Genomic DNA, 57,671 nt, shown 5'->3' on the forward strand with positions numbered 1-57,671 from the left:
TGAGGATATGGTGAGCAACTTCGCGGCGGAGATCGATGCCTGGGGCCACATTCCCAATGGGAATCGTAGCTACTATCTGAGCCGCTCACAGCCGCCGTTTTTCTCGTTTATGGTGGAGCTCCTCGCGACCCATGATGGCGATAGGGTGCTGAAAACCTGGCTGCCGCAGATGGAAAAAGAGTACCAGTACTGGATGAAAGGCGCCGATGCGCTGGAGCCGGGAAAAGCCAACCAGCGGGTGGTGCGAATGGAGGATGGCGCGCTGCTGAACCGCTACTGGGATGATAACGATACCCCGCGTCCGGAATCGTGGCTCGATGATGTCACCACCGCGAAAAACAACCCGAATCGCCCGGCGACCGAGATCTATCGCGACCTGCGTTCTGCCGCCGCCTCGGGCTGGGATTTCAGCTCGCGCTGGATGGATGACCCGAAAAAACTGGGGACCATCCGCACCACCAGCATCGTGCCGGTCGATCTCAACGCGCTGATGTTCCACATGGAGAAGACCCTCTCGCGTGCCAGCAAGGCCGCCGGCGACAGCGCCAAAGCGGCGCAGTACGATGCCCTGGCCAACGACCGCCAGAAGGCGCTGGAGAAATATCTGTGGAACGATAAAGCGGGCTGGTACGCCGATTATGACCTCAAGACCCATAAGGTCCGTAATCAGCTCACCGCCGCGGCCCTGTTCCCGCTGTACGTAAACGCCGCTTCCCGCGAGCGAGCGGCGAAGGTCGCTGCGGCGGCAGAATCGCAGCTGCTGAAACCCGGTGGCTTAACCACGACCACCGTGAACAGCGGTCAGCAGTGGGATGCACCGAACGGCTGGGCGCCGCTGCAGTGGGTTGCCGCCCAGGGGCTACAAAACTACGACCAGCAGAAAATTGCGATGGAGGTGAGCTGGCGCTTCCTCAGCAATGTCCAGCATACCTACGACAGTCAACAAAAGCTGGTCGAAAAGTATGATGTCAGCTCGACGGGCACCGGCGGTGGCGGCGGTGAATATCCGCTGCAGGATGGTTTCGGCTGGACCAACGGCGTGACGCTGAAAATGCTGGATCTGGTCTGCCCGAAAGAGAAACCGTGCGATTCACTGCCGGCCTCGCGCCCGATCGGGAATGTGGAAAAATCCGCTGCGGCCGTCAGCACCCAGCCGGCCGCCAACGATGCGCTCGCCGAACCGGATAAAAAACCGGCGCCGTAAACCTCGTACGCGGCGGGCTCACCGCCGCGTTTTTTTCTCCCGCGCGGCTCGCAATCGCGTTAGTCTGCTGTTTTCAGGTCACCCGCCTTGATGGAAGACTCTTATGTTGATTGACGATATCGATTTTGCCCGCCTCTACCAACAACAGCTCGCACTGGCAGGACGGAAAGAGAAACCGCCCGCCCACTGGGATGCCCGGGCGGAAAACATCGCCATCGTCGACGCCCCGGTTATCGACAGCTATCTGCAGCAGCTGCTGGCAAAAATCGATTTGCACGGCGCCAGCAGCCTGTTTGATATGGGCTGTGGGCCGGGTACCGTCTCGCTGGCGCTGGCCAGCCAGCTCGAAGAGATCTGCGGCGTCGATTACAGTCAGGGGATGCTGGAGGTCGCCGCCCGTCGGGCTACGGCGCAAGGCGTTCGCCACGCGGTCTGGCGCCAGCGGGCGTGGGAAGAGAGCTGGGAGGGGCTACCGCGCTGCGATATCGCCATCGCCTCCCGTTCCACCCTGGTGGCCGATTTGCGCGATGCGATGACGAAGCTCGATCGTCAGGCGCGGCTGCGGGTCTACACCACCCATTTGGTTAACCCGGGGTTTGCCTCGCCGACGATCCTGCGCGTGCTGGGACGAGACGGCGCGGCGCTGCCGAACTATATGTATGCCGTGAACGTGTTGTATCAAATGGGGATTAATGCCAGCGTCGACTTTATTTATGGCGACACTCAGGATAACAGCAGCTATCCGCTGTTTGAGCGCAACGTCGTGGCGGCGTTCGGCGCACTCAGCCCGGCCGAGCGGGAACGTCTCGCCCGCTGGTATCCGCAGCAAAACCCGGAGACAATTCAGGTTGACGCCCGGGACTGGGCGCTGATCGGCTGGAATTGCCGTCGCTGAACGCGTTATCCCCCACCTGAATTAGTAGGTAGCGGGTTTCCCTCTCTCCCCCTTCGGGCGCATGACGCGCCCCTTACGCAGCAACATCCTGATATTTATCGCGGTCTTTGCCAGCGAGCGCGACAAAAACGCGCTTGATCGCGAGAAAGCAAACGATAATAATTCGCATTACTTTTTTACGAAAGATGACACTTTCGTTTTTTATGCGTGGTGGCGTACAGGAGTACCAGGCTACGTCAACTCAGGATTATGTCATGACCGCTCGCGTCATCTTCAAACGCCCGGCGCTGCTGTACGCGCTGGCCACCGTCTTCCCGTTTGCCAGCCTGGCGGAAGAGACGGTTATCGTCACCGCGCAACCCATCGACTCTGCCATCTCGCCAACGCAGGGCTATAGCGCCAAAACCTCGGCCGGCGCGACCAAAACCGATCAGCCGTTGATTACCACCGCGCAATCGGTCTCCGTCATCACCCGTCAACAGATGGATGATCAGGGAGCCAATACCATCAGCCAGGCGCTGGAATACACTCCGGGGGTTTACTCCAGCTTCGGCGGCGGCGCAACCCGCTTTGATACGGTATCGCTACGCGGCTACCACGGCGGTGATGTTGATAACCTGTTTCTCGACGGCATGCGCCTGATGAGCGACGGCGGTAGCCACAACGTCCTGCAAATCGATCCGTGGTTTGTTGAACGGGTTGACGTCATCCGCGGCCCCTCTTCGGCGCTGTACGGTCAGAGCGTGCCGGGCGGGGTGGTGAATCTGACCTCCAAACGTCCGCAGTTTACCTCGGAAGGCCATTTCCGCCTCAGCGGCGGGACGCAGAACACCAAAGGGGCCGCCTTCGATTATACCGATGCCCTCAACGATCAATGGGCTTACCGGATTATCGGCATGACGCGCACCAGCGATACTCAGTACGATAACACCCGCGAAGAGCGCTACGCTATTTCGCCTTCCCTGCTCTGGCAACCGGATACTGACACCTCGCTGCTGCTGCGCGCCTACCTGCAAAAAGATCCGTCAGGCGGCTATCACGGTTCGCTGCCGCTGGAAGGCACCCGCTATGCCCACAACGGGCGTAAGCTCTCCACCAGCACCAACGAAGGCGATCCGTCAGACGGGTATCAGCGCCGCGAGCAGATCTACAGCTACGAGTTCACTCACCAGTTCAATGACGTCTGGTCGGCCTACTCCGCCGGAAGCTATACCCACACCAACGTATCGCTGGATCAGGTGTATCAGGTCGGCTGGATTGATGACAGCGATAGTCTGGCGCGCGGCTACAGCGGCTCGCGCGGTTCGCTGGATGCCTGGTCAACCGATAACCGCCTGCGCGCCGATTTCACCACCGGCGAACTGGCCCATACGCTGATTCTCGGTGGAGAATATCACCGTTTCCGCAACGATCTGTGGACCGGCGCCGGCAGCGCGTCGCCTCTCGATCCGTTCAGCGGCTATAGCGCGCAGACCGGACATACCGTGACCTACAGCGATAACAACAACCGCCGCTATTACCAGACCGGGATCTATCTGCAGGACGAAATGGTCTGGGCGCGCTGGCATCTGGATGTGTCCGGGCGTTACGACCGTATTGTTTCGCAGCAGGTCAGCGATACCTTCGGCACCTCCAGCCGCCGCTCCGATGACCATATCAGCGGCCGGGCATCGCTGCTGTATGCCCTGGAAAACGGCCTCTCGCCGTATCTGAGCTATAGCCAGGCGATTACCCCTGCGATGCTGCCGGGCGCCGACGGTACCCTGCTGAAACCCACCACTGCAGAACAGCTGGAAGCGGGGCTGAAGTTCCAGCCGCCGGGCTCCGCCGATATGTACAGCATCGCGGTCTACGATTTAACGCAAAAAGATGTGGCGACGCGCGATCCAAACATCGCCACCGCGACCTTTATTCCAGCAGGAAAAGTTCACTCTCAGGGCGTGGAGCTGGAGATGCGCAACCAGATTACGCCTGAGCTGAGCACCCTCGCCTCCTACACCTGGAACCGCCTGCGCTTCCAGGACACCAAAGATGGGACGAGCGACAATACGCCGCAGCTGACGCCGGATCAGATGGCCTCTTTCTGGGCGCGCTATCAGTTCCCGGCGGGGATCAGCGCCGGGGCTGGCGTACGCTATATCGGGAAACAGTGGGCGGATGACGCTAATACCGAGCGCCTGCCGTCGGTGACCTTACTGGATGCGATGGTGCGCGCCGATCTCGGCGTCTGGTCGCCGTCGTTGAAAGGGGCTTTTGTGCAGGTTAACGCCAATAACCTCAGCGACCGGGAGTATCTCTCCGGCTGCTACGGGACCGGCAACTGCTACTGGGGAGCCGAACGCAGCGTGACCGCTACCGTCGGCTACGACTTCTAAGGATTGTCTGAAAAACATTCCGCTCGCGCTGTGCTCTACGGATGACACCCGACGTGTCGCCCCGTGAAGCGCAGCGCGAGCAGAGGCGGCTACATGGCGTCCAGCGCCTGCTGCAGCTTCCAGATATAGCGCGGAGCCTGCGGAGCCGGATGTTTTTTCACCACGTGCTCAAAGAACTCATCGGCATCCAAATCGTTAATCTCGTCAATCGCATCCTGACGATTCGAGGAGAAGGTACGCAGGAGCGCCCCGGCGCCATTGGCGTAGGAGACCACCACCGCATAGCGCATCACCTGCGGATCTTTAATCCCGGCAAGCGGGCCATTCTCAAGGATACTCAGATAGGCCGCGCCCATCGAGATATTACGTTCGGGGTTTTTCAGCTCGCTGACCGACGGCTCGCCGCGCCAGCCCATGCGCCGGTAGACATCGCGCCCGGAAGTGGAAGGCTTCAGCTGCATCAGGCCCACTGCTCCGGATTTGCTGATAACCGTCGGGTTGCCACCGGATTCAATGGCGATAATCGCCGTCACCAGCTGCGGGTCAACGCCCCACGCCGCGCCGGCTTTTTCACTGATCGGCATCCACTGCATCGCCCGCTTAACCGGAACTTCAGCGTTCCACGGCGGGTTACGGTAATCCTGTTTTGAGCTACAACCGGCCAACAATACAACGATAAAAACACACCATCTCAATTTCACACATCTATCCTTATTGGCTGAAGTTTGCCGCCTGGAGATGACAATAATCGCTCCAGGCGGCATGATAACCCTTTCATTCTTAGCAAGGAATTGTCATGTCTCAGTTTTATCTGGTCGCCCCCTCAGGTTACTGCCTCAACCAGGAGGCAGCATACCGCGGCGTTCAACGTCTGCAGGAAGCCGGGCATCAGGTCCTGCACCAGGAGGTCATCCCTCGCCGCCAGCAGCGGTTTGCCGGAACTGAGCATGAGCGCCTGAATGATATTAACCAACTGGCGACCCTCGAAGGCGCTAACCGCATCGTGATGGCGGTACGCGGCGGCTACGGCGCCAGCCGCCTGCTGCCGCACATCGACTGGCAGGCCCTCGCTGCGCGCCAGCGGCAGAACCCGCTAATCATTTGCGGACACAGCGATTTTACAGCGATTCAGATGGGCCTGCTGGCAAAGGGTAGCATAATCACCTTCAGTGGTCCGATGCTGGCCGGTAACTTTGGCGCCGAAACCATGGACCCGTTTACCGAACACCACTTCTGGCAGGCGCTGCACAACCCGGAATTTACCCTCGAGTGGCAGGGCGAAGGCCCGGATTGCCGGGCCCAGGGAACTCTGTGGGGCGGCAATCTGGCGATGATAACCTCGCTGATTGGCACGCCGTGGCTGCCGCAAATCGCCAACGGCATTCTGGTGCTGGAAGATATTAACGAGCATCCGTTCCGCGTCGAACGGATGCTGCTGCAGCTGCTCAATAGTGGTATCCTCGCGAATCAGCGCGCCATCGTCCTCGGCAGCTTTACCGGCGCCCGACCTAACGATTACGACGCGGGCTATGATTTACCGCAGGTCCGTGATTATCTTCGCGCACAGCTCGCTGTTCCGCTCATCAGCGGGTTGGACTTCGGCCACGAGCAGCGGACCGTGACTCTGCCCCTCGGCGCGAATGCGCTGCTGGTGAACAACGCGGCCACCACCACCTTAACGCTCAGCGGGCATCCGGTACTGACAGAATAAAAACTTCCGTTACACATTTTCGGATACTCTGCAGATTGTTAAAATGATGTCACTTTCATAAAACCTTCACGCCAGTAAGGAGTACGTCAACTTTGGACGCCGGTGCGGTCATTAGTCTGTTTATTCTGGGTTCTGTATTAGTAACCTGTAGCATTTTATTGAGTTCCTTTTCCTCACGCCTTGGCATCCCGATTCTGGTTATTTTCCTTGCCATCGGTATGCTGGCCGGCGTCGATGGTATCGGCGGCATCCCTTTTGACAACTACCCTTTCGCCTACATGGTGAGTAACCTGGCGCTGGCGGTGATCCTGCTGGACGGCGGCATGCGCACCCAGGCGAGCTCGTTTCGCGTCGCGCTCTGGCCCGCCCTCTCACTGGCGACCGTTGGCGTGCTGATCACCTCCTGTCTGACCGGGATGATGGCCGCGTGGCTGTTCCATCTCGATCTTATCGAGGGGATGCTGATCGGCGCGATTGTCGGCTCCACCGACGCCGCGGCGGTCTTCTCGTTGCTCGGCGGCAAAGGGCTGAACGAACGCGTGGGCTCCACGCTGGAGATTGAATCCGGTAGCAATGATCCGATGGCGGTATTCCTGACCATTACCCTTATCGAGATGATTCAGCAGCATGAAACCGGCCTGAGCTGGATGTTTGCCGTGCATATCGTGCAGCAGTTCGGCCTCGGTATTGCGATTGGTCTCGGCGGCGGTTATCTGCTGTTGCAGATGATTAACCGTATCGTGCTCCCTGCGGGACTCTATCCGCTGCTGGCGCTGAGCGGCGGGATTATGATTTTTGCCGTCACCACGTCGCTGGACGGCAGCGGTATTCTGGCGGTGTATCTGTGCGGCTTCCTGCTCGGCAACCGGCCGATTCGCAACCGCCACGGGATCCTGCAGAACTTTGACGGGCTGGCGTGGCTGGCGCAAATCGCCATGTTCCTTGTGCTCGGTCTGCTGCTCACGCCGTCGGATCTGTGGCCTATCGCCATCCCGGCGCTGCTGCTGTCAATGTGGATGATTTTCGTCGCCCGCCCGCTGTCGGTCTTCGCCGGCCTGCTGCCATTTCGCGGCTTTAACCTGCGCGAACGGGTGTTTATCAGCTGGGTTGGCCTGCGCGGCGCGGTGCCGATTATTCTCGCCGTCTTCCCGATGATGGCGGGCCTTGACAACGCCCGCTTGTTCTTTAACGTCGCCTTCTTCGTGGTGCTGGTCTCGCTGCTGCTGCAGGGAACGTCCCTCTCCTGGGCGGCGAAAAAAGCCAAAGTGGTGGTTCCGCCGGTGGGCTGGCCCATCTCCCGCGTCGGGCTGGATATTCACCCGGAAAACCCCTGGGAGCAGTTTGTTTACCAGCTGAGCGCCGATAAATGGTGCGTCGGCGCGGCGCTGCGCGATCTGCACATGCCGCCGGAAACCCGCATTGCCGCCCTGTTCCGCGACAATGTTCTGCTGCACCCGACCGGCAGCACCCGCCTGCTCGAAGGCGATATTCTCTGCGTGATCGGCCGCGAGCACGACCTGCCGGCGCTGGGTAAAATGTTCAGCCAGTCGCCGCCGGTGGCGCTCGACCAGCGCTTCTTCGGCGACTTTATTCTCGACGCCAGCGCAAAATTCGCCGATGTGGCGCAAATTTACGGCCTTGACGGCGGAGAGGAGTTTCGCGAACGCCAGCAGTCGCTGGGGGACGTGATTCAGGACCTGCTCGGTGCCGCGCCGGTTGTCGGTGACCAGGTGGAGTTCGCCGGAATGCTGTGGACAGTGGCGGAGAAAGAGGAAGACCACGTGCTGAAGGTCGGGGTACGCGTGGCGGAAGACGAGGCGGAGTGATCCGCCTCTTGCTACTCTCGCTTCGGTGAATGGCACCGACGCATACAGACCCCAGAATCATCTCAACAAACGCGCATCGGCGGCCCTGAGGGCCGCGATGACGCAGGGAAACGCCCCCTGTTTCCTCACCTCTTTTACCCGAGAGCTTTCTCAGGAGATATACCGATGACGACTTACATGACTGTGTCTTCCATTGTCGCCGCAGCCGAAAGGGTTAGAGATACAGTCGTACGAACCCCCACGGTTTGGTCTCCGGGATTATCGGATATGCTGGGAAGAGCGGTTTTTCTTAAACTGGAGAATTTGCAGACCGGGGGTTCATTTAAAGCCAGGGGAGTGCTGAACCTGCTTTCCGCTTTTAGCGGCGAGCGGAAAGATTACCGCTTCGCTGCCGTCAGTGGCGGTAACTTTGGTATCGCAGTGGCAGAGGCTGCCAAAGCGCTCAATATCAACGTCACCGTCATCATGCCGGAAAATGCTCCGGCCTCATCCGTTGAAAAAATACGTCATTCCGGCGCCACGGTCATGATTGAAGAAAATGTCGACGCCGCCTTTGAACGGGCCAGAAACCTTTCACAACAGGGATATCATCTCATTGATGACTGTCGCGACACCCGTGTCGCGGAAGGATATGGCACTCTGGCGCTCGAACTGATTGCGGATTGCCCTTCTTTAACCGACGTGTTTGTTGCGGTCGGTGGCGGTGCCATGCTGGCTGGCGTGGGGACGGTGCTTAAATCCCACAACCCGCACATCCGCATCTGGGGAGTGGAAACGGTGGGCGCCAGTTCAATGTATCAGGCATTAAAAGCGGGCAAGCCTGTAAATGTCGATATCACCTCCGCCGTGTCAACGCTGGGTGTCCCGGTGATTGATCCGTTGATGCTGAAACACGCTCAGCGCTACCTTGAAGAGATAGTCATCGTGTCAGATAACGACGCCGTCTCAGGGATGATCACTTTTGCTGAGCAAGCCAGACAATGGGTGGAACCCGCCAGCGGGACGCTCATTCCTGCGGCCCATGCGGTTATCCCCAAACTTCCCAAAGATGCGGTCATTGGGCTCATCGTATGCGGGGGGAATATTAGCCAGCGGGAGATGAATATCTGGGCAAAAAATGCCGGGATTAATTAAATGCCAGCGTCCTGTGCCCCCTGCTTTTGGCTGGCAAAAATGGGCGATCGGCAGAGAGTACTGAAAGCGGCAAAGGGGCGGGTTCAAATTCCAGCGGAATTTTTACCCGCCGCCACCGGCAACTGAGGCCCGACAGACCTGCTCAAAAAGAATGGCTAATCCCACGCCGGCTCATGCGGCCTGAAGCGCCATTTCCCCCACGGTTAACGCAATCCGCCTGCTGAACATAAGCGGGCCTGCCCTTGTCCGATGCGACAGCCTCATGTATCAGGCGGTGCGCCATTTCCGGGTTAACGGTTTTTCGACCTCGACAATCAGGAACATCACAAATCCGATGACAAAAGTGATCACCCAATAGCGGAACGGCAGCGCGGTGGTACCAAACAGCATTTGCATAAACGGCGCGTAGATGATCAGCAGCTGCAGCGCCAGCAGGACGGCACTGACGATCCAGATTCCTCTGTTTGCCAGTAATCCTTTACTCAGAGAAAAGCCGTCGGCGACGCGGCAGTTGAGCATATAAAACCACTGGGCGGTCACCAACGTTTGCAGCAGGACGGTACGAATAAACTCCGGCGAATAGCCGCGTGGCTGGAGCCAGGCTTCCAGAACAAAGGCGCTCACGGCTATCATCGAACCCACAAAAATCACCCGCCAGATAGCGAAACCATCCATAACATGCAGTTTAGGATCGCGCGGCGGTCGCGCCATAATGTTCTTCTCGCCAGCCTCAAACGCCAGGCCGAACGACAGCGTGGCGGAGGTCGCCATGTTCATCCATAAGATCAGCACCGGGGTCAAAGGAATTAAGTTCCCCGCCAGCAGCGCAATAATGATTAATAACCCCTGCGCCAGGTTGGTCGGCATAATGAAAAGGATGGTTTTCTTCAGGTTATCGTACACCCGCCGCCCTTCTCTGACCGCGCTGGCGATGGTGGCGAAGTTATCATCCGTCAGCACCATATCGGCCGCCTCTTTGGTCACCTCGGTTCCCTTGATGCCCATGGCGATCCCGACATCAGCCTGCTTCAGCGCCGGAGCATCGTTCACCCCGTCGCCGGTCATCCCCACCACCTCTTTTTTACTCTGCAACGCCTGCACCAGACGGAATTTATCTTCCGGGCTGGTACGGGCGAAAATGTCAAATTTCTGCGCCGCTTCGCTGAGCTGCTGGTCGTCCATCACCTCCAGCTCACGCCCGGTGATGGCATTGCCGGCATTGCCAATGCCAAGCATTTTGCCGATACTCATCGCGGTTTGCGGGTGATCGCCAGTGATCATTTTCACCCGAATGCCCGCCTGCAGGCAGTCGCCAATCGCCGTAATCGCTTCCGGACGCGGCGGGTCCATCATCCCGGCAATGCCGAGGAGGATAACCCCCTGCTGCAGATCCTGATGGGTCAGCTCGCTTTGCCCGCTGGCCGCCGGTTTCCACGCCGCCGCGACCATTCGCAACCCTTCCCGCGCGTACTCTTCGATTTTCGCTTCCCAGTAGGGCTGATTCAGCGGCTGCAGGCCATCCTCCGTCTGCTGCTGCTGACAAAGCCGGAACAGCACATCCGGGGCGCCGGTGATTAAGATCATCTCTTCATTACCGATCCGATAGAGCGTCGACATATATTTATATTGCGAATCGAAAGGGATTTTGCTGCGCAATTCGGTGGCCACAGTCGGCAGCGCGACTTTCGCCGCCAGCACTTTCAGCGCCCCTTCCGTTGGACCGCCGGTAATTTTCCATAACCCGCTTTCATCCTTGATAAGCTGGCTGTCATTACATAAATCAATGGTCCTCAAATAGCGCTCAAGCAGCGTACCGGGGGCCACCACAACCGGCCCAGCGCCATCTACCGGGTGAATATTCCCGATCGGTTCATAGCTATCGCCTTCTACCCGATAGACGGTATCCGCCGTAATGACGGCTTTTACCGTCATCTCGTTCATGGTCAGCGTTCCGGTTTTATCCGAGCAGATCACCGTCATCGCCCCGAGGGTCTCAACGGTCGGCAGCTTGCGGATAATCGCCTTCTGCCGCGCCATGGTCTGCACGCCCAAAGAGAGAATGATCGAGATGATCGCCGGCAAACCTTCCGGCACCGACGCCACCGCAAGGCTAATCAGCGAGAGCATCAGCTCTGAAACCGGCATATCGCGAAACAGCAGGCTGAAGACGAACAGCGCGGCCATCATCACCAGGATGATAATAAAGATGGCTTTGCCGAGCTTATCCATCTGTACCAGCAGCGGCGTACGGTGCTTTTCAATATCCGCCATCATCTGGTTGATATGGCCCAGTTCGGTATCCCCGCCGGTCGCCACCACCAGACCTTTCCCGCCGCCGGAACTGACCGTGGTCCCCGAAAACAGCAGGTTCGTGCGATCGCCGAGGGGAAGCTCGCCGCTCAGCGCCTCGGTGTTTTTTTCCACGACCGTCGACTCACCGGTGAGAATCGCCTCTTCCACACGCAGATTGTGGGCTTCAATAACCCGCAGGTCGGCAGGGATTCGGTCACCTGCCCGGATCACCACAATGTCACCCGGCACCAGCGCGGTGGTCGCCACCGTTTCATGGTTCCCCTGACGAATCACCACCGCTTCGCTGGAAAGCATATTGCGAATGCTCTGCAGCGATTTTTCCGCATTACTTTCCTGGATATGGCCAATCAGGGCATTGATCACCGCGACGCCGAGGATCACCAGGGTATCGACCCAGTGCCCCATGACCGCAGTCAGCAGCGCGGCTGCCAGCAGGACGTAGATCAGGACATCGTTGAAATGGGCGAGGAAGCGGAGCCAGGCGGGTTTGCCCGGCTTTTGGGGTAGCGCATTCTCACCGTACTGCTGGAGTCGCGAGGCCGCTTCTGCGCTGCTAATACCTTCGGAGGAACTGTTGGTGCTGGTCAGGGTTTCATCGACGGAGAGCTTGTAGAACGGGCCAGCCGGTTTGTCTGTACTCATAGTTATCTCCTCACTCCTGTAACGGAAATCAGAACAGCATCAGGCCGCCCCTAACGCACAACGAAAACCGGAACGTGGGCATAACGCACGATGCTTGCCGCCTCGGAACCCAGCAAGTGGGTCTGAATATTGGGGTTACGCGAGCCAATAATCACCACATCCGCCTGCAGTTCGTCGGCCAGTTTGATCACCTCATCACGAATATTGCCGCTGCGGACATGAATATGGATGTCACTTTCCGGCAAGGTGGACTTTTTGGCCAGCTCAGCCAGTTTTTCCTCTGAGTTTTTAACCAGATAGTCTTCCATTTTTCGTGCATCAGAAATAAATCCGCGCGTTAGCGCTGGGGAAAACAGAGGGTTTACGTGCACTAAATGAATTTTCCCGGAAGCGCTTTGCGCGAGAAACTGAGCATGGGATAACGCTTTGTCGGCGAGACCAATTTCAAAGACATCAACCGGGACCAGGATATTTTTATACATAGAGACAATCCTTTTATTACCAATAGAATAGTTGGCGATTAACGCCTGACGTGTCGTATTGAGGAAATAATCTCAGAAACAAAAGCTGGCACAAAAGTCGGTATAATTAAACGTAGCACAGGACGGTTAACATGATTAAGCCACCGGTTATTATATTGAAAAATATCACAGAGCCCGCCCACCTCAGACAAATCGGCTGGAAACAGCGCTAAAACTTCGACATAAGGACAATTTTTACTCTTTTTAACATTTCCGCTTTTCTACGACTATGCTCATAATCAGGAGCTATAGTACTTCCAAAAATCACCCCATAATTAGTCATGTGAGAATTTACTTACTATATATCCAGTACTAAAGGAGGCGCGATGTTTGGCTATAGTCTGGTTCGTCTGAGCCTGTTTATCGCCCTGGCAATCATTGCCTGTACGGCGACAGGTTTATTCACTTATGTCGTTGTCTCCGCGTTGGCTGAATAATCATGGCGCTTGTAACAAACATGTAAAATAAATCTATTCACACTGAGGGGAATACAGTGAAGCGTTATTTTTCTCTCATTCCTGTTGTTATTTTAATAACAACAGCTTGCGATCAGAAAGCACCCCAGGTCACGCCACTACCGCGGATGGTTAAAGCGGTGGAGGTAACCGCCGTCGGTGATTCACAGCAACGTATTTTTCCTGCGCGCATCGAATCCGGGGACTCTACGGATCTGTCTTTTAAACGCGGTGGCCAGGTTGAATCGCTCGACGTTCGCCAGGGGGCGAACATTACGCAAGGACAGGTCCTCGCCCGCCTGAACGCGCGGGAAGCCCAACAGCGCTTCAATGAACGACAAACTGCCGCCACGCTCGCGCAGCGGCAGTTCGATCGCTTCCAGACCCTGGCCGGCCGCCAGGCTATTTCGAAAGCTGAAATGGACATCCAGCGCGCCAGCCGCGACTCGGCAAATGCCGCGCTGAAAATTGCCCGCGAAGAGCTCGACCAGATGACGCTAAACGCGCCGTTTAGCGGGGTAGCGGCCAGCGTGCCGGTCCGCAATCACCAGGTGGTCGCCGCCGGCCAGACCATTGTGACCCTGACGCGTAGCGATATCCTTGATGTGGTCTTCAGTATTCCGGAAAACCTGTTTAGCGCCTTTGATATTCGCAACGCCCAGTACCGCCCGATAGTGAAAATCAACGCCCTGCCGGAGCGCCAGTTCACCGCCCAGTACAAAGAGCATTCCGGCAGCAGCGACAATCATACCCTGACGTGGCAGGTGATTTTGACCATGCCGCGTCCGGCTGATTTCCCTGCGGTGGGCGGCGTCAGCGGAACCGTGACGGTGAATCTGGCAAATCTGCCCGCCAACGCGGGTCGTGAGGCGCTGGTGGTGCCGGTTGAGGCGGTGTTCAATCCCGATAATCATCCGCGCAATGAGCCGCACGTGTGGGTAATTAAAGGCGATGGAGAACAGCTGCATCTTGAAGATCGCAAAGTGAGTGTCGGGCAGGTAACCACCCAGGGTGTGGTCATTACCGACGGGCTCAGCGCCGGCGAGCGCGTTGTGGCGGCTGGCGTAAGCGAACTGCATGCCCAACAGCCGGTTCGAATCTGGACGCGTGAACGAGGCCTGTAATGGATATCTCTCGCCAGTTTATTAATAATCCCGTTCGCGTCTGGTTAACTATTCTGCTGCTGGGCATTGGCGGTATTTTTGCCCTGCTCAATATCGGCCGTCTGGAAGATCCGGCCTTTACCATTAAAACGGCGGTGGTCATTACCCACTATCCTGGCGCATCGGCGCAACAGGTCGAAGAAGAGGTCACCCTTCCGCTGGAAAATGCCCTGCAACAGTTGCCCTATCTGGATAACGTCAGCTCTATTTCGTCCAACGGACTCTCGCAGATTACGGTGAACATCGCCTCGAATTACCACTCCAATGAGCTGCCGCAAATCTGGGATGAGCTGCGGCGCAGGGTGGGCGATGCGGCCCGCCTCTTCCCGCCAGGCGTGGTTTCCCCCTTCGTCAACGATGATTTCGGCGACGTGTTTGGCTTCTTCTTTGCCATTTCCGGCGACAGTTTTAGCAATCCGGAGCTGGTCCGCTATGCCGAGCAGCTGCGTCGGGAGCTGGTGCTGGTGCCCGGCGTCGGCAAGGTCGCCATCGGCGGCGCGATCCCTCAGCAAATTAACATTGATATCTCGCTGCCTAAAATGGCGGCCCGCGGCATTACCCTTAATCAGCTTTCCGCTCTTCTCAGTCGCCTGAACGTCGTTTCCAGCGCCGGGGAGATAAAATCCGGCAGCGAGTCCATTCGCCTGCATCCCACCGGGGAATTTGACAATATCGACGAACTGGGCGACCTGCCGATCAACCCGCATGGCACGGGAGCGGCGACCCGGCTGCGGGATATTGCGACGATCTCGCGCGGGTTGAGCGAATCCCCGTCCAGCATCTACCACGCCAACGGCCGCCAGGCGGTGACGATGGGCGTCTCGTTTATTCCCGGCGTCAACGTCATCGATGTTGGCCACGCGCTGGAGGCTAAACTGGCGCAAATGTCGGCGGAAAAACCCGCCGGGATTCACCTCGATCTGTTCTACGATCAGGCGGCTGAAGTTGGCCACTCGGTTAACGGCTTTATCACTAATTTCTTAATGGCGCTGGCCATTGTTGTCGGCGTGCTGCTGATCTTTATGGGCGTGCGCAGCGGTATTATTATTGCGTTCTCGCTGGCCCTCAACGTGCTGGGCACGCTGCTGATTATGTACCTGTGGGGTATTGAGCTACAGCGGATTTCGCTGGGGGCGCTCATTATCGCCCTCAGTATGCTGGTCGATAATGCTATCGTGATTGTCGAAGGGGTGCTGATTGCCCGCCAGCAGGGGTCAACGCTGCTGACCGCCATCAACTACGTTATCCGCCGTTCCGCCCTGCCCCTGCTGGGAGCAACGGTGATTGCGATCCTCGCCTTCGCACCTATCGGCCTGTCGCAGGACTCGACGGGGGAATATTGTAAATCGCTGTTCCAGGTACTGTTAATCTCCCTGATGCTCAGCTGGTTCTCGGCGCTCACCATTACCCCGGTGCTGATCAAATGGTGGCTGTTTAAAGGCGCGGCATCCCCGGCGCCGGCCGCTGAGACCGATCCTTACCGCGGGCGCTTCTACCGCAGCTACCAGCGGATCCTCAACGCCCTGTTGCGGCAAAAAACCGTCACCCTCGTGGTGATGGCTGCGCTGCTGGCTGGCGCAGTCTGGGGATTTGGCTCGGTGCGGCAGAACTTTTTCCCGTCATCCAATACGCCGATCTTCTTTGTGGATCTGTGGCTGCCCTACGGCACCGACATTGCCGCCACGGAAAAAATGGCCAGCGATATCGAAACCGCGATTAACGGCCAGCCCGGCGTCGTCACCACCGTGGCCACCGTCGGTCAGGGCAGCATGCGCTTTATCCTCACCTATAGCGGCCAGCGGCAGTACAGCAACTATGCGCAGATCATGGTTCGCATGGACGACCGGCGCAGCATTGACGCCCTCACTCGTCACGTGGATGCCTATATTGCGCGTTACTATCCGCAGGTGAACGCCAGCAGCAAGCGGGTGATGTTTGGTCCGTCCGGCGACAGCGCAATCGAGGTACGGATTAAAGGCCCCGATCCCGACAGATTGCGGCTGATAGCCAGCCAGGTAAGCACGATCCTCACGGCAGATCCGGCCGTCGGCAGCGTGCGTAACGACTGGCAAAACCGCAGTAAAACGATCCGCCCGCAGTATTCCCCTACCCTGGGGCGCGAGCTGGGGGTGGATAAGCAAGATATCGACAGTGCGCTGCAGATGAATTTCAGCGGTAGCCGCGCCGGGCTGTATCGCGAAGGCGCCGATCTGCTGCCGGTGGTGGTGCGCCCGCCGGCCGCCGAACGTCAGGATGCTAATCATCTGCAAAACGTGCTGGTGTGGAGCCAAAGCCGTCAGCAGTACATTCCGCTAAGCAACGTCGTCAGCGGCTTTAACCTCGAATGGGAAGACCCGTTAATTCTGCGCCGCGACCGCAGCCGCGTGCTCACGGTGATGACCGACCCCGACCCGCTGAGCAATCAAACCTCAGGCGATATTCTGGCGCGGGTCCAGCCGCAGATTGACGCGCTCAGCCTGCCGCACGGTTACAGCATTGAGTGGGGAGGCGATGCCGAGAACTCCAGCGAAGCGCAGCAGGGGCTGTTCACCACCCTGCCATTGGGTTATCTGGTGATGTTCGTCATCACCGTGTTGATGTTCAGCTCGCTGAAGAATGCCATTGCCATCTGGCTGACCGTACCGCTGGCGCTGATCGGCGTGACGCCGGGATTTTTAATTACCGGCATCCCTTTTGGTTTTATGGCGCTTATCGGTCTACTGAGCCTGAGCGGAATGCTTATCCGTAACGGTATCGTGCTGGTTGAAGAGATTGAACAACAAAAACAGGAAAAACCGCAGCACGAGGCGATTATCTATGCGGCAACCTCGCGCTTACGCCCGATACTGCTCACGGCCTTCACCACCGTGCTCGGGCTGGCGCCGCTGCTGCTGGACGTCTTCTTCCAGAGTATGGCGGTGGTTATCATGTTCGGGCTGGGTTTTGCGACCCTTCTGACGCTCCTGGTTCTTCCGGTTATTTACGCCTGTTTCCACCCTAAGGATATGCGGCAACCACAATGAACACCACCGGGTTAAATATTATTAAAACGCTGGGATGCATGACGGCGGTCACCTTCTTTACCATCTATAACACCTGGGATCGGTATGATTACGATTATCACTGGATCCTCGGCTTTCTGACGTTTATCTCAACCATCGCCACGCCGCTGTTTTTTGTGGTGGCCGGCTATCTCGATGCTCAGTCCCGGCATAGCGCGAGCTGGCAGATGGGGAAAATTAAAAGCGTGGTGATCGTCTTTCTTTTCTGGATGACGATTTACTACCTCTGGGAGCCCTATCAGCGCGGCTATCTTATCCAGCCGTGGTTTGTCTTCGCCTTTATTGTGATTTATACCTTCCACCCGCTGATCGAGTGGCTAAGCCAGCGAAGAAGGCTCTTCTTCGGCGTGGTGTTTGTATTACTGCTTTTCTCCTATGGTTACGACCTGCTGGCGGCCCTCTATCCCAACGTGCATGCGCTGACCCTGGCGCCGCAGTATCGCCTGTGGACCTGGCTGTTGTTTTATTTAACCGGTCAGCTGTTTAGCGACCCGCTGGTCGTGCGCTGGCTTAATCGCGATAACGTCGTCAAAGCCGCGATGTTTGCTATCCCCTTTATTTATCTTTTCACCTGGTTTTACGAGCGCCATTTCTTTTTCGCCCTGTTCAAGGCCGACAGAAATGCGTTCATTCTCACCGGTTCGCAAATTTATATTCTGGTGGTCGCGCTGGTCATTGCGGCCAACGGCGTGCGTTTTCGCAAAAACAGCGAGTTTAAAGAGAGTATTCTGGCGGCAATCAGCAAAACGATGACCGGGGTTTATATTCTCCATTACTCAATTTTTCATCTCCTGAGCACCCTTATCCCAATCGGTTCGCTGACCACAAAATTAATGCTGATTGCCCTGACGTTTATCGTCTCGGTATTGATTTCCATGCTGGCGTTATCCCACTCCATCACTAAAAAAGTGATCACCCTTTAAATCACCGGCGCCCAGCTGACCCGGGTTTAAAAACCATAGCGGAGCCAGGCAAACAGGACATTGCCGTTATTGTAGGTGCCGGGAATATAGGTGAACTGTACGCTAAGCCGCTGATAGCTCGCGGAAAATAAGGGGAGAATAATCGGTAAGGGGACATAATTAGCAAAATCATCACGGGCGGTGATCCCGGCGGTCACGCCAAGACCAAGGCGGAAATCCTGGCGGCTATCCAGATACCAGCCCTTCTCCCAGCCGTAGCCGACGATCGGCTGCCATTTGTTATGCGAATCCTTAAACATCATGGCATACAGCGAACTCCAGTCGCCATCATCGTGATAGCGAGAGACGCCGAAGCCGCCGCCCCAGGGCATCTCATTGTAGTTATCCGTTTTCTCTTTATCGTAGGTTAAGCGGTTGTGCCAGCTAAGAAACGGCAGATAGAGGTCATAATTTTGCGGCTGATTCCAGGTTTGCGAAACATCGTTTTTGAGCCAGTTCCACCAGCCGCTGATGCGCTGTTCGCCGTAAACATGGTCTTCAGCCTGTACCGCCGTGGCGAAAATAATCAGGGTTGCCCACACTATCAGCCGACAATGTTGCATAGGTTTTTCCTTAAAAAATCACCGGTAACGATTCAGTCCGGGAATAATAAACGCGCTTTGCCAATATCACCGCCGCTAATTTGCTGGTCACAGGCGTCCCTGATGACAGGGCTATAGTAGCCGGCAAGGCGCTCCCCCAGAGCGATAAATCCTACCATTTCTGAATCAGGACATTCTCACGACGCTCATTGAATCTGGCGTATGCGCCGGTCGGGAAATCAAAGGATGTCCTCGCATTATAATCCCGATTCAGGGAGAAGGCGGGACAGCGCCGCGAATATGTTGCTGAATACGCTCCATCATAAATGGGAAAAACGGGTTGGAGGTGACGCGCATCAGCGTATCCAGCCCTACGCTGAGGGTTGAGGTCTCTCCGCGTAGCGAAATGGTGCCGATACTAATGCCGTAAAGGTTCTTCTCCGTCGGCTCGCGACCGTACAGGGAGTCGGTCATCGGGAATGGCACCGCGACGTGCGAGAGCGAATACATATCCTGCGGCCACGCCATGTTCAGCCGCGTCACCTGCTCCTCTTGCGCGCCTGCTGGCGTGGTACGAGCGACGGTATCATACGTGGTGGGCGAGGCATTGGTAATCACCGTCGTGCGATAGCGCCGCGGCGCTGGCGGCAATAGCGTGCTGAGCGCAGAGTAGACCGCGGGTCGAAACAGCGCGCGCAAATTCGCCGCCTGGTTGATATCAAAAATCACCAGTTCACTGCCGTTTTCCGGCAAATAGCGATACAGCGAATCCACCACGGCCCTGGTGCTGACGGTGGAGTCCATCACCGACTGAAAAGTCAGCACCGGAGCAAGCGCCGCGAGCCGCTGGCTGCGGGAATCCTGGACAATTTTCTCCTGCAGCGCCTGGGTTAACAGCCACGACTGTCGGGCCGCCTTCACCGGAAAGGAATTGTATTTATAAGGATTAAACTCAGGGACCACGTTCAGCCATGCCGCCCGCGCAAAAGCAGGAAACACCGCCGGTAACCCCGTCAGCCCGGCAAAGCGGGCAAAAGCGGTCACCCCAATCATCGGCGACAGCAGGACTATCTGCTGCGGCTGAGACAAGGTCTTATCATCCAGCGCGTCGAGCGCATATTTCAGCGCCAGCGCGCCGCCGTTGGAATAGCCGATAACATGCAGCGGGACGTTCGCCCCGGCCAGTCGGGTCGCTTCGCGTACCGCCAGTCGCGTTGTCGCCATCCACTGTTGCCAGTCAACGGCGGTCAGCGAACCCGGCGCAGTACCATGCCCCGGCAGCCTCGGCACAACGGCAACGAACCCCTGCTGCTGGTAGGCCTTTGCCAGATAGCGCACGCTGTACGGCGAGTCCGTCAAGCCATGAAGTAACACCGCGGCGCCGCGCGGTGTCCCCTCCGGCAGCAGCACAAAGGAGCGATTCCAGTCAGGCTGAAACTGTTGCGGGTAGACCTGGCTTTGGGCATAAAACCGATTAAGCGGCGTTTTTTGATCGTCAGGAAGCGTATTGGTCAGCTGAATTTTCATCTCGTGAAAAATCGCTTTTTCTCGCGCCAGATAGCCCGCGAAGGTCGAGCGGTCAATCTCCGCTGTCGACATTTCATCAGCAGACCAGGTATGCCACGGATGTAGTGCTGGTCCACGCTGCGTTTCGTAAATACGCCCGGCAATAAAAACGGTAATAACGATAAGCAGGCCAATGGCTATTTTTTTCCCCAGCGAGGCCACTTTTAAACCAGCTTTAATCAGGGGGCGGGTAAATCTCATCATTGGCATCTCGCTGTCCGTGTTGGGTTCTGTACATGACGACCGTTGGCTCGCTGGGGCATTGTAGTCAGGTGCTGGACGTTGTTTCCAGAAGTAGTCGGTTGCTGATTTTTACCGTCTGCGCTGAAGACGGCAGTCAATTACCGCGCCACAAGCGGGAGTGTCGGGATGGATATCGCCAATTCGGTCTGCCATGCGTCCGGACGTTTGAGGGCTCAATCCCGTGGAACAGGCATCTCTCGGTTTGATGTCCGTCATGTTATCCGCCCGTTCGGGCCATCCACGCCTCTGGCGATGGCAGCCTGCGTTAAGCAGATCGTAGCAGGCAACGGAATCGAATCAAGAAGCCAGGCAGGCACGCTGTATTGCTGGCAGACCTTCGGCGGTCGGAGCGAGGCGTACAGGGCGAGGATGCGCAGCGGGCGGGCGCCGCCGACATACGGCTGACGCGGGGGGTTCCCCGGTTTACCACCGGGCCGGTTTTTCCGACTACCGCAAGCGGAAAACCAGAATTCCAGTCACTGACTGCAATTCTGGCTCATCAGACCGGCGAATAGCGCCGTTCAGGCAAGTTACCCGGTCACCACCGGAACGCGGGGCGCCAGCGCGCACATCAGCTCATAGCCGACGGTGCCGCAGACGCTGGCGACATCGTCAATTTTGATCTCTTTGCCCCACAGCTCTACCGGCGCACCGATCCCGGCCTGTGGGCAAGGCGTTAAATCGACCGCCAGCATATCCATCGACACCCGGCCTACCGTGCGGGTCCGAACGCCGTCAACCAGCACCGGCGTACCGTCCGGCGCCACGCGCGGATAGCCGTCGGCGTAACCGCAGGCCACAATCCCAATGCGCTGTTCGCCGGATGCCCGATACAGGCCGCCGTAGCCCACCGCCTCTCCCGCCTTCAGGTTCTGCACGGCGATGATTTCGCTGCTCAGCGTCATCACCGGCTTGAGGCCGCTATTGGCGATATCCTGCCATTGGCCGGAAGGCGAGGCGCCATACAGCACAATCCCCGGCCTCACCCAGTCGAAATGGGCTTCTGGATGCCACAGCGTCGCCGCGGAGTTAGCCAGCGAACGCCGGCAATCCAGCCCTTCCGCCGCCTGCTCGATACGGCGCATCGGCTCAATAATGCCCTGCGGATTTTCCGCATCGGCAAAATGCGACATCAGCGTCATTTCGCTGACGTTGTTCAGCGCCCGCAGCTGCTGCCAGACGGTATGAATGCGATCCGGCATAAAACCGAGGCGATTCATCCCGCTGTTAACCTTAACGTAGATATCCAGCGGCGCGTGGAGTTTGGCCTGCTGAAGCGCCTTAATCTGCCAGTTACTGTGCACGCTGGTGGTCAGGCGGTACTTATCGAACAGCGCCAGCTCATCGGCGTGGAAGAAACCCTCCAGCATCAGAATCGGCCCTTTCCAGCCGTGCTCGCGGAGCAGGATCGCCTCTTCAAGGTTGAGCATCGCGAAGCCATCAGCGCCGCTCAGCGCGCTCCAGACGCGCGACAGGCCGTGACCATAGGCGTTGGCTTTCACCACCGCCCACAGGCGCGAGGCGGGGGCCGCACGCCGGACAATCTGCAAATTCTGCCGCAAGGCCGACAAATCGATGCTGGCCAATACAGGACGGGACATGAAGACTCCTTAGTTATGAACGCCGTGCAGATGCTGAGCGCGTGCCGGAGTAAAGCCGGGGCTATAGCGCGCGACGGCCAGATCATCGTACGGAATGGCCGGTGTACGGCCTGAGATCAAATCACTGAGCAACTGTCCGGAACCGCAGGCCATGGTCCAGCCCAGCGTGCCGTGCCCGGTGTTCAGCCACAAATTCTTATACGCTGTACGGCCTACCACCGGCGTACCGTCCGGCGTCATCGGGCGCAGCCCGGTCCAGAATGTGGCCTGCTCAACGTGGCCGCCGCGCGGGAACAGATCGCGGACCACCATCTCCAGCGTTTCCCGGCGCGGCTTCAGCAGCTCTTTATTAAAGCCGACGATTTCCGCCATCCCGCCCACGCGGATACGCTGGTCAAAGCGGGTAATGGCGATTTTGTAGGTTTCATCAAGAATAGTCGAAACCGGCGCGCCGTCCTCCTCGGCAATCGGAATGGTCAGCGAATAGCCCTTCAGCGGATAGACCGGAATGTCCACCAGCCCTTTCAACATCGCGGTAGAGTAAGAACCAAAGGCCATCACATAAGCATCGCCTTTGATTATTTCAGCGCCGCATTTCACGCCGGCAATCTGTTCGCCTTCATAGAGCAGCGCGTCCACCGGCGTATTAAAGCGGAAGGTGACGCCCGCCTGTTCCGCCATCGCCGCCAGGCGCGTGGTAAACAGCTGGCAATCGCCGGTTTCATCATTGGGTAGACGCAGGCCGCCGGTCAGCTTATGGCTGACTTCGGCCAGCGCGGGCTCCACTTCCAGCAAACGTTTCGCTTCCAGAAGCTGGTACGGAACGCCGGCATCTTCCAGCACGGCGATGTCGCGGGTGGCGTTTTCATACTGTTTTTCCGTACGGAACAGCTGCAATGTGCCGCCCTGGCGGCCCTCATACTGGATCCCGGTGCTCTCACGCAGCGCTTTCAGGCAGTCGCGGCTGTATTCCGCCAGACGCACCATCCGCCCTTTGTTCTCCATATAATGGCGGGTATCGCAGTTGCGCAGCATTTGCCACATCCACTTTAGCTGGAACTGAGTCCCGTCAAGCCCGATAGCCAGCGGCGCGTGGCGCTGGAACATCCATTTGATGGCCTTCAGCGGCACGCCTGGCGCCGCCCACGGCGCAGCATAGCCCGGGGAAATCTGCCCGGCGTTAGCGGCGCTGGTCTCTTCCGCCGCCCCGGGTTGACGGTCGATAACCGTCACTTCATGACCCGCCTGGCTTAGATACCATGCACTCGCAACCCCAACTACCCCACTTCCCAGTATGACGACTCGCATAGCGACTCCGTAATAGTTAAAGAACAATCATCTGATTACAAATTGATAACTCAGTTGAAAATATTATTCAACATACGCTTTATTTATGGTGACTTAACTCACAGCAAACCGCACCAGCACTGACCCTATAGATTTACTATCTCCTGCTGCGCTTCATTTTTACTCAGAATAATATTCTGCTGGTTTGGGCAAATAAGGCCTTTAAGATTGCGAAATCGCGAAGAAAAGAAATTGTCGGGAGGCGCAGTTTGTCATCCCCTGTTCTATGCTTGATGAGAGGCTTTCCGTACAGAGAGAGCCACCTACAACGAGGGCGCGCTAATGGCTACGATTGATTCCATGAACAGGGACACTACTCGTTTAAGCGATGGACCCGACTGGACTTTTGAACTGCTGGAAACCTACCTTGCCGAGGTTGACCGGGTAGCGAAGCTATACCGTCTCGACACCTATCCGCACCAGATTGAAGTCATTACTTCCGAGCAGATGATGGATGCCTATTCCAGCGTCGGCATGCCCATCAACTACCCGCACTGGTCGTTCGGTAAAAAATTTATCGAAACCGAGCAGGCGTATAAGCACGGTCAGCAGGGGCTGGCCTATGAGATTGTGATTAACTCCAATCCCTGCATCGCCTACCTGATGGAGGAGAACACAATCACCATGCAGGCGCTGGTGATGGCCCATGCCTGCTACGGTCACAACTCTTTTTTCAAAAACAACTATCTGTTCCGCAGCTGGACCGACGCCAGCTCGATCATTGATTATCTGATTTTCGCCCGCAAATACATTACCGACTGCGAAGAGCGCTACGGCGTTGATGAGGTGGAGAAGCTCCTCGACTCCTGTCATGCCCTGATGAACTACGGCGTCGATCGCTACAAACGCCCGCAAAAAATCTCGTTGCAGGAGGAAAAAGCGCGGCAGAAAAGCCGGGAAGAGTATCTGCAAAGCCAGGTGAATATGCTATGGCGCACCCTGCCGAAGCGGGAAGAAGAAAAGACCATTGAGTCGGCCCGCCGCTACCCTTCAGAGCCGCAGGAGAACCTGCTGTACTTTATGGAGAAGAACGCGCCGCTGCTGGAGCCGTGGCAACGCGAAATCCTGCGTATCGTGCGCAAGGTCAGCCAGTATTTTTATCCGCAGAAGCAGACCCAGGTGATGAACGAAGGGTGGGCCACCTTCTGGCATTACACGATCCTCAATCACCTTTATGACGAAGGGAAAGTGACGGAGCGCTTTATGCTGGAGTTTCTGCACAGCCACACCAACGTGGTGTTCCAGCCGCCCTATAACAGCCAGTGGTATAACGGGATTAACCCGTACGCTCTGGGCTTCGCCATGTTCCAGGACATTAAGCGTATTTGCCAGTCGCCGACCGAAGAAGACCGCTACTGGTTCCCGGATATCGCCGGCTCTGACTGGCTGGAAACGCTGCATTTCGCGATGCGTGATTTCAAAGACGAGAGTTTTATCAGCCAGTTCCTGTCACCGAAGGTCATGCGCGACTTCCGCTTCTTTACGGTGCTGGATGACGATCATAATAACTACCTGGAGATCTCCGCTATCCATAACGAGGAGGGGTATCGGGAGATCCGCTCGAAGCTGTCCGCCCAATACAACCTCAGCAACCTCGAGCCGAATATTCAGGTATGGAGCGTCGATCTGCGCGGCGACCGCTCACTAACGCTGCGCTATGTGCCGCACAACCGCGTCCCGCTGGATAAAGGGCGTCGCGAAGTGCTCAAGCACGTCCATCGTCTGTGGGGGTTTGATATCCTGCTGGAACAACAAAATGCCGATGGCAGTATCGAACTGCTGGAGCGTAGCCCGCCGCGCCAGAACGCGCTGTAAAACGATGAAAAAATGCCCGACAGCTTGCCGGGCATTTTTTATAACGTCGGTGTCCTTTAACGCATGCCGATGACTAAATCACCCGACATGGTTTTCTGCATCCGGTGCCAGATCTCGCCGCTGTCGTGGCCGTAACGACGGACAATCTCGTAAACTTTTTCGTGCAGCCCCTCTTCGCACACTTTCGCCAGCTGATGATAGAAGCCCAGCGCCAGGCTGCGCGCTTCCGGATTGGCAAAATAGTGACGACCGATGCGAGTGTACAGCCCTTTCATTCCGTTGAGGATCAGGCCGTAAATCGGGTTACCAGAGGCGAACGCCAGGCCGCGGAAGATGTTGTAATCCAGCTCGGCAAACGCGTCGGCGTGATCTTCGACTTCCCGCGCGCTGGCAAGCACCTCCAGCGCATTGTCAGGATGCTGACGGAACGCAGTGCGGATGAAGATGGTAGAGATGTTGGTACGTACCGACAGCAGGTTATCGATCAGCTGCGGAACGCTGTCATGATCAAGACGCGCCAGAGTTTCGAGAATATTCAGCCCGGACGTTTCCCAGAAATTGTTCACCTTCGTTGGCTTGCCGTGCTGAATCGTCAACCAACCATCACGGGCCAGACGTTGCAACACTTCGCGTAAGGTGGTGCGGGTCACACCAATGAGTTCAGAAAGTTCACGTTCGGCGGGGAGGATGGTGCCTGGGGGAAAACGATTATTCCAGATACTCTCGATGATGTACTCTTCCGCGAAACCCGCAGGGCTTTGCGCCTTAATGACCATAATTAGATTTCCATTACACAGCGTTGCAAATTCCACTCATCATACCAGAGCCGCTATAGAGCAGATAGCGTCAGAAAGTAATTAAAAGGGGATCGCCGTTTCATTTTCAACTTTTCGTTACCCCCCGCCATCGCGCGAACGCGAGGCGAAGTAAGTTGCTTCCCGTTTTGCTCAACTGGTAATCTTGTGAATAGTTACGCGTAAAATTATGTCATTAATTTGACGGGAAGGAAGTCTGTCGTGGAAATGTCTTATGGCCGCGCCCTGTGGCGCAATTTTCTTGGCCAGTCCCCTGACTGGTATAAACTCGCTCTCATCATTGTTTTGATCGTTAACCCTCTGGTTTTTCACCTCAATCCGTTTATTGCCGGCTGGATGCTGGTGGTGGAATTTATCTTTACCCTCGCCATGGCGCTCAAGTGTTATCCGCTCCTGCCGGGAGGCCTGCTGGCGATTGAGGCGGTGATGATCGGCATGACCAGCCCGGAACATGTCCGCGAAGAGATTGCCAGCAATCTGGAAGTGCTCCTGCTGCTGATGTTCATGGTGGCGGGGATCTATTTTATGAAGCAGCTGCTGCTGTTTATCTTTACCCGCCTGCTGCTGGGGATTCGCAGTAAGATGCTGCTGTCGCTCTCTTTTTGTCTCGCAGCGGCCTTCCTCTCCGCCTTCCTCGATGCGCTGACCGTTGTGGCGGTAGTGATCAGCGTCGCCGTTGGCTTCTACGGCATCTATCACCGCGTCGCCTCCGCGCGCCCGGATGATAACGATATCCTCGACGATAGCCACATCGACCAGCATTATCGTGACGTGCTGGAACAGTTCCGCGGCTTTCTGCGCAGCCTGATGATGCATGCGGGCGTCGGGACGGCGCTCGGCGGCGTAATGACCATGGTGGGCGAGCCGCAAAACCTGATCATTGCCAAGGCGGCGGGCTGGCACTTCGGCGAGTTCTTTTTGCGGATGGCTCCGGTGACGCTGCCGGTGATGATCTGCGGCCTGCTGACCTGCCTGCTGCTGGAGAAAACCAAACGGTTCGGCTACGGTGAACCGTTGCCACCAGTCGTACGTAAGGTGTTACAGGAGTTCGACGATCGCAGCCGTCAGCAGCGAAGCCGTCAGGATCGCCTGCGGCTGATTGCGCAGGGGATTATCGGTATCTGGCTGGTGACCGCGCTGGCGATGCACCTTGCTGAAGTGGGGCTGATCGGTTTATCGGTGATTATTCTGGCGACGACTTTCTCCGGCGTCACCGACGAGCATGCCATCGGCAAAGCCTTTACCGAGGCGCTGCCGTTCACCGCCCTGCTGACCGTATTTTTCGCCGTGGTTGCGGTGATCATCGACCAGCACCTGTTTACGCCGGTGATTCAGTTTGTCCTCCAGGCATCACCGCACGCCCAACTGTCGTTGTTCTATCTGTTTAACGGGTTACTGTCGTCGATTTCCGACAACGTCTTCGTTGGCACGGTGTATATCAACGAAGCCCGAACGGCGCTGCAGAACGGCGTTATCAGCCTGCCGCAGTTTGAACTGCTGGCGGTGGCGATCAATACCGGCACCAACCTGCCTTCCGTCGCCACCCCTAACGGCCAGGCGGCGTTTCTTTTCCTGCTGACCTCCGCGCTGGCGCCGCTGATTCGCCTTTCCTATGGCCGTATGGTGTGGATGGCGCTGCCCTACACCATCGTCATGACCCTGGTGGGGCTGCTGTGCGTTGAATTCGCATTGATGCCTGTCACCCAGTGGATGCTCGATAACCACTGGCTCATCACGCCGTCACTTCCTTAAATTAAGCTCCGGTTATCCGCCTCCGTCAGGCGGATAACCGCACTTCTTTTATGTAATATTTTCCAACAAGCTGCTGGCGTCGGTACGGTTTTCGTTTACACTGCCATGATTTGGCATGTTCCAGGGAAATGACTATGTTGCGATATTTAAACCAGTGCTCAAGGGGACGCGGAGCCTGGCTCCTGATGGCGTTAACCGCTTTTATCCTTGAATTAGTCGCGCTGTGGTTCCAGCACGTGATGTTGCTGCAACCCTGTGTGATGTGTATTTATGAACGTTGTGCATTATTAGGCATTATGGGCGCCGGTATTGTCGGGGCCATCGCGCCAAAAACGCCGTTACGCTATGTGGCGCTGGTCATCTGGCTGTATAGCGCGCTGCGCGGTCTGCAGCTGGCGTGGGAGCACACTATGATTCAGCTGCACCCTTCCCCGTTTCAGACCTGTGATTTCGCCGCGCGTTTTCCAACGTGGCTCCCGCTGGATAAATGGATCCCGCAGATGTTCGTCGCCAGCGGCGACTGCTCCGTTCGTCAGTGGGAATTTCTGACGCTGGAGATGCCACAGTGGCTGGTAGGGATCTTCGCCGCCTATCTGATCGTGGCGCTGCTGGTGCTGATTGCTCAGCCTTTCAAACCGAAAAAGCGCGATCTCTTCGGCCGCTAAGTCAGTGGTAAAAAAACGCTCCTTCAAGAGCGTTTTTTTTTGCCTGTCGATTGACGACGACAGATCAAAAGATGCATATTAAATACATCTTTTGATCTGTCCACTAAGGAGCTGACGATGTCTCACCTGCGTATTCCTGCTCACTGGAAAGTTAAACGCTCCACCCCTTTTTTCACCAAACAGAACGTCCCCGCCGCCCTGCTCAGCCACCACAATACCGCCGCCGGCGTTTTCGGTCAGCTGTGCGTAATGGAAGGAACCGTCACCTATTATGGCTTTGCTGACGAACAGGCAAGCGAGCCGGAAGTCAAAGTGGTGATTAACGCCGGCCAGTTTGCCACCAGTCCGCCGCAGTACTGGCATCGCATCGAGATGAGCGATGACGCGCAGTTCAATATCAATTTCTGGGTTGAAGAAGAGAGCCATGGCGAAAACGGGCTGTTTCACCCTAAGAAAGCCTGACCCAGCCGCTCAGATACCTTGAAACACAAAACCCGCCTCGCGGCGGGTTTTAGCAAACGATAGCAAGCATCAACGCTTCACTGCGCCCAGTCGGGCTTATTCAAAATATGGTCCTGCCAGTCGCGCACCGTCTCTTCTTTAACCGCAATATGGCGCACGGAGATGCGTTCGCCATGCATCGCCGCTTTCGAGCCGCTCAGCAGCGGGTGCCAGTTTGGCAGAGGATTCCCTTCTGCCAGCAGGCGATAGGCGCAGGTCGGTGGTAGCCATTCGAACGTAGGCAGATTATCGCGGGTCAGCTTGATGCAGTCCGGCTCATACTCGAAACGTCGTTCATAGTTCCGGCACTGGCAGGTTTTAATATTTAACTGACGACAGGCGACGTTGGTGAAATAGATCTCATCCGTATCCTCATCCATCAGCTTATGCAGGCAGCACTGTCCGCAGCCGTCGCACAGTGATTCCCACTCCGCGTCGGTCATTTCATCAAGTGTTTTTTGCTGCCAGAAAAGTTGTTCGCTCATAGGGGATATCCGTCATTGCCATTCAGGGTGCACCTTATAACCAGTCTGGCACGCTGATGCAAGTTTTGCCGCCCGCAAAGGCGGCAAAAGGACGTTACAGTACGCGGGTGGAGAGCGTCAGACCATTAAAGCCGACTTCCAGCTCATCGCCGCTGCTCAGCGGCCCGACGCCTTCTGGCGTGCCGGTCAGGATGATATCGCCGGCTTTGAGCGTAAAGAAACGCGACATATAGGCAATCAGCGGGACGATTTTATGGATCATATCGGCCGTTGTTCCCTGCTGACGAACGTCGCCGTTCACTTTCAGGCTCAGCGGCGTATTTTGCGGGTCGCTATGAAATTCTGCCGCCGGAATAAAACCGGAAACCGGGCAAGAATTATCAAAGCCCTTGGCTTTTTCCCACGGCTGGCCGGCCTTTTTCATCTTACCCTGCAGATCGCGCAGGGTAAGATCCAGCGCTACGCCGTAGCCCGCAATCGCTTTCAGGACGTGCTCTTCCGTCGCCTGGCGCAGCGTGCTGCCAATCAGCACCGCCAGTTCAACTTCGTGATGCACCGAACCCAATCCCTCGGGGAGCACCAACGGCTGGCGGATATCGCATAGCGCCGTCTCAGGTTTAATAAACAGCACCGGTTCTTCCGGCATTGCACTGCCCATTTCCTTAATGTGGTTTGCATAATTGCTGCCCACGCAAACGACTTTACTTACCGGATAATCCAGTAATGCTCCCTGCCAGTTATGATGTTGGTACATTATTTCCCCTCGGTGGGTTAATCAGATTTATTCCCCTGTTCCGCCAGGTGTTTCTTAAGTAGATTCTCAGTCGGAGGAGGAAGTTGGAGATAATAGCCCTGATCAATCAGGGACTGTTTGACTTTTTCCAGATCGGCACCGGCAAGCTTTTTCCGTCCGTCGAGCGGTAACAGCATGGTCATCTGCGGCGTGCCGAAGCTTGCCATCAGTTCGACAGGAACGCGTGAGAAATCGTCCCTTTTTTCGACATATAAATAGGTTTGCTCACGTTTAGTACTTCGATAGATCACACAAAACATAGTTTTACTCGGAATTAGACCCGTGGTCACTTGCCTCAATATATGAGTGACTATAACATGCCTTTTAGTCTTCGGAATATCACCGCACTTCGGCAGGTGATAAACAGCAAATTGAGTAAGGCCAGGATGTCAAATACGCCAATCGAACTTAAGGGCAGTAGCTTCACCTTATCTGTCGTTCATTTGCACGACGCAAATCCCGAGGTTATTCGTCAGGCGTTAGAAGACAAGATCGCCCAGGCTCCCGCTTTTTTACGTCACGCTCCGGTCGTTGTGAACCTCAGCAATGTCGAAAACGACGTTGACTGGCGCCCTATGCACGAAGCCATTGTCAGCACCGGTTTACGGATTATGGGCGTGAGTGGTTGCAAAATCCCGCGGCTCAAAACGGAAATCGACCGCGCCGGGATTCCTTTACTGACGGAAGGGAAAGAGAAAATCCCCCGCCAGGCGACGCCAGAGCCGGTCGCGCCGCCGCCAGTTGTTAATCCGATCACAAAAACGCGTTTAATTGATCTGCCGGTACGTTCCGGTCAGCGCATTTATGCACCAAACTGTGATCTGATTGTTACAAATCATGTGAGTGCCGGTGCGGAACTTATTGCCGATGGTAACATCCATGTTTATGGCATGATGCGGGGACGCGCACTCGCGGGCGCAGGCGGCGACAGAGAAGCGCAAATATTTTGTTCACACCTCACGGCGGAACTGGTTTCCATCGCAGGGGAATACTGGCTGAGTGATAATATCCCGGCCGAATTTTATGGCAAAGCGGCCCGCCTGCGTCTGGGTGATACCGCTTTGACTATTCAACCGTTGAGTTAGTCCCTTTTTAACAAGGAATTTCTATGGCACGCATTATTGTTGTGACTTCGGGTAAAGGGGGCGTTGGCAAGACCACCTCCAGCGCGGCCATCGCTACCGGTTTGGCCCAGAAGGGAAAGAAAACTGTCGTTATCGACTTTGATATCGGTCTGCGTAACCTCGACCTGATTATGGGCTGCGAGCGTCGGGTAGTTTATGACTTCGTCAACGTGATTCAGGGCGATGCCACGCTGAATCAGGCGTTAATCAAAGATAAACGCACCGACAATCTCTATATCCTCCCCGCCTCCCAGACGCGTGATAAAGATGCGCTGACCCGCGAAGGTGTAGATAAAGTTCTCGAAGAACTGAAAAAGATGAACTTCGATTTTGTGGTCTGCGACTCTCCTGCAGGCATTGAAACCGGTGCGCTGATGGCGCTCTATTTTGCCGACGAAGCCATCATCACCACCAACCCGGAAGTCTCCTCCGTTCGTGACTCCGACCGTATCCTCGGTATCCTCGCCTCCAAATCCCGCCGCGCGGAAAATGGCGATGAGCCGATCAAAGAACACCTGCTGCTCACGCGCTATAACCCAGGTCGTGTAAACAAAGGCGACATGCTGAGCATGGAAGACGTTCTGGAAATCTTGCGTATCAATCTGGTAGGCGTGATCCCGGAAGATCAGTCCGTGCTGCGGGCGTCAAACCAGGGTGAGCCGGTTATCCTGGATGACGCGTCAGACGCAGGTAAGGCCTATGCCGATACGGTTGAACGTCTGCTCGGAGAAGAACGTCCTTTCCGCTTCATTGAAGAAGAGAAGAAAGGTTTCCTCAAACGCCTGTTCGGAGGATAAATTATGGCATTACTCGACTTTTTTCTCTCGCGGAAAAAGAACACGGCCAACATTGCGAAAGAGCGCCTGCAAATCATCGTCGCGGAGCGTCGTCGCGGCGACGCTGAACCGCATTATCTGCCGCAGTTACGCAAAGATATTCTGGAGGTGATTTGTAAGTATGTACAGATCGACCCGGAAATGGTCAGCGTTCAGCTGGAACAACGGGATGGCGATATTTCGATTCTGGAGTTGAACGTGACTTTGCCAGAAACGGAAGAGTCGAAACCCTGAGCCAAATAAACCCGACAGCCTTGGGCTATCGGGTTGGTTGGCATAGTGGCCCGGAGAGTCTGTCCGGGCTTTTTGCTGCGGCTTAGCGCGGGTATTCGCTTAACAACGCCTGCAGACGATCGGCCATCAGGTCGCTTCGCCAGCCGGAAATCAGCTCAGGTCGTCCGTTTCCGCTTTTCAACTGCCAGTGCCAGTTCAGCAGCTGGTTAATCTGTCGTCTTGATGCCAGCAGCTCTGCGCTCAGCCCCTTCTCGGTACTCACTTCCTGCACCAGCGCTTTAATCTCTTTAAAGACTTTGCGGTAGCCCGGCATATCAATCAAGTTTTGCAGCGGCTCCGGCAGCGCCTCTTCAGGCAGCTCCTGGGCTTTCGCCACCAGACTTATCAGCGTTTTGCCGTGAAAACGAATTTCGCTGCCGGACAGGCCGAGGCTATCAAGTTCCCCGAGGCTCCCCGGCATATAGCGCGCCACGTTCCACAGATGCTCTTCACGAACCACAAAATTGACCGCCATATCGCGATCGCGCGCCTTACGTAAACGCCACTCCGCCAGCAGCTGCAGGCAGCCCAGTTGACGGGTGCGCAGCTGCCAGGCGTTGCCGATATCACGCCACGCCTGCGCCGGGTCCTGCACTTCCTGACGGCGTTGCTGCATCAGACGGCATTCGTCCAGCGCGGCATCCAGCCAGCCAGCGGCCTCGGTTTCCGCCATCAGCTTGCTGGCGATCGGCAGAAGATACCAGACATCCGCCGCCGCATAGTCGCACTGACGCTGGGTCAGCGGACGAGCCAGCCAGTCAGTGCGCGACTCGCTCTTATCCAGCGCAATGCCGGTATACTCTTCCACCATTGACGCAAATCCCCAGGACATCGGGCGCCCGCAAAAAGCGGCCAGAATCTGGGTATCAATCAACGGCTCCGGCATCAGGTTAAAGGTGTTGAGGAACACTTCCAGATCTTCACTGCCAGCGTGCAGGTACTTGGTGACGTCTTTGTTCAGCAGCAGCTCACGCATCGGCGCCCAGTCGGTTATCTCCAGCGGGTCAATCAGCGAAACCTGTTCACCGTCAAACAGCTGGAGCAGGCCCAGCTGCGGATAATAGGTGCGGGTGCGGACAAATTCTGTATCCAGCGCAATCGCGGGTGCCGCGTTTGCCGCTTCACAGATGGCGCGAAGACCATCGTCGGTGGTGATCATCTGATAGTTCAAATCATGCTCTCTTAACTTGCGCCCATAAAAAACGCCGGCTTAGCCGGCGTCTGGCGACTCTCGTATACCTTAGGCTTTATTGTCTACTTTAGCGCGGGCTTCGTCACGCAGTTCTCGCCGTAAAATTTTTCCAACATTGGATTTCGGCAGTTCATCACGGAATTCAACCAGTTTCGGTACTTTATATCCGGTCAGATGGCGGCGGCAGAAGGTGATCAGCGCCTCTTCGGTGAGCGCCGCGTCTTTCTTCACGACGAAAATCTTTACCGCTTCACCGCTGCTGCCCGACGGTACGCCGACGGCAGCCACCTCCTGAACGCCCGAATGCTGCATCACCACATCTTCGATTTCGTTCGGATAGACGTTAAACCCGGAGACCAGAATCATATCTTTTTTGCGATCGACGATGCGCAAAAAGCCTTCATCGTCCATCACCGCAATATCGCCGGTATGCAGCCAGCCGTTTTTGATGATCTCCGCGGTCGCATCGGGACGCTGCCAGTAGCCCAGCATCACCTGCGGGCCTTTCACGCACAGTTCCCCCGGTTGACCCGGCGGCACTTCATTATCGTCATCGTCCACCAGCTTCGCTTCGGTCGACGGTACCGGCAGCCCGATGCTGCCGCTGTGGTAGTCAATATCATGGGGGTTAACGCTGACCAGCGGCGCGCACTCCGTCAGGCCATAGCCCTCGAGCAGATACTGGCCGGTGAGCTTAACCCAGCGCTCGGCCACCACCTGCTGCACCGGCATTCCGCCGCCGGCGGAAAGATGCAGAGAAGAGAAATCGAGCTGCTGAAACTCTTTGTTGTTGAGCAAGGCGTTGAACAGCGTATTGACCCCGGTCATCGCGGTGAACGGGTATTTTGCCAGCTCTTTTACCAGCCCCGGAATATCGCGCGGGTTGGTAATCAGCAGGTTCTGGCCGCCGAGCTCAATGAACAGCAGGCAGTTCATGGTCAGCGCAAAAATGTGGTACAGCGGCAGCGCCGTCACGACAAACTCTTTCCCACGATGCAGCAGCGGCCCGTAGGTCGCATTCACCTGCTCGAGGTTCGCCAGCATATTGCGGTGGGTGAGCATTGCCCCTTTCGCCACGCCGGTAGTGCCACCGGTGTACTGCAGGAAAGCCAGATCTGCACAGACAATGTCAGGTTTAACGTACTGCATACGATAACCGGCATGCAGCGCGCTGCGGAAAGAGATCGCATCGGGGAGGTGATACTTCGGCACCAGACGCTTGATGTACTTCACCACGAAATTCACCAGGGTGCCTTTCGCGGCTGAGAGCTGATCGCCCATCCGGGTCAGGATCACATGCTTCACCTGCGTTTTATCGACCACTTTCTCCAGGGTATGGGCAAAGTTGGAGACGATCACAATCGCCGCCGCTCCACTGTCATTCAGCTGATGCTCAAGCTCGCGCGGCGTATACAGCGGATTGACGTTCACCACAATCATCCCCGCGCGCAGAATACCGAAGAGCGCGATGGGGTATTGCAACAGGTTAGGCATCATCAGCGCGACGCGATCGCCCTTTTGCAGTCCCAGCCCCTGCTGGAGATAAGCGGCGAACGCCCGGCTGCGCTCCTCCAGCTTACGGTAGGTCATCACCTCGCCCATGTTGATAAACGCCGGTTGGTCGGCGTAGCGCGTGGCGGCATGTTCAAATAATTCAACCAGGGATTGGTAGCGGTCAGGATTTATCTCCGCCGGAACATCGGCGGGATAGCGGTTTAGCCAAACCTTTTTCACTGCATCACCTCTGAAATAGTTATTCGTCGTCATCACAGCCCCTGATCAACAAACATTCTGTTAACATTATATTAACTCAGCGTACCAGTTTATTAATTAGGCGTTTTACAGGTTGCGAAGCGCGTCACTATTTATTTTTCTTATGGGTCCAAAAATAAAGAAACAGCGGACAAGCCGCTGTTTCTTTTAGCTTACAAAAACTACAAAATCATTCAGTTACAACATTTCTGACTTCCGCAGGGCCCGGGTTGTACCAGCCCCAGCCGCCATAACCGTAAGCCCACGGACGCGGACCGATCATCCACGGGTCGATGGGCTGCGGCGGCATAACCACCTGCTGCACCACGTTCCAGCGCTTATAGCCGGTCGCATTCATCAGCATAAATTTGTACGGTGTGCTGCCGACTTTTCCGTCAACAACGCCGGTAATCGGGCCAACGACGGTCACCAGCTGGCCGCGGAAATCAACCGGGTCGAGGAAGCCGTTCACATCGGCGAAGATGCGCCCGCGTGATGCTTCGTTCAGCTCAGGCCGGGCACCGCTGTCCAGCGGAACCGTGGCGATTTCCAGACGGGTTTTACCCTGTTGATTCTGCACGTTGACGACTTTACCGCCAAAACGGGCTTCCTGACCCACGTAGAGCTGTGGCGCGGCCATGACCCGGACTAAATCTTGCTGTGGCGTCGGGCTGGAACCTTTAATCACGTCCGGCACCGACACGCATCCACTTAACGCGACGGCAACGGCGCCCGCTAATAACCAACGTACTGCTTTGTTTTGACCCGCCATGATGCGACTCCTTCTCTCAGTCTTATATCTACTGAGATTCATCCACGGCCAGGAAGTTTCTTCCACGCCACGTCGTTACGCAAATAAACCGGTTCGGCTTTGTCTACGGCAACGGTTTTCCCGGCGGCAAGCAGGTAACAGGCCAGCGGCAGCATATCTTCCGCCGCCGGTAGCGTCATATCACCGTCGGTTAAGACCAGCGAAGTCTCCTTCGCCAGATCGGGCCAGGCTTGCCAGCCGGTCCCTACCGTTGCCCAGCTACCGTCCAGCTGTTGCAGACGTTCGCGAACGGCGTCAGGCTTCAGCACCGCTTCGCTCTCTTCGCCGTGCCAGACGCCCTGCTCATCGCGCTGATACTCAGCCCAATACACTTCGCCCATTCGGGCGTCGATGGCCGCCAGAACGCGGGTGGCCCCGGTTTTACGCCATGCGCCCTGCGCCATGGTAGCCAGGGTCGATACGCCAATCATCGGCAGTTCCGCCCCCAGCGCCAGCCCCTGAGCAATGCCGATGCCAATACGTACGCCGGTAAAACTGCCTGGCCCGCGGCCAAAGGCCAGGGCATCGAGCTCAGTCAGTGAGACATGGCTTTCATTCAGGACATCCTGCACCAGCGGCAGAATACGTTGGGTATGTTCACGGGGACAAATTTCGAAATGAGCACAAAGGGTGCCATCATTCCACAGCGCCGCGGAGCAGGCCTCCGTGGCGGTATCGATAGCCAAAATTCGCATGAGTTGTCGCGCTCTCGCTCTAGCAGATTGACAAAATGGCGCGCAGCTTACCACATTTTACGACAGATTACCTCGCCGGCGGCACGGCGAGGAAACGCACCGCCCGGCGGATATCGCGGGTTCGCGGCGCTGGCGGCAGACTGGCGAGGAAGACGGCGCCATAGGGGCGCATCACCAGCCGGTTGTCGCAAATCACCAGCACCCCGCGATCGTCGATATCACGGATCAGACGTCCGACCCCTTGTTTCAGCGTAATGACCGCATCCGGCAGTTGGACTTCGTCAAACGGATCGCCGCCGCGCAGGCGACAGTCTTCCATTCGCGCTTTCAGCAGCGGATCGTCCGGTGAGGTAAACGGCAGCTTATCGATAATCACCAGCGATAGCGCATCGCCGCGCACATCCACCCCTTCCCAAAAGCTGCTGGTCGCCACCAGCAAAGCGTTGCCGGCGCTGACAAACTGCTGCAACAGCTGCCCTTTACTGGTTTCACCCTGTAACAAAACCGGTAGCGTCATGGTGGCGCGGAACTGCTCCGCCAGATCGCGCATCATCGCGTGCGAGGTGCACAGCATAAAGCAGCGGCCGTCGTTAGCTTCAATCAGCGGCTTGAGCATCGCGGCCAGATGTCGCGCGGCACCGGGCTGATTCGGCAGTGGCAGGTTGCGCGGCACGCAGAGCAGCGTCTGATGCGCGTAATCAAACGGGCTGGGCAGCAGCAGCGATTCCGCCTCTTCGATGCCAAGCCGCGCGGTGAAATGACGAAGATCGTCGTTAACCGACAGCGTCGCGGAGGTAAAAATCCAGCTCCCCGGTTTCTGCGCCATCACCTCTTTAAATTTTTCAGCCACGGTCAACGGCGTCAGCGCCAGGGTAAAGTGGCGGGAAGTGCATTCATACCAGTAGCTGAAGCCCGGCTGGTTGATCTCTTTCAGTCGCTTGAGCCGCGCACGATAGATCGTCGCGCGTTCAAAGGCGGCATCCAGCAGCGCCGAACGACCCAGAGACAGTTTGGCGACGTCATAGCACAGCTCCAGCGCATCATCGAGCAGCAGCAGCGCCCGCTGAATGTTGCTGTCCGCCAGCAGGTCGCGCAAATTGCCGCGATAGCCGGGCTCGCCGAGCTGCAGACGAAAATCCTGCGCGCTCTGGGCCAGCCGGTCGGCGCACTTTTGCAGCTGCTGAGTATCTTTCAGCTCGGTGCGGTAGGCGATGGTGATATCTTTCGCCAGATCCAGCAGCTGACGGCTGGAGAGCGACTGGCCAAAATACTGGCTGGCGATATCCGGGAGCTGATGGGCTTCATCGAAGATCATCACCTCCGCTTCGGGGATGAGCTCGGCGAAACCGCTCTCCTTCACCACCATATCGGCAAGAAAAAGATGGTGGTTAACCACCACCACATCGGCATCCATCGCCTTTTTACGCGCTTTGACGACGAAGCAATCTTTGTACAGCGGGCAGTCGCTGCCGAGGCAGTTATCGTTGGTGCTGGTCACCAGCGGCCAGGCCTGAGAGTCTTCGGCGACGCTGACGCAGGTGCTGATATCACCATCAATGGTTTGATTAGACCACGATCGCAGCAAAATGACGTCGCTCAGGGTTTGCACCGGCAGATCGCCGCCGGCCAGAGTCTGCTGCTCGAGACGCTCAAGGCACAGATAATTTGACCGCCCTTTCAGCAGCGCCAGCCTGCCGGTGAAGTTCAGCGCTTTTGCCACCGTTGGCAGGTCACGACTGTAGAGCTGATCCTGCAGCGCTTTCGAACCGGTGGAGATGATCACCTTTTTGTTGGCCCGCAGCGCCGGCGCCAGATAGGCATATGTCTTCCCGGTACCGGTCCCGGCTTCAACCACCAGCGGCCGCGCCTCTTTTATGGCGTGGGTCACCGCCACCGCCATCTGGCGCTGCGGTTCGCGCGGTTTAAATCCCGGAATGGCGCTGGCCAGCTGGCCGTCTGCTGCAAAATCGTCGATCACATTGCCCCCTGGTTATTTGGACAGTGATTATGTCAGGGAGGGCGTCGTTTCACCAGCCCGGGTAGTGACGTGAGCAGAACATTATGGCAGTCTTGCCGCTGTCTGATGGAATAAAACCGAAGGAAATTAAAATGACAATTACGCGTATCGATGCGGAAGCCCGCTGGTCTGATGTCGTCATCCACAACCAGACCCTCTACTATACCGGCGTACCGGCCAACCTTGATGCGGATGCCTTTGAGCAAACCGCGAACACCCTGGCGCAGATTGACGCCGTGCTGGAAAAACAGGGCAGCAACAAGTCGCGTATTCTTGATGCCACCATTTTCCTGGCGGACAAAAGCGATTTTGCCGCCATGAATAAAGCCTGGGACGCCTGGGTAGTTGCCGGTCACGCCCCGGTACGCTGCACCGTTCAGGCCGCGTTAATGAAGCCTGAATACAAAGTCGAAATTAAAATTATCGCCGCGGTGTAAGCGGCAACTCAGCAAGCCGGATAGCCCCCCGCCATCCGGCCTGCCGGTTCGTTTCTCTCAACCCGCGCACCACATTAGCTGTTCCTTCAGCTGCAGCGTCTCCTGCGGCACGCATTTCAGCGCTTCACGATAGCTGGCAGCTTGTTTTGCATACCCTCGCACAGACTGCAGCAGCACCCGCAGCGCGCTATCCCACACAATCCCCTGCAGGTCGCTGTATGGCCACAGATCCGGTTCCCGGATAAACGGCACCAGATAATCAATCCCCTGCTTCACTCCTCGCCCATCGCGGATGGCGTTCCAGCGGTCAAACTCGACGTGCTCGGCGTAGCGGTTGAGCAGCAGATGCGCCTCCAGATTAAACAGCGAGTAGTGGAAAGGGATGGTACGTTCGAGCTCCATGGTCTGTTTGCCATCCTGGTCAATCTGCGCCGCCATCCGCTGGGTGATCCCCTGCTCGATGATCCGCGCCGCCAGCCCTTTATCGCCATAGAAAAGCGCGTTCACCGTCCGCTGGGCGTCGTACCAGGTACCGTGGTTGTTGTGCCAGACGTACTCTGAGTGGCCAATTTCGCTGTAGTACATCCAGTGGTTAAAATCGCGGAACCACTGGTGCAGGCCGATAATATCGTCGGTATCCAGCACGTTCGCCGAACTCATCAAGCCGATGGTATCAACCACCATCCACATTAAGCGGGTGTCAATCAACCCGGTACCGCGGCCGGAAACAATCCCCGGGATCGCCTGACCATAGTTGAGATGCGGATTCATTCGCGTGTCAGCATCGAGGAACCAGCAGCGGATCTGCGCGGCCGCCGCCTGTGCGTACTGGCGCTGACCGGTGAAGTACCACGCCAGTCCCAGGGTCAGACACCGTTCGCACATACGGATAATGCGCGAAGTGTCGGTATCGTTATTTTCACACTGCGGGTTGATATGCCCGTCGCGACGAATGTAGGGTAGCCCGTTGGGACGCCGTGGGTTTGGCCACCAGTAGGTACCCAGACTGTAGTAATCGTGCGCGTCACCGCTCGCCGGCCGCAGTTTTTTGTGTACCACGCTTTCCGGCGCTTCGCGGCGCAGGATATCGGCCTCCGACACCAGCTTGCTCAGCGCCAGCTGCAATGGCGAGAACGGCTGTTTTAAGCCAGCACGGGCGTTTTCCAGGCAGGTTTCATCAAGGGTGTACAGCTTCATCGCCACCTTAAACGCCCTCCCGGCACGCGATGCGTTGACCGCTTTGCGCATCGAACAGGTGCACGCCCGAGAGCTTCGGCTGTAGCCAGATCTTATCCCCCTCTTTTACCGCCAGACGCTGTTTGAACACCGATGTAAACGCCCCGCCTCCGGTATCGCAGAAAAGCTGCATATCCGAACCGGTGTTCTCCACCGCCGTGACCTTCGCCGCCAGCGCATCGTCGCGCGCTTCATGGACCACGTTGACCTGCTCAGGGCGAATGGCATACACCACCTGCTGACCGTCGGTCACTCGTAACCCCGCGGGCAAAGCCAGCAGTGAGGCATCTTTAAGACGCAGGCTGGTCGCGTTGCCGTTCAGCACGACCTCGCCAGGAAGCTGGTTAATCTCCGGCGAACCGATAAATCCGGCAACGAACAGATTCGCCGGCTGGTCGTACAGCTCCAGCGGGGTACCCGCCTGTTCAATTCGCCCATCGCGCAGGACGACTATCATCTGTCCCATGGTCATGGCTTCAATCTGATCGTGGGTGACGTATACCGAGGTCGTTTTCAGTCGACGATGCAATTCGCGGATCTCGCCGCGCACTTGGGTACGCAGCTTGGCGTCCAGGTTGGATAGCGGTTCATCGAATAAGAAGACCTGCGGCTTACGTACGATCGCCCGCCCCATCGCCACGCGCTGGCGCTGGCCGCCGGAGAGATCTTTTGGCAGGCGCTCCAGCAACGGCTCCAGCCCCAATAGCGCCGCCGCTTCATTGACCTTCTGTTGGATATCCGCTTTCGGCAGTTTAGCCATCTTCAGGGCAAAGCCCATATTTTCACGCACCGTCATCTGCGGGTAGAGCGCATAGCTCTGAAACACCATTGCAATGTCGCGCAGCTTCGGCTCCACTTCCGTGACGTTACGCTCGTTGATGTGCACTTCCCCGCCGGAGATCTCCTCCAGGCCTGCGATCATGCGCAATAGCGTAGACTTGCCGCAGCCGCTGGGCCCCACAAGGACGCAGAACTCGCCGTCCGGGATAGTCAACGACACGTCTTTAATCACCTGCGCATCACCATACGATTTACGTACGCTATTCAGTACAACAGATCCCATCGGTAACTCCTTATCCTTTGACCGCGCCGGACATAATCCCGCGATTGAAATGTTTTTGCAGACCCAGGTAGACGATGATGCTGGGCAGCATCGCCAGCAGCGTTATGGCGATAAAAATGTTCGGCGTGATGCTCTCATCGGTACGCAGCGTGCCGAGGATCACCGGAATGGTATTCAGGCTGTCCTGGTTGACCACAATCAGCGGCAGCAGGTACTGGTCCCAAATCATAATAAAGCCGAAGGTCACCACCGTGCCGAGCGCCGGTTTCACCAGCGGCAGAATGACGTGGAAGAAAATCTGCCACTCGTTAGCGCCATCAATACGCGCCGCCTCCTCCAGCTCTTTCGGTATCGCCGACATAAATTCGGTCAGGACAAAGATGGAGAACGCCCAGCCGACGACCGGCAAAATCATCCCGAGGTAGCTGTTGTAGAGCGAGGCATCGATAAACGGCAGCCGCCAGTTAATAATCATGTACAGCGGAATCGCGATGACCTCTTCCGGCAGCATCATGGTGGACAAAATCACCAGGCTCACCAGCGCCACGCCGCGAAACTTCTTACGCGCCAGCGCATACGCCGCCAGCGCGCTGACCGACACCTGCAGAACGGTGCCAAAGAACACCACCAGAATGGAGTTCAGCAGATACTGCCAGACGCCAATATCCATCCACGCAAAGATGAAATTTTCAAACGAGAACTGATTCGGCCAGGCCAGCAGCTCGCCCGGTTTCACCGGCGCACCGCTGAATGCCGTGGCGACGATGCCCCAGAACGGACCGACAAAGACAATCAGCAGCAGCGCATAGATGCACCAGCGTCCTGCTGTATCCCAACGTTTACTTAACATCGCGGCTCCTTAGTAACGGGCGATACGTTTTTTCAGCGTCAGATGACAAATGGTTAAGAAAACCGTGAAGGTGAACAGCAGGAACGACACCGCCGAAGCGTAGCCATAGTCAAACTGTTCAAAGCCCAATTTATAGATGTGGGTCATGACCATTTCCGTGGCGTTAGACGGCCCCCCGCCGGTGGTGGCATACACCTCGGCAAACACGCGGAAACCACGAATAAAGGAGAGCATCAGCACCACCGAAAGCGCCGGAATCATGCCGGGCAGTGTGACGTAGCGCAGACGGTTCCACCAGCTGGCGCCGTCGACGTTCGCCGCATCGTATAAATCGCGGCTGATCCCCGCCAGACCGGCAATAAAAATCACCATGTTGTAAGGCACCGCCTTCCAGATGTGCAGCAGCATGATGACCCCCAGCGCCTGGTCGGAACTGGCAAGAAAGCCCTGGTCGGCGACGCCAAACCAGCTCAGGATGTGGTTAACCACGCCGTTGGGCGTTGGGTTGAATAAAATACGCCACATTTCGGCGACGATTGCCGCGCTGGTGACCGCGGGTAAAAAGATGGCAGTGCGAATAAAACGCAGATGGCGCGCCGGGCCTTCCAGCAGCATGGCGAGAAAGAAGGCCAGGATAGCCGCGGCAAACATCGTTACCACGACGTACAGCAGGGTGTTTACCACCGCCGCGTGCAGTTCTACGTCGGAAAAAGCGCGGGTGAAGTTATCGAGCCCTACCCACTCGTTCGGCTGATTAAAGTTGACCTTGTAAAAGCTCATCACCAGACCCTGAACCATCGGGATAAACTTAAACCAGCTGAAAATAATTAGCGCAGGCGCTAAAAACAGCCACGGGATCAGCGCCCGCTTACGCTTTGCACTCAGCCATCCGGTCGAGTAAGGCGAAGCGGCCTGCTTTATCGGCGAGGATTTCGTCTCATGCAGGGTCATAACGTAGGTCCTCAGTTAGCCAGCACATTTTGTTTTTTCAGCTCAGCGTTAACCTTGCCGTCGAGAGTCTTCAGCCCGGCGGTGATATCGCTGTTGCAGTCGGCAAAAATGCGGTTAAAGCCTTCGGCTGCCGCCTGACGCACCGGCGTCCAGTTGGGAATTTGCGGCACGTAGCGTCCCTGCTCGTTATAGAGCCGGGCGAAGGTTTCCCAGCGCGCATCCTGATAAACGTCCTTAACGTCGACGTTCTTGTTAACCGGCAGACGCACCACCGGAATATGCTGACTGCCTTTACCCATGCCGATCTCCTGGCCTTCCGGGGAGATCATGAATTCAATGAACTGGCGCGCCGCCTCTTTTTGTTGACTGCTCTTCATCATAAAGACCGTGGTACCTTCAGCGAGAGTGGCTTCGCCTTTCGGCCCCACTACCGGAACCACTTCAAAGTTGTCTTTACCCGGGTCTTTATCGAACAGCGCAATATGGTACGGACCGCTGAAGAACATACCGCTCTGTCCGGAGCGGAAGGAGGGGATAACGTCGGCGGTGGTGGCGTTAATTGCGCCCGGCTGGGTGACTTTTTCGCACATCATGGTGCGCATAAAGGTCATCGCTTCAGCCACTTCCGGCGTATTAAGCGAGGCGCTGAATTTTCCGCTCTCTTCTTTAACGAAATCGCCGCCCGCCTGCCAGATAAAGCTGCTCATAAACCAACTGGCGTAGCCGCGCGTCGTCGAGGCGGGAACGATAAATCCGTAGGTATCATTTTTGCCGTTGCCATCGGGATCCTGGGTGGTGAAGGCTTTTGCCAGGGCCCGAATATCATCCCAGCTCCTGGGCTGCGGCAGCCCCAGTTTTTCCCGCCAGTCTTTGCGCACAAACAGGGCGAAAGTTTGCGCGGAGGTCGGTACGCCATAGTATTTACCGTCGATATAGCGAGTACTCTTCCATGCCGTCTGGAATAGCTGGTCGCCGCCGGCGATAGCTTGCGGGTCAATTTCTTCGGCAATACCCAACTGGATAAACTGCCCCAGCGAGGCCGCATCGTTAAAAATCAGATCGGGTAAGGCGTTGCCGGCAGTGGCGCGCGCCAGCCGCTGTTCAAAGTCTGTAGTGGCGTTGAAATACTCAATTTTGATACCGGTTTTTTCTTCAAACTTTTCCGCCTCTTGTTTGTAGATATTCTTCGAGTCATTGCTGGCGCGGATCCAGACGTTGAGGGTAGTCGCGGCATAGCTTTGGCTGACGCCGAGCCCGAGCGCGGTGAGAAGTAATAAGGAGCGTAATTTATTGGCAGACATGATGGCATATCCTTTATTGTAGAGCACAAAGGTAATTAAATTCTCAATTAATACATGAAAAGGAGTTTGAATATCGCTCAGGCGTTAATACAGCTGACGCAAGAAATATTTCCATTCATTAGATAGAAATGTATTTCCCAATACAACCATGCAAAAAAAGAAATTGCGTTTCAAAAACAAGAAAATTGAGGCAGATCACACCAAAAAGTGACAAGAAAAGTGACAAAAAACAAATAACAATAAAAATCAATGCCTTAATAATTTATTAAATTTGTTAAAACATTCAAAAAATATAGAAAAAAGCCAAATTCCGTGATGTGCCCAGCATTAAAAACGTCATTATTTATCCATAACAATAAACTTGATGGATATCACAAAAAAAATCACTTTGTCTTTTACACTGCTCGCCAGCGAACATTCAAATATATTGTTTTTAATTACACTGCCTGTTTCATGCGTCATTTAAATACGCGTCAGGTATAATTCTGCTGTTATCTTTTCTCATATTTGTAGAAGGGTTATCACGATGAACTCAATACCTCGCCGAGGTTTGTTATGCATTGCGCTGTTTTGTTCCGGCCTTAGCGCCTCCTCATATGCCGCTGAGCCGTACACGCTAGACGGAAAGGATTTAGCCTTCAGCCGCCAGCAGATTGCCGCGAAAGATCCGCTATTTGTGCAGGCACAAGCGGCTCTGCTAAAAAAAGCCGATCTGGCGCTCAAGCATCCGCTGTTCTCGGTGATGGATAAAACGCTGGTCGCCGCCAGCGGCAACAAGCACGACTATTACAGTTTCCCTCCCTACTGGTGGCCGAACCCTGATACCAAAGACGGACTGCCTTATATTCGTAAGGATGGGCAAACCAACCCGGATGCCAATAGCGATGCCACCGATAAAAACCGGCTGGTAAAGATGAGTAACGACGTCTCAACGCTGGCGCTGGCGTGGTACTTCTCCCACGACGATCGCTATGCGCAAAAGGCGGCGGCCCAGTTGAGGACCTGGTTCCTCGATCCAAAGACGCGTATGACCCCCAACCTGCAGCATGCGCAAGCCATTCCCGGTATTAATACCGGACGCGGTATCGGCATTATTGATAGCCGGGCGCTGGTTGACGTCGTTGACGCAATCGCCCTGCTGCAATCCTCAGCTGCACTGAGTGAAAACGACGTTAGCGCATTAAAGCAGTGGTTTGGCGACTATTACCAGTGGATGACCACCAGCCAGAACGGCTTTGAAGAAGAGAACTGGCATAACAATCACGGCAGCTATTTCGATATGCAGGCCGCCGCCTTCGCCCTGTTCAGCGGGAAAATCGACGAGGCGAAAAAGCGCCTGTACATCACCCAGCTGCGGCGTATTGCGGGTCAATTTGATATCGAAGGCCGCCAGATGGCCGAACTGGAGCGCACGCGTCCGTGGCACTACAGCAATTTCAACCTCGAAGCCTATAACCGCCTCGGACGACTGGGCGAGAAAGCGGGCGTCGACATCTGGAATTTCACCCTTGATGGCCATAGCCTGCGCAAAGGCTATCAGTACATCGCCAGCTTTATTGACAGCGATACCCCGTGGCCCTGGAAAGACATCGATAAAATGGACGACAAGAAAGCGCTGCGCAATATCGCCACCGCCGCGCACGCCTGGCCGGAAGATGCGCTGTTCAGTGACAAAGCGCAGTGGCTGCGGGCGAAATATCCCGACGATATCACTACGCTCATCGCCCCGCTTTCCGCATCATCAGAGGTCAGGGATAACCGCTAATGAAACAATTTTCCGGGCTCTGGCCCAACATTGTCGGACGTGCAGCCGCTGATAAGGCACTGCTTGAACGGCTCGTGAAGGATGCACAGCCGGTACTTCAGGCAGCGGTTCTCATTCCGCAGTCAGGGATCGCCAGCTGGAATCTCTACTACTTTTGTCCGCACCACGGCGTACGCTTGACGTGGCGAGCGGGTACCCCCCACCAGCATGCCTGCCCGGTTGATGGCGAAATATTTTGCGGCGAACCGTGGGACGGTGCCTGGTGGCGCGAGATGAACGGCCGTAACGCCAGCGCATGCCAGCAGCTCGGACTGATATGGCAGTTGACCGGCGAAACGGCGTATCGCGATAGAGTTCGCACGCTGCTTATGGGTTACGCGGATGTCTATCCCGGCTATGAGATTCACGGCGATATTCCCAACAACGGACCGGGAAAGATGAACGCCCAGACGCTGTGCGAAGCCAACTGCATTCTGGAGATGGCGCTGGGTTATGACTTTATTCGCGACAGCCTGACGCCCGGCGAACAGCGACACATCAGTGAAAACCTGCTGCGCTGTGCGGCAACGTTTTTGCGCGATCATCGTAGTCCACAGATTCACAACCATGAAGTCAAAATCAGCGCGGCACTTGGCATACTGGGTTTCGTCCTCGAAGATGACACGCTGCTGGAGTTTGCCGTTAACCAGCCGTACGGCCTGCGCTGGCAGTTGGAACACGGCCTGCTGGCGGAAGGGCTGTGGTTCGAAGGCTCCGTACACTATCACTATTACGCGCTGCAGGGCTTTTTCGCCTTCGAGAAACTGGCGCGCGGCACCCGCTGGAGCCTGCTGGACGGCCCCTGGTATCAGGCAATGCTGAAGTTCCCGCTGTCGCTGCTGCTGCCGGACGGCACTTTCCCTCGGCTTAATGACTGCCTCGCCGGGCAGGAGAAGCTCCATCACCGGGATCTGTACGAGTTTGCCTGGTTTATCTGGCGTGACCCGCAGTACGCCGCGGTCCTGCAGTTTACCGAAACGGCGCCCGATGCGCGTGAAACCCTGCTATGGCGCGAACAGTCTCTGCCGGAATCCCCCCTGCCGCTCATCCCGCAGCAGTCGCTGTTTGCGCCGGGCGCGGGTCTGACGTTATGGCGGCGGCCGCAGCAGGCGCTATTGATCAAACACAGTCCCTGGGGGGGCGAACACGACCATTACGACCGGCTGGGACTGATGCTCTGGCATCGTAACGGCTGGCTACTCACGGATATGGGCACCACCGGCTACGGCGCGAAAATGCACTACGACTATTACAAAAACAGCGCCACGCACAATACGCTTTGCGTAAATCAGAGCAACCAGCCTCCGGCCAATCCGCAGGTGTTAGGCTGGCATATGGATGACGACTCTCTGTGGCTGGATAGCGAGGTTGACTGGGGCAAACCCCCGCCGAAGCTCAACAGCCATAGCCGCGTCGAGTGGGACGCTGCGGCCTGGCGAGACGTGCGCTTCCGCCGTCGCCTGCTGTGGCTTGAAGATGTGCTGATCGATCTATCCTCCGTGGAGAACCCGCATCGCCAGCAGCTCGACTGGACGCTGCATCTGGCGGCACAGGCGCTGGATCAGAGCGGCACGGCCCAGCCCTTTTCGCTCAGCGGGCCACTGCGGCGAATGACCGAAACAACCATGACGCCGCTGAACGGCTGTCAACCGCGCCACTTTGCGCGCGGTGGCGATACCGTTGCGCTCTGGCTGTCCGGTGATGGTGAACTCTGGCAAGGGCTGGCACCCGATAACCCGGCAATTCGCAATCTCAGCTATCTGGTGATACGCAATCACCTGCCGCAGGCGCGTTTTGTGTGTCTGTGGGATCTGGCAAACCGCGCGCCGCTGACGGAAGTGACCGTGCATCATACGCCAGTCGGTACGCAAATTACCTTCTGGCGCGGCGAACGCGTGACGCACGTGACGTTGTACGACGAGCCCGGGAAACGGCCTGATGCAATCCTTCCGCTCGCGGAAAGCGGCCTCTCACCTCAGTACACGGAGTAATTTACTCGTCTTCATCTTCAAAGCGCGCTACGATCCGGTCGCCGGTATGCGTGGCGCGCAGTTCACTCGCCACCAGCGCAATGGCTTCACCGCTACTCATCCCGTTAGCCATCAGCTCCTGAATACGTTCTACCGCTTTTTGCTGCTGCTCGTGGCTCAGCGAAGGTAAACCTGCAAACATGACTCACTCCTGCTACATTGTGTGGCGTAATTATTTCATGCCGCCCGCCTGATTTTCCAGAGGACGGTGACGATTAGGATCGAGGAAGATGTTGTCCCCCGCTATTATTACCCTGCCATGGCACCCGGATGCTGCCGAGCGTTACTTTACTCCTTTAAGCACGACCCCGTGGGCAATGCTGCTGCATTCTGGTTTTGCTGACCATCCGCATAACCGTTTTGATATTATCGTCGCCGACCCGCTCACGACGCTGCTGACCCGCGGCGAAACAACCGTGGTGGATGACGGTCAGACGCAGAGCAGCTCAACGGCCGATCCCCTGACGCTGCTGCAGACGCAGCTGGATCGGTGCGGATTAAGGCCGCCAGCGCATCCCCATCTGCCGTTCCTCGGCGGCGCGCTGGGGCTATTCGGCTACGATTTGGGACGCCGTTTTGAATCTCTGCCCGCGCACGCCGTCGCCGATATCGCGCTGCCGGATATGGCCGTCGGTATTTATGACTGGGCGCTGATTGTCGATCACCAGCGCCGCGAAGTATCGTTGCTCAGCTATGGCGATCCGCACGCCCGCCTGCATTGGCTGGAGGCGCAGTCTGCCGCGCCAACGACCCCGTTTGCGCTGACGTCCGCCTGGCGCTCCAATATGAGCCGCGAACAGTACGGCGAAAAATTTCGTCAGGTTCAGGCCTGGCTGCACAGCGGCGACTGCTACCAGGTCAATCTGGCTCAGCGCTTTCAGGCCAGCTACTGCGGCGATGAGTGGCAGGCATTTTGCCAGCTGAACCGCGGCAATCGCGCGCCGTTCAGCGCCTTTATTCGTCTGCAGGATGGCGCCGTACTCAGCCTTTCGCCGGAACGCTTCATCCAGCTTCGCCAGGGCGAGATTCAGACCCGCCCGATTAAAGGTACGCTGCCGCGTCTGGCCGATCCGCAGCAGGACGCCCGTCAGGCGGAGAAGCTGGCCCGCTCGCCTAAAGATCGGGCGGAGAATTTGATGATTGTCGATCTGATGCGTAATGACATCGGTCGGGTTGCCGAAGCCGGTAGCGTACGGGTTCCGGAGCTGTTTGTGGTTGAGCCGTTCCCGGCGGTGCACCATCTGGTAAGCACCATTACCGCCCGGCTGCCGGCCCATCTGCATGCCAGCGACCTGCTGCGAGCGGCCTTCCCCGGCGGGTCGATTACCGGCGCGCCCAAAGTGCGGGCGATGCAGATCATCGATGAGCTCGAACCGCAGCGCCGCAATGCGTGGTGCGGCAGTATCGGCTATCTGAGCCTGTGTGGCAATATGGATACCAGTATTACTATTCGTACGCTGACGGCCTGGCAAGGTCAGCTGTACTGTTCCGCCGGCGGTGGCATCGTGGCGGACAGCGAAGAAGCGGCCGAATATCAGGAAACGTTTGATAAAGTTAATCGTATTTTGCAACAACTGGAGAGCTAGAACATGGCGGATGGCGCCCTTGAGCTGGACGACTTTCTTTCGCGTTTTCAATTACTGCGCCCGCAGCCCTCGCGCAATGCGCTGAATCAGCGCCAGGCGGCGGTGCTGGTGCCTATCGTTCGTCGTCCGCAGCCGGGATTGCTGTTAACCCAACGCTCGCCGCGGCTACGTAAACACGCCGGTCAGGTTGCCTTCCCCGGCGGCGCAGTGGACGCCACCGATGCCACGCTGATTGCCGCCGCGTTGCGCGAAGCCCAGGAAGAGGTCGCCATTCCCCCCGAGTCGGTCGAGATTATCGGCGTACTGCCGCCGGTAGACAGCGTGACCGGCTTCCAGGTCACGCCGGTGGTCGGCATCATTCCGCCAAATCTCCACTATCACGCCAGCCAGGATGAGGTCGCAGCGGTGTTCGAGATGCCGCTCGCTGAAGCGCTGCGTTTGGGACGCTATCACCCGCTGGACATTCACCGCCGCGGTAACTCGCATCGCGTCTGGCTGTCGTGGTATCAGCACTATTTTGTCTGGGGAATGACCGCCGGTATTATTCGTGAGCTGGCGCTGCAAATCGGGACTAAACCTTAGTTTTCTTCATCATGCCTGACGCGGCTGAAATTCCGGCCGCGCCCCTCGCTTCACCGCCCTCACTATCGCCGTCGTCGGGTGTCTGTTTCGGGTATATACTCAAAATGAGAATGCGCTCTCACCATTAGTAAATTCACCGTTACCCATTAGTTTAATTCATGTGAATAGTTAAGCTGATGGTGCGGTTCCCTCTTACACTATGCGCAGTTATCACATCGTTACCGCCGCTGCGGTAACCCTGTCAGGAGTATTAGCGTGATTAGTATATTCGACATGTTCAAGGTGGGGATTGGTCCCTCATCTTCCCATACTGTAGGCCCGATGAAGGCCGGTAAACAGTTCGTCGATGACCTGGTCGAAAAGGGATTGCTTAATGAAGTGACCCGTGTGGCAGTCGATGTCTACGGCTCACTTTCATTAACCGGCAAAGGCCACCATACGGATATCGCCATCATTATGGGACTGGCGGGCAATCAGCCCGATACGGTCGATATTGACGCGATACCGGCATTTATCCGCGACGTTGAAACCCGCGGACGCCTGCTGTTGGCACAAGGGCAGCATGAAGTTGACTTCCCGGCGGATGACGGCATGCGTTTCCGTAGCGACAATCTGCCGCTGCACGAGAACGGCATGACGATTCATGCCTGGGCGGGCGACAAAGAGATCTACAGCAAAACGTACTACTCTATTGGCGGCGGTTTTATCGTCGATGAAGAGCACTTCGGTAAAGAGAGCGCGAACGAACTGAGCGTGCCTTACCCGTACAAATCGGCGCAGGAGATGCTGGCCTATTGCAAGGAGACCGGGCTGTCGCTCTCCGGCATGGTGATGCAAAACGAGCTGGCGCTGCACAGCAAAAAAGAGATTGAAGACTATTTTGCTCACGTCTGGCAGACCATGCGCGCCTGTATCGATCGCGGGATGAATACCGAAGGCGTGCTGCCTGGCCCGCTGCGAGTTCCTCGTCGCGCCTCTGCGCTGCGTCGTCTGCTGGTAGCCAGCGATAAGCTGTCAAACGACCCGATGAACGTCGTTGACTGGGTGAATATGTTCGCCCTGGCCGTGAACGAAGAGAACGCAGCCGGCGGACGCGTGGTGACGGCCCCGACAAACGGCGCCTGCGGAATCGTACCGGCGGTACTTGCCTACTACGATCACTTTATCGAATCGGTCAGCCCGGATATTTATATTCGCTACTTTATGGCGTCCGGCGCCGTGGGCACACTGTATAAGATGAACGCCTCCATTTCTGGCGCGGAAGTCGGCTGTCAGGGTGAGGTTGGCGTGGCCTGTTCCATGGCGGCGGCCGGTCTTGCCGAACTTCTTGGCGCCAGCCCGGAACAGGTTTGCGTCGCGGCAGAAATCGGGATGGAACATAACCTGGGCCTCACCTGCGACCCGGTTGCCGGCCAGGTGCAGGTTCCGTGCATCGAACGTAACGCCATTGCATCCGTGAAGGCGATCAACGCTGCGCGTATGGCCATGCGCCGCACCAGCGAACCGCGCGTCTCGCTCGATAAAGTCATTGAGACTATGTATGAGACCGGTAAAGACATGAACGCCAAGTATCGCGAAACCTCTCGCGGTGGTCTGGCTATCAAAGTTCAGTGTGACTAAACTCTCCCCATCAAATGCGCCCTTACGGGCGCATTTTCCGCTGTTATTTATTTACACCCACTACACTTGCTCAATGGCGGTTGTTATTCTACTCCACACAGAGAGTCGACAGGGTGTCGCGCATGCAAAATGCACAAAAGGTCATTTCGGCATACCGTCGTAAGCGGATTATCATTTGTTTGATTGTTGCGCTCCTGACGTTGACGACCACGCTGGCGATCCGATTTATTTCGCAGCGTAGTTTAAATCAGCAGCGCGTCCAGATGACCACCAATAAAATGGTGGTGGCGATGGATAAAATTTTACGCCCGTTGTCGGAACAGCACCTTTCATTGCTTCAGCTGGTGGGGAAGCCCTGTGAGGATGTGCGTCTGCCGCTGCGCAAACTGGCGGCCTCGCTGCAAACCGTGCGTTCAATCGTCCTGGTTAAATCGAATATTCTCTACTGCTCCAGCATCTTTGGCGATCGCAACGTCCCTATTCATCAGCTGCAACCCGACCTGCCAGGCCAGCGGGAGCTGCTGGTTTTTTCAACCGATAACACGCTGCTGGTCGGCTCTCCAGTCTTAATTCAATGGTACCCCTCCGCTTTCAATAGCGCCGATGGCGTGATGATCATCATCAATATTGAGCTGCTGGGAGAGTTAATTCTCAACGCAAAATCATCGTTGATTACCGGTATTGGACTGAGCGTCGGCACCCGGAACTTTATCAGCGGGAGCGGAGTAGTTGATCACTCGGTGCTTCCCGGCGAGTCGGTGATATACCGTCAACATTCGACCCTGTTCCCGTTTGCCATAAACGTCAGCGGTCCCGGCGCTTCCGCTATCGCCCTCAACGAACTGCCGGGCGAACTGCCGCTGGCGTTGATCCTCAGTTTACTGATGACCGGAATCGCCTGGCTGGCTACCGCGGGCAGGATGAGTTTTTCCCGGGAAATCAGCCTCGGTATCGCCGCCCGCGAGTTCAAGCTGTGGTGCCAACCGTTGAAGGATCTGCATTCGGGAAAATGTACCGGCGTCGAGATTTTACTGCGCTGGAACAATCCGCGCCGGGGAAACATATCGCCGGAGGTGTTCATTCCTATCGCCGAAGGCTACAACCTGATCGTTCCCCTCACCCGCTATGTCATTGCAGAAACCGCACGCCAGCTTTCGCTATTCCCCCACGATAAACATTTTCACATTTCGATTAATGTCGCCGCTCGCCACTTTGCCGAGGGTGAACTGCTGCGCGATCTGCATAAACTCTGGTTCAGCGCCTATCCGGTGCAGCAGCTGGTGGTGGAACTCACCGAGCGGGACGTGCTGCAGGACGGCGATCACCACATGGCGGAACATCTGCATTTCAGGGGGGTGTACCTGGCAATCGATGACTTTGGCACTGGCAACAGCTCGCTCTCCTGGCTGGAAAAGCTACGGCCTGACGTGCTGAAGATTGATAAATCCTTTACCAGCGCTATCGGCATCGACAGCGTCAATGCCACGGTAACGGATATCATTATTGCGCTGGCGCACCGGCTGAATATTGTGACGGTGGCAGAAGGCGTGGAGACTCAGCGGCAGGACGAATATTTGCGGCGCCACGGCGTTGATATCCTGCAGGGATTTCACTATGCCAGGCCAATGCCGGTGGAAGACTTTCCACAGTGGCTGGCCGCCCGACGTCAGGTCGAGGCGATGGCGGATAATAAAACCGGCCAGCCTCCAGCGGAGACCGACCGGCCAGTCTGACGACCCAGGAGGATTATTCTTCTTCCTGGCTGTCATGTACCGTTTTGACTACGCGCACCAGATCAACACGATAGTCGTTCGCTTCGAGAACGGTAAACTGCAGCGGCGCCCGTTCAACAACATCGCCGGTACGCGGTATATGGCCGTTAACGGCAATGACCAGTCCAGCTACCGTCGCAATATCCTCATCTTCATCGACGATGTCATCGAGCCCTACCGCCTGCTGTAAAGCATGCAGGTCGGTTGATCCTTTGATCAGCCAACCGTCGCCATCAGCCACGATTTCCGGCGTCTCATCGGCATCAGGGAATTCCCCGGCGATGGCTTCCAGGACATCCAGCGGCGTCACCAGCCCCTGTACCACGCCAAACTCGTTGGTCACGATGACGAAGCTACCGCGAGCACGACGCAGCACCCCCAGCAGATTGATAGGATCCAGCGTTTCCGGAACCACAATCGCCGGCGAAGCCGAGGCTAATGCCGCGACGTTCTCACCGGCCTCCAGCGCCACCAGCATCTCTTTGGCTCGCACGATACCAATGATTTCATCCAGCTCGCCCCGGCATACCGGGAACAGACTGTGCGGTGAAGAGAGCAGCTGACGACGAATTTCTTCTTCGCTTTGCTCCGCATTCACCCAACTGATTTCACCGCGCGGAGTCATGATACTGCGCAATGAACGCTGCGCCAGGGTCAGGACGCCGTTAATCATATAGCGTTCTTCTTCCGCAAACGCTCCTTCCGGCACCGGAACCGGCGCCGGGCTCTCGCCATCATGGCTCACGGCGTGCTGTTTACGCCCGCCCATCATGCGCAGGATAGCGTCAGCCGTACGTGCGCGTAACGGCAGCGTCGACTGGTGACGAATAAAGTTACGTCGTGCCACCTGGTTGAAGAACTCAATGGTGATCGAGAAGCCGATAGCGGCGTACAGGTACCCTTTCGGAATATGGAAGCCGAAGCCTTCAGCCACCAGGCTCAGACCGATCATCAGCAGGAAGCTCAGACAGAGCACCACCACCGTCGGATGCTGGTTCACGAAGCGGGTCAACGGCTTCGAGGCCAGCAGCATCACCATCATCGCAATGACCACCGCGGCCATCATCACCGGCAGATGGTTCACCATGCCGACGGCGGTAATGACTGCATCCAGCGAGAAGACCGCATCCAGCACAACGATTTGCAACACCACCACCCAGAAACTGGCATAACCTTTACCATGTCCGGCATCGTGCTGGCGGTTTTCCAGCCGTTCATGCAGTTCCGTGGTCGCTTTAAACAGCAGGAATATCCCCCCGAGCAGCATGATGAGATCGCGCCCGGAAAAAGAGAAATCCGCAATGCTGAACAGCGGTTTGGTTAAGGTCACCATCCACGAAATAACTGACAGCAGCCCCAGACGCATAAACAGCGCCAGCGTCAGACCGATCAGCCGCGCTTTGTCACGCTGTTTCGGCGGCAGTTTATCCGCGAGGATAGCGATAAAGACCAGGTTGTCGATACCGAGCACGATTTCAAGGACGACCAGCGTCAATAAACCGATCCAGATAGAGGGATCCATTAAGAATTCCATGAGTTGCTCCAGTTCACGACAGACGGAGTCATCGCGATGTCACGCACGGCAGAGACAATCGTTGCGGGTAAAAAAGCGTAGCAGGTAGCGGCGGCAGAAAAACGCCAGAAGGTGAAAAGACGTCGATGAGGGTCCATACAGCGGGCTATGCCCTATACTCCTGAGTAATTAAACGGAAGCTAAACATAGCAAAAAATGGAGGAAGATTGGAAAAAATTTTACCAGTCTTTGCAATAGGTAAGCCTATTTTTTGCGCTGCGAAATTATTAGTCGCAGATGCGTGATTAACGGATCTTCATCACATTAATTATTTTTTCACTATCTAAAATAATTCGCGGTAGTAATTATTTTAGATCTTACACCCTCACTGAATCGATTTTGTTCGCAAGAGTGATTCAGGATGTATCACCACAGATGATGCATTCACGATAATAAAGGAGGTAGCAAGTGACGATTGCTATTGTAATAGGCACACATGGTTGGGCTGCAGAACAACTGCTGAAAACCGCAGAAATGCTGTTGGGCGAGCAGGAAAACGTTGGCTGGATCGATTTCGTTCCGGGTGAAAATGCCGAAACGCTAATTGAGAAATACAACGCACAGCTGGCAAAGCTGGACACAACTAAAGGCGTGTTATTTCTCGTCGATACGTGGGGAGGTAGTCCATTTAATGCCGCCAGCCGCATTGTCGTCGATAAAGAACATTACGAAGTGATTGCTGGCGTCAACATTCCGATGCTGGTCGAAACGCTGATGGCGCGCGACGACGATCCGTCGTTCGACGAGCTGGTGGCTCTGGCGGTAGAAACCGGTCGTGAAGGCGTGAAGGCGCTGAAAGCGAAAGCGGTGGAAAAAGTCGCTCCGGCTCCGGTTAAGGCAGCAGCCAAAGCGCCAGCCCCGGCAAAACCAATGGGTCCGAACGACTATATGGTCATCGGCCTGGCGCGTATTGATGACCGTCTTATTCATGGTCAGGTGGCCACCCGCTGGACAAAAGAAACCAACGTTACCCGTATTATTGTCGTGAGTGATGAAGTCGCGGCGGATACCGTGCGCAAAACGTTACTGACTCAGGTTGCTCCTCCGGGTGTGACCGCCCACGTTGTCGACGTTGCGAAGATGATTCGCGTCTACAACAACCCGAAATACGCAGGCGATCGCGTCATGTTGCTGTTTACCAACCCTACCGACGTCGAACGTGTCGTTGAAGGCGGCGTGAAAATCACCACTGTCAATATCGGTGGTATGGCTTTCCGTCAGGGTAAAACGCAGGTGAACAACGCCGTTTCGGTCGATGAAAAAGATATTGAAGCATTTAAAAAGCTAAATGCCCGCGGTATCGAGCTGGAAGTCCGTAAAGTTTCCACCGACCAGAAACTGAAAATGATGGACCTGATTGGCAAGGTGGCGAAATAACCTTGCGGGTCGCGCCCCAATTTTCAACTTAAGACTTAATCAACAGGAGAAGTACAATGGAGATTACCCTTCTTCAGATTGTGCTGGTGTTCATCGTCGCGTGTATTGCGGGTATGGAGTCGGTACTTGATGAATTTCAGTTCCACCGTCCTCTGGTCGCGTGTACGTTGATCGGTGCCGTTCTCGGCGATATGAAAACCGGTATCATCATCGGTGGTACCCTGGAAATGATCGCCCTGGGCTGGATGAACATCGGTGCGGCGGTTGCGCCGGATGCCGCGCTGGCATCCATCATTTCTACCGTTCTGGTTATTGCCGGTCATCAGGGTATCGGCGCCGGTATCGCTCTGGCTATCCCGCTGGCAGCAGCAGGCCAGGTTCTGACCATCATCGTTCGTACC

At 56.4% G+C, this 57,671-nt stretch carries 47 protein-coding genes and 2 pseudogenes (2 of these 49 cut by a window edge); 25 read left to right on the plus strand and 24 right to left on the minus strand.

Going from position 1 to position 57,671, the window contains the following annotated elements; translation table 11 throughout:
• The 3 genes from BV390_RS00270 to BV390_RS00280 all read left to right on the plus strand — a co-directional run.
• On the plus strand, nucleotides 1-1,204 hold the 3' portion of the coding sequence (locus BV390_RS00270; protein WP_085396347.1) for an alpha,alpha-trehalase. 542 nt of this gene lie to the left of the window's left edge; only the last 1,204 of its 1,746 coding nucleotides appear in the window; its start codon lies beyond the left edge, outside the window; the stop codon is at nucleotides 1,202-1,204.
• Nucleotides 1,205-1,307: 103 nt separating this feature from the next.
• Nucleotides 1,308-2,099, plus strand: a complete 792-nt coding sequence (locus tag BV390_RS00275) for a methyltransferase domain-containing protein (RefSeq protein ID WP_032695256.1) — start codon at nucleotides 1,308-1,310, stop codon at nucleotides 2,097-2,099.
• A gap of 254 nt (nucleotides 2,100-2,353) precedes the next feature.
• Complete coding sequence (locus BV390_RS00280) at nucleotides 2,354-4,474, plus strand: TonB-dependent siderophore receptor (protein WP_032695257.1); 2,121 nt, start codon at nucleotides 2,354-2,356, stop codon at nucleotides 4,472-4,474.
• Between the two features lie 89 nt (nucleotides 4,475-4,563).
• Here BV390_RS00280 and emtA read toward each other — a convergent pair whose 3' ends face one another.
• On the minus strand, nucleotides 4,564-5,175 hold the full coding sequence (gene emtA, locus BV390_RS00285) for a membrane-bound lytic murein transglycosylase EmtA (protein ID WP_032687024.1): 612 nt from the start codon (nucleotides 5,173-5,175) through the stop codon (nucleotides 4,564-4,566).
• A gap of 95 nt (nucleotides 5,176-5,270) precedes the next feature.
• On the opposite strand from emtA, the gene ldcA reads away from it, so the two are divergent.
• The gene (gene ldcA / locus BV390_RS00290; protein ID WP_085396348.1) at nucleotides 5,271-6,185 is read left to right on the plus strand and encodes a muramoyltetrapeptide carboxypeptidase; all 915 of its coding nucleotides are present in this window, start codon (nucleotides 5,271-5,273) and stop codon (nucleotides 6,183-6,185) included.
• A 92-nt stretch (nucleotides 6,186-6,277) separates the two neighbouring features.
• Nucleotides 6,278-7,993, plus strand: a pseudogene (locus tag BV390_RS00295) (potassium/proton antiporter); the annotation flags it as partial.
• Here BV390_RS00295 and BV390_RS32055 read toward each other — a convergent pair.
• Nucleotides 7,949-8,047: pseudogene (locus tag BV390_RS32055) on the minus strand (hypothetical protein); the annotation flags it as partial. The pseudogenes BV390_RS00295 and BV390_RS32055 overlap by 45 nt on opposite strands.
• A 129-nt stretch (nucleotides 8,048-8,176) precedes the next feature.
• Here BV390_RS32055 and BV390_RS00300 point away from each other — a divergent pair.
• Nucleotides 8,177-9,145, plus strand: a complete 969-nt coding sequence (locus BV390_RS00300) for a threonine ammonia-lyase (protein ID WP_085396349.1) — start codon at nucleotides 8,177-8,179, stop codon at nucleotides 9,143-9,145.
• Nucleotides 9,146-9,412: 267 nt separating this feature from the next.
• Here the strand turns inward: BV390_RS00300 and BV390_RS00305 are convergent, their stop codons facing one another.
• Nucleotides 9,413-12,100: a cation-transporting P-type ATPase gene (locus tag BV390_RS00305; RefSeq protein ID WP_032695260.1), complete on the minus strand. Its 2,688-nt coding sequence runs from the start codon at nucleotides 12,098-12,100 to the stop codon at nucleotides 9,413-9,415.
• Between the two features lie 50 nt (nucleotides 12,101-12,150).
• Nucleotides 12,151-12,582, minus strand: coding sequence for a universal stress protein (locus tag BV390_RS00310; protein ID WP_032695261.1), 432 nt, complete (start codon nucleotides 12,580-12,582; stop codon nucleotides 12,151-12,153).
• 532 nt (nucleotides 12,583-13,114) lie between these two features.
• Here BV390_RS00310 and BV390_RS00315 point away from each other — a divergent pair.
• From BV390_RS00315 to BV390_RS00325, 3 genes are read left to right on the plus strand one after another with little or no spacing between them, the layout of a single operon-like run.
• Nucleotides 13,115-14,200: an efflux RND transporter periplasmic adaptor subunit gene (locus tag BV390_RS00315; RefSeq protein WP_085396350.1), complete on the plus strand. Its 1,086-nt coding sequence runs from the start codon at nucleotides 13,115-13,117 to the stop codon at nucleotides 14,198-14,200.
• On the plus strand, nucleotides 14,200-17,262 hold the full coding sequence (locus BV390_RS00320; RefSeq protein ID WP_032695263.1) for an efflux RND transporter permease subunit: 3,063 nt from the start codon (nucleotides 14,200-14,202) through the stop codon (nucleotides 17,260-17,262). The genes BV390_RS00315 and BV390_RS00320 overlap by 1 nt, the downstream gene beginning before the upstream one ends.
• A 38-nt stretch (nucleotides 17,263-17,300) precedes the next feature.
• Nucleotides 17,301-18,224: an acyltransferase gene (locus BV390_RS00325; RefSeq protein ID WP_162180085.1), complete on the plus strand. Its 924-nt coding sequence runs from the start codon at nucleotides 17,301-17,303 to the stop codon at nucleotides 18,222-18,224.
• Between the two features lie 26 nt (nucleotides 18,225-18,250).
• On the opposite strand, the gene pagP is transcribed toward BV390_RS00325, so the two are convergent.
• The 4 genes from pagP to BV390_RS00345 form a co-directional block, all read right to left on the minus strand.
• Complete coding sequence (gene pagP / locus BV390_RS00330) at nucleotides 18,251-18,826, minus strand: lipid IV(A) palmitoyltransferase PagP (RefSeq protein WP_032695265.1); 576 nt, start codon at nucleotides 18,824-18,826, stop codon at nucleotides 18,251-18,253.
• A gap of 249 nt (nucleotides 18,827-19,075) precedes the next feature.
• Complete coding sequence (locus BV390_RS00335) at nucleotides 19,076-20,575, minus strand: alpha/beta hydrolase (protein WP_369804280.1); 1,500 nt, start codon at nucleotides 20,573-20,575, stop codon at nucleotides 19,076-19,078.
• A gap of 569 nt (nucleotides 20,576-21,144) precedes the next feature.
• On the minus strand, nucleotides 21,145-22,215 hold the full coding sequence (gene dadX, locus BV390_RS00340) for a catabolic alanine racemase DadX (RefSeq protein WP_032687020.1): 1,071 nt from the start codon (nucleotides 22,213-22,215) through the stop codon (nucleotides 21,145-21,147).
• Between the two features lie 9 nt (nucleotides 22,216-22,224).
• Nucleotides 22,225-23,523 carry a D-amino acid dehydrogenase gene (locus tag BV390_RS00345; protein WP_032695266.1) on the minus strand — a complete coding sequence of 433 codons (1,299 nt, stop codon included), beginning with the start codon at nucleotides 23,521-23,523 and terminating at the stop codon, nucleotides 22,225-22,227.
• Between the two features lie 321 nt (nucleotides 23,524-23,844).
• Here BV390_RS00345 and BV390_RS00350 point away from each other — a divergent pair, with 321 nt between their 5' ends.
• The gene (locus tag BV390_RS00350) at nucleotides 23,845-25,377 is read left to right on the plus strand and encodes a SpoVR family protein (RefSeq protein WP_004863842.1); all 1,533 of its coding nucleotides are present in this window, start codon (nucleotides 23,845-23,847) and stop codon (nucleotides 25,375-25,377) included.
• Between the two features lie 56 nt (nucleotides 25,378-25,433).
• On the opposite strand, the gene fadR is transcribed toward BV390_RS00350, so the two are convergent.
• Complete coding sequence (gene fadR / locus BV390_RS00355) at nucleotides 25,434-26,153, minus strand: fatty acid metabolism transcriptional regulator FadR (protein WP_004863845.1); 720 nt, start codon at nucleotides 26,151-26,153, stop codon at nucleotides 25,434-25,436.
• A gap of 240 nt (nucleotides 26,154-26,393) precedes the next feature.
• Here fadR and nhaB point away from each other — a divergent pair, with 240 nt between their 5' ends.
• The 3 genes from nhaB to BV390_RS00370 all read left to right on the plus strand — a co-directional run bounded on the left by nhaB (nucleotide 26,394) and on the right by BV390_RS00370 (nucleotide 29,071).
• Complete coding sequence (nhaB, locus tag BV390_RS00360) at nucleotides 26,394-27,944, plus strand: sodium/proton antiporter NhaB (RefSeq protein WP_032687018.1); 1,551 nt, start codon at nucleotides 26,394-26,396, stop codon at nucleotides 27,942-27,944.
• Nucleotides 27,945-28,078: 134 nt separating this feature from the next.
• A complete protein-coding gene (gene dsbB, locus BV390_RS00365) occupies nucleotides 28,079-28,609 on the plus strand; it encodes a disulfide bond formation protein DsbB (protein WP_004863849.1) in 531 nt (176 codons plus the stop codon).
• 117 nt (nucleotides 28,610-28,726) lie between these two features.
• Nucleotides 28,727-29,071 carry a TehB family protein gene (locus BV390_RS00370; RefSeq protein WP_085396351.1) on the plus strand — a complete coding sequence of 115 codons (345 nt, stop codon included), beginning with the start codon at nucleotides 28,727-28,729 and terminating at the stop codon, nucleotides 29,069-29,071.
• Nucleotides 29,072-29,148: 77 nt separating this feature from the next.
• Here the strand turns inward: BV390_RS00370 and BV390_RS00375 are convergent, their stop codons facing one another.
• From BV390_RS00375 to BV390_RS00385, 3 genes are all read right to left on the minus strand, one after another.
• Nucleotides 29,149-29,595, minus strand: coding sequence for a YcgN family cysteine cluster protein (locus BV390_RS00375; protein WP_085396352.1), 447 nt, complete (start codon nucleotides 29,593-29,595; stop codon nucleotides 29,149-29,151).
• 94 nt (nucleotides 29,596-29,689) lie between these two features.
• Entirely contained in the window at nucleotides 29,690-30,349 is a 660-nt protein-coding gene (locus tag BV390_RS00380; protein ID WP_004863860.1) for a fumarylacetoacetate hydrolase family protein, read from the minus strand.
• A 17-nt stretch (nucleotides 30,350-30,366) separates the two neighbouring features.
• Nucleotides 30,367-30,648 (minus strand): YcgL domain-containing protein, encoded by a 282-nt coding sequence (locus BV390_RS00385; RefSeq protein WP_004863862.1) that lies wholly within the window; start codon nucleotides 30,646-30,648, stop codon nucleotides 30,367-30,369.
• A 126-nt stretch (nucleotides 30,649-30,774) separates the two neighbouring features.
• Here BV390_RS00385 and minC point away from each other — a divergent pair, with 126 nt between their 5' ends.
• The 3 genes from minC to minE are packed head-to-tail and all read left to right on the plus strand — an operon-like array spanning nucleotide 30,775 to nucleotide 32,582.
• Nucleotides 30,775-31,473 (plus strand): septum site-determining protein MinC, encoded by a 699-nt coding sequence (gene minC / locus BV390_RS00390; protein ID WP_032687016.1) that lies wholly within the window; start codon nucleotides 30,775-30,777, stop codon nucleotides 31,471-31,473.
• 23 nt (nucleotides 31,474-31,496) lie between these two features.
• Nucleotides 31,497-32,309 carry a septum site-determining protein MinD gene (minD, locus tag BV390_RS00395; protein WP_004863866.1) on the plus strand — a complete coding sequence of 271 codons (813 nt, stop codon included), beginning with the start codon at nucleotides 31,497-31,499 and terminating at the stop codon, nucleotides 32,307-32,309.
• Between the two features lie 3 nt (nucleotides 32,310-32,312).
• Complete coding sequence (gene minE / locus BV390_RS00400; protein WP_004103270.1) at nucleotides 32,313-32,582, plus strand: cell division topological specificity factor MinE; 270 nt, start codon at nucleotides 32,313-32,315, stop codon at nucleotides 32,580-32,582.
• Nucleotides 32,583-32,664: 82 nt separating this feature from the next.
• Here the strand turns inward: minE and rnd are convergent, their stop codons facing one another.
• From rnd to BV390_RS00430, 5 genes are all read right to left on the minus strand, one after another.
• Nucleotides 32,665-33,780 carry a ribonuclease D gene (gene rnd, locus BV390_RS00405; protein WP_162180084.1) on the minus strand — a complete coding sequence of 372 codons (1,116 nt, stop codon included), beginning with the start codon at nucleotides 33,778-33,780 and terminating at the stop codon, nucleotides 32,665-32,667.
• An 81-nt stretch (nucleotides 33,781-33,861) separates the two neighbouring features.
• The gene (gene fadD / locus BV390_RS00410) at nucleotides 33,862-35,547 is read right to left on the minus strand and encodes a long-chain-fatty-acid--CoA ligase FadD (protein WP_094898149.1); all 1,686 of its coding nucleotides are present in this window, start codon (nucleotides 35,545-35,547) and stop codon (nucleotides 33,862-33,864) included.
• Nucleotides 35,548-35,755: 208 nt separating this feature from the next.
• Nucleotides 35,756-36,337, minus strand: coding sequence for a Slp family lipoprotein (locus BV390_RS00420; protein ID WP_004863873.1), 582 nt, complete (start codon nucleotides 36,335-36,337; stop codon nucleotides 35,756-35,758).
• Between the two features lie 38 nt (nucleotides 36,338-36,375).
• Complete coding sequence (tsaB, locus tag BV390_RS00425) at nucleotides 36,376-37,071, minus strand: tRNA (adenosine(37)-N6)-threonylcarbamoyltransferase complex dimerization subunit type 1 TsaB (RefSeq protein ID WP_032687012.1); 696 nt, start codon at nucleotides 37,069-37,071, stop codon at nucleotides 36,376-36,378.
• 67 nt (nucleotides 37,072-37,138) lie between these two features.
• Entirely contained in the window at nucleotides 37,139-39,049 is a 1,911-nt protein-coding gene (locus tag BV390_RS00430) for an ATP-dependent DNA helicase (RefSeq protein WP_032699394.1), read from the minus strand.
• Nucleotides 39,050-39,180: 131 nt separating this feature from the next.
• On the opposite strand from BV390_RS00430, the gene BV390_RS00435 reads away from it, so the two are divergent.
• Nucleotides 39,181-39,525, plus strand: a complete 345-nt coding sequence (locus BV390_RS00435; protein ID WP_032687342.1) for a RidA family protein — start codon at nucleotides 39,181-39,183, stop codon at nucleotides 39,523-39,525.
• A 57-nt stretch (nucleotides 39,526-39,582) separates the two neighbouring features.
• Here BV390_RS00435 and BV390_RS00440 read toward each other — a convergent pair whose 3' ends face one another.
• From BV390_RS00440 to BV390_RS00460, 5 genes are read right to left on the minus strand one after another with little or no spacing between them, the layout of a single operon-like run.
• The gene (locus BV390_RS00440; protein ID WP_032687010.1) at nucleotides 39,583-40,722 is read right to left on the minus strand and encodes an alginate lyase family protein; all 1,140 of its coding nucleotides are present in this window, start codon (nucleotides 40,720-40,722) and stop codon (nucleotides 39,583-39,585) included.
• 7 nt (nucleotides 40,723-40,729) lie between these two features.
• Entirely contained in the window at nucleotides 40,730-41,824 is a 1,095-nt protein-coding gene (locus tag BV390_RS00445; protein WP_032687009.1) for an ABC transporter ATP-binding protein, read from the minus strand.
• A gap of 10 nt (nucleotides 41,825-41,834) precedes the next feature.
• Nucleotides 41,835-42,674: a carbohydrate ABC transporter permease gene (locus tag BV390_RS00450; RefSeq protein WP_004121979.1), complete on the minus strand. Its 840-nt coding sequence runs from the start codon at nucleotides 42,672-42,674 to the stop codon at nucleotides 41,835-41,837.
• 9 nt (nucleotides 42,675-42,683) lie between these two features.
• Entirely contained in the window at nucleotides 42,684-43,625 is a 942-nt protein-coding gene (locus BV390_RS00455; protein ID WP_077267052.1) for a carbohydrate ABC transporter permease, read from the minus strand.
• A gap of 11 nt (nucleotides 43,626-43,636) precedes the next feature.
• A complete protein-coding gene (locus BV390_RS00460) occupies nucleotides 43,637-44,926 on the minus strand; it encodes an ABC transporter substrate-binding protein (RefSeq protein WP_085396353.1) in 1,290 nt (429 codons plus the stop codon).
• 526 nt (nucleotides 44,927-45,452) lie between these two features.
• Between BV390_RS00460 and BV390_RS00465 the strand changes: the two genes are divergently transcribed.
• Both BV390_RS00465 and BV390_RS00470 read left to right on the plus strand, forming a co-directional pair.
• Nucleotides 45,453-46,691 carry an alginate lyase family protein gene (locus tag BV390_RS00465; protein ID WP_032687007.1) on the plus strand — a complete coding sequence of 413 codons (1,239 nt, stop codon included), beginning with the start codon at nucleotides 45,453-45,455 and terminating at the stop codon, nucleotides 46,689-46,691.
• Complete coding sequence (locus tag BV390_RS00470; RefSeq protein WP_085396354.1) at nucleotides 46,691-48,721, plus strand: heparinase II/III domain-containing protein; 2,031 nt, start codon at nucleotides 46,691-46,693, stop codon at nucleotides 48,719-48,721. Before BV390_RS00465 ends, BV390_RS00470 begins: the two co-directional genes overlap by 1 nt.
• Before the next feature lies 1 nt (nucleotide 48,722).
• Here BV390_RS00470 and BV390_RS00475 read toward each other — a convergent pair whose 3' ends face one another.
• Complete coding sequence (locus BV390_RS00475; protein ID WP_032687005.1) at nucleotides 48,723-48,902, minus strand: YoaH family protein; 180 nt, start codon at nucleotides 48,900-48,902, stop codon at nucleotides 48,723-48,725.
• 88 nt (nucleotides 48,903-48,990) lie between these two features.
• Here BV390_RS00475 and pabB point away from each other — a divergent pair, with 88 nt between their 5' ends.
• The 4 genes from pabB (at nucleotide 48,991) to BV390_RS00495 (ending at nucleotide 54,281) form a co-directional block, all read left to right on the plus strand.
• Nucleotides 48,991-50,346, plus strand: a complete 1,356-nt coding sequence (gene pabB / locus BV390_RS00480) for an aminodeoxychorismate synthase component 1 (RefSeq protein ID WP_032699391.1) — start codon at nucleotides 48,991-48,993, stop codon at nucleotides 50,344-50,346.
• Between the two features lie 3 nt (nucleotides 50,347-50,349).
• Entirely contained in the window at nucleotides 50,350-50,928 is a 579-nt protein-coding gene (locus BV390_RS00485) for a CoA pyrophosphatase (protein WP_032699390.1), read from the plus strand.
• A 255-nt stretch (nucleotides 50,929-51,183) separates the two neighbouring features.
• On the plus strand, nucleotides 51,184-52,548 hold the full coding sequence (gene sdaA, locus BV390_RS00490; RefSeq protein ID WP_032687002.1) for an L-serine ammonia-lyase: 1,365 nt from the start codon (nucleotides 51,184-51,186) through the stop codon (nucleotides 52,546-52,548).
• Nucleotides 52,549-52,670: 122 nt separating this feature from the next.
• The gene (locus BV390_RS00495; protein ID WP_032699388.1) at nucleotides 52,671-54,281 is read left to right on the plus strand and encodes an EAL domain-containing protein; all 1,611 of its coding nucleotides are present in this window, start codon (nucleotides 52,671-52,673) and stop codon (nucleotides 54,279-54,281) included.
• 13 nt (nucleotides 54,282-54,294) lie between these two features.
• Here the strand turns inward: BV390_RS00495 and yoaE are convergent, their stop codons facing one another.
• The gene (gene yoaE / locus BV390_RS00500; protein ID WP_032695272.1) at nucleotides 54,295-55,854 is read right to left on the minus strand and encodes a CNNM family cation transport protein YoaE; all 1,560 of its coding nucleotides are present in this window, start codon (nucleotides 55,852-55,854) and stop codon (nucleotides 54,295-54,297) included.
• Between the two features lie 447 nt (nucleotides 55,855-56,301).
• On the opposite strand from yoaE, the gene manX reads away from it, so the two are divergent.
• Complete coding sequence (manX, locus tag BV390_RS00505; RefSeq protein WP_046852213.1) at nucleotides 56,302-57,270, plus strand: PTS mannose transporter subunit IIAB; 969 nt, start codon at nucleotides 56,302-56,304, stop codon at nucleotides 57,268-57,270.
• Nucleotides 57,271-57,326: 56 nt separating this feature from the next.
• Nucleotides 57,327-57,671, plus strand: partial view of a PTS mannose/fructose/sorbose transporter subunit IIC gene (locus BV390_RS00510; RefSeq protein WP_004863908.1) — the 5' portion only. The gene runs 456 nt beyond the window's last position; 345 of the gene's 801 nt are visible here — the first part of the coding sequence; the start codon lies at nucleotides 57,327-57,329; its stop codon lies beyond the right edge, outside the window.

It is taken from the genome of Klebsiella sp. YJ (assembly GCF_002108615.1).
Classification (GTDB): domain Bacteria; phylum Pseudomonadota; class Gammaproteobacteria; order Enterobacterales; family Enterobacteriaceae; genus Klebsiella; species Klebsiella planticola.

Coding starts and splice junctions, on each gene's coding strand:
- pabB (WP_032699391.1), top strand. CDS start 48,991: ATGTTGTCCCCCGCTATTATTACCCTGCCATGGCACCCGGATGCTGCC.
- BV390_RS00275 (WP_032695256.1), top strand. CDS start 1,308: ATGTTGATTGACGATATCGATTTTGCCCGCCTCTACCAACAACAGCTC.
- yoaE (WP_032695272.1), bottom strand. CDS start 55,854: ATGGAATTCTTAATGGATCCCTCTATCTGGATCGGTTTATTGACGCTG.
- dadX (WP_032687020.1), bottom strand. CDS start 22,215: ATGTCCCGTCCTGTATTGGCCAGCATCGATTTGTCGGCCTTGCGGCAG.
- fadR (WP_004863845.1), bottom strand. CDS start 26,153: ATGGTCATTAAGGCGCAAAGCCCTGCGGGTTTCGCGGAAGAGTACATC.
- BV390_RS00380 (WP_004863860.1), bottom strand. CDS start 30,349: ATGTACCAACATCATAACTGGCAGGGAGCATTACTGGATTATCCGGTA.
- BV390_RS00320 (WP_032695263.1), top strand. CDS start 14,200: ATGGATATCTCTCGCCAGTTTATTAATAATCCCGTTCGCGTCTGGTTA.
- BV390_RS00370 (WP_085396351.1), top strand. CDS start 28,727: ATGTCTCACCTGCGTATTCCTGCTCACTGGAAAGTTAAACGCTCCACC.
- BV390_RS00440 (WP_032687010.1), bottom strand. CDS start 40,722: ATGAAGCTGTACACCCTTGATGAAACCTGCCTGGAAAACGCCCGTGCT.
- pagP (WP_032695265.1), bottom strand. CDS start 18,826: ATGCAACATTGTCGGCTGATAGTGTGGGCAACCCTGATTATTTTCGCC.
- BV390_RS00300 (WP_085396349.1), top strand. CDS start 8,177: ATGACGACTTACATGACTGTGTCTTCCATTGTCGCCGCAGCCGAAAGG.
- dsbB (WP_004863849.1), top strand. CDS start 28,079: ATGTTGCGATATTTAAACCAGTGCTCAAGGGGACGCGGAGCCTGGCTC.
- BV390_RS00465 (WP_032687007.1), top strand. CDS start 45,453: ATGAACTCAATACCTCGCCGAGGTTTGTTATGCATTGCGCTGTTTTGT.
- BV390_RS00375 (WP_085396352.1), bottom strand. CDS start 29,595: ATGAGCGAACAACTTTTCTGGCAGCAAAAAACACTTGATGAAATGACC.
- BV390_RS00460 (WP_085396353.1), bottom strand. CDS start 44,926: ATGTCTGCCAATAAATTACGCTCCTTATTACTTCTCACCGCGCTCGGG.
- BV390_RS00495 (WP_032699388.1), top strand. CDS start 52,671: ATGCAAAATGCACAAAAGGTCATTTCGGCATACCGTCGTAAGCGGATT.
- minD (WP_004863866.1), top strand. CDS start 31,497: ATGGCACGCATTATTGTTGTGACTTCGGGTAAAGGGGGCGTTGGCAAG.
- BV390_RS00335 (WP_369804280.1), bottom strand. CDS start 20,575: ATGATGAGATTTACCCGCCCCCTGATTAAAGCTGGTTTAAAAGTGGCC.
- BV390_RS00325 (WP_162180085.1), top strand. CDS start 17,301: ATGACGGCGGTCACCTTCTTTACCATCTATAACACCTGGGATCGGTAT.
- ldcA (WP_085396348.1), top strand. CDS start 5,271: ATGTCTCAGTTTTATCTGGTCGCCCCCTCAGGTTACTGCCTCAACCAG.
- BV390_RS00475 (WP_032687005.1), bottom strand. CDS start 48,902: ATGTTTGCAGGTTTACCTTCGCTGAGCCACGAGCAGCAGCAAAAAGCG.
- minE (WP_004103270.1), top strand. CDS start 32,313: ATGGCATTACTCGACTTTTTTCTCTCGCGGAAAAAGAACACGGCCAAC.
- BV390_RS00310 (WP_032695261.1), bottom strand. CDS start 12,582: ATGTATAAAAATATCCTGGTCCCGGTTGATGTCTTTGAAATTGGTCTC.
- BV390_RS00485 (WP_032699390.1), top strand. CDS start 50,350: ATGGCGGATGGCGCCCTTGAGCTGGACGACTTTCTTTCGCGTTTTCAA.
- BV390_RS00305 (WP_032695260.1), bottom strand. CDS start 12,100: ATGAGTACAGACAAACCGGCTGGCCCGTTCTACAAGCTCTCCGTCGAT.
- BV390_RS00280 (WP_032695257.1), top strand. CDS start 2,354: ATGACCGCTCGCGTCATCTTCAAACGCCCGGCGCTGCTGTACGCGCTG.
- BV390_RS00435 (WP_032687342.1), top strand. CDS start 39,181: ATGACAATTACGCGTATCGATGCGGAAGCCCGCTGGTCTGATGTCGTC.
- BV390_RS00455 (WP_077267052.1), bottom strand. CDS start 43,625: ATGACCCTGCATGAGACGAAATCCTCGCCGATAAAGCAGGCCGCTTCG.
- BV390_RS00345 (WP_032695266.1), bottom strand. CDS start 23,523: ATGCGAGTCGTCATACTGGGAAGTGGGGTAGTTGGGGTTGCGAGTGCA.
- BV390_RS00445 (WP_032687009.1), bottom strand. CDS start 41,824: ATGGGATCTGTTGTACTGAATAGCGTACGTAAATCGTATGGTGATGCG.
- BV390_RS00350 (WP_004863842.1), top strand. CDS start 23,845: ATGGCTACGATTGATTCCATGAACAGGGACACTACTCGTTTAAGCGAT.
- BV390_RS00450 (WP_004121979.1), bottom strand. CDS start 42,674: ATGTTAAGTAAACGTTGGGATACAGCAGGACGCTGGTGCATCTATGCG.
- tsaB (WP_032687012.1), bottom strand. CDS start 37,071: ATGCGAATTTTGGCTATCGATACCGCCACGGAGGCCTGCTCCGCGGCG.
- BV390_RS00385 (WP_004863862.1), bottom strand. CDS start 30,648: ATGTTTTGTGTGATCTATCGAAGTACTAAACGTGAGCAAACCTATTTA.
- rnd (WP_162180084.1), bottom strand. CDS start 33,780: ATGATCACCACCGACGATGGTCTTCGCGCCATCTGTGAAGCGGCAAAC.
- BV390_RS00420 (WP_004863873.1), bottom strand. CDS start 36,337: ATGGCGGGTCAAAACAAAGCAGTACGTTGGTTATTAGCGGGCGCCGTT.
- minC (WP_032687016.1), top strand. CDS start 30,775: ATGTCAAATACGCCAATCGAACTTAAGGGCAGTAGCTTCACCTTATCT.
- BV390_RS00470 (WP_085396354.1), top strand. CDS start 46,691: ATGAAACAATTTTCCGGGCTCTGGCCCAACATTGTCGGACGTGCAGCC.